Annotated in this window: 49 protein-coding genes, 2 tRNA genes and 1 pseudogene; 16 read left to right on the forward strand and 36 right to left on the reverse strand. The window is 64.8% G+C overall.

The features are described from left to right. Positions 1–51: 51 nt before the first annotated feature. From WS46_RS22465 to typA, 6 genes are all read right to left on the reverse strand, one after another. Positions 52–462, reverse strand: a complete 411-nt coding sequence (locus tag WS46_RS22465; protein WP_059691808.1) for a transposase — start codon at positions 460–462, stop codon at positions 52–54. Positions 463–606: 144 nt separating this feature from the next. Beyond that, complete coding sequence (gene zapE / locus WS46_RS22470) at positions 607–1,704, reverse strand: cell division protein ZapE (protein WP_059533030.1); 1,098 nt, start codon at positions 1,702–1,704, stop codon at positions 607–609. 98 nt (positions 1,705–1,802) lie between these two features. After that, positions 1,803–3,233: a dihydrolipoyl dehydrogenase gene (gene lpdA, locus WS46_RS22475; protein WP_057924323.1), complete on the reverse strand. Its 1,431-nt coding sequence runs from the start codon at positions 3,231–3,233 to the stop codon at positions 1,803–1,805. Between the two features lie 81 nt (positions 3,234–3,314). Further along, positions 3,315–4,592, reverse strand: a complete 1,278-nt coding sequence (gene odhB, locus WS46_RS22480) for a 2-oxoglutarate dehydrogenase complex dihydrolipoyllysine-residue succinyltransferase (protein WP_059691809.1) — start codon at positions 4,590–4,592, stop codon at positions 3,315–3,317. Between the two features lie 136 nt (positions 4,593–4,728). Continuing rightward, positions 4,729–7,593: a 2-oxoglutarate dehydrogenase E1 component gene (locus WS46_RS22485; protein WP_059533036.1), complete on the reverse strand. Its 2,865-nt coding sequence runs from the start codon at positions 7,591–7,593 to the stop codon at positions 4,729–4,731. A 317-nt stretch (positions 7,594–7,910) separates the two neighbouring features. Next, positions 7,911–9,737, reverse strand: a complete 1,827-nt coding sequence (typA, locus tag WS46_RS22490) for a translational GTPase TypA (RefSeq protein ID WP_059533039.1) — start codon at positions 9,735–9,737, stop codon at positions 7,911–7,913. Positions 9,738–10,083: 346 nt separating this feature from the next. On the opposite strand from typA, the gene WS46_RS22495 reads away from it, so the two are divergent. The 4 genes from WS46_RS22495 (at position 10,084) to WS46_RS22510 (ending at position 15,016) form a co-directional block, all read left to right on the forward strand. After that, positions 10,084–10,575, forward strand: coding sequence for a MarR family winged helix-turn-helix transcriptional regulator (locus WS46_RS22495; RefSeq protein WP_059691810.1), 492 nt, complete (start codon positions 10,084–10,086; stop codon positions 10,573–10,575). 87 nt (positions 10,576–10,662) lie between these two features. Further along, positions 10,663–12,159 (forward strand): efflux transporter outer membrane subunit, encoded by a 1,497-nt coding sequence (locus tag WS46_RS22500; RefSeq protein WP_059691811.1) that lies wholly within the window; start codon positions 10,663–10,665, stop codon positions 12,157–12,159. Between the two features lie 52 nt (positions 12,160–12,211). Continuing rightward, entirely contained in the window at positions 12,212–13,429 is a 1,218-nt protein-coding gene (locus tag WS46_RS22505) for an efflux RND transporter periplasmic adaptor subunit (RefSeq protein ID WP_059691812.1), read from the forward strand. A gap of 27 nt (positions 13,430–13,456) precedes the next feature. After that, positions 13,457–15,016 carry a DHA2 family efflux MFS transporter permease subunit gene (locus WS46_RS22510; protein ID WP_057924316.1) on the forward strand — a complete coding sequence of 520 codons (1,560 nt, stop codon included), beginning with the start codon at positions 13,457–13,459 and terminating at the stop codon, positions 15,014–15,016. A gap of 90 nt (positions 15,017–15,106) precedes the next feature. Here WS46_RS22510 and truB read toward each other — a convergent pair whose 3' ends face one another. The 9 genes from truB to WS46_RS22555 all read right to left on the reverse strand — a co-directional run bounded on the left by truB (position 15,107) and on the right by WS46_RS22555 (position 27,157). After that, positions 15,107–16,039: a tRNA pseudouridine(55) synthase TruB gene (gene truB, locus WS46_RS22515; protein ID WP_059691813.1), complete on the reverse strand. Its 933-nt coding sequence runs from the start codon at positions 16,037–16,039 to the stop codon at positions 15,107–15,109. Positions 16,040–16,052: 13 nt separating this feature from the next. Continuing rightward, positions 16,053–16,373 (reverse strand): 30S ribosome-binding factor RbfA, encoded by a 321-nt coding sequence (rbfA, locus tag WS46_RS22520; protein ID WP_373557200.1) that lies wholly within the window; start codon positions 16,371–16,373, stop codon positions 16,053–16,055. Between the two features lie 190 nt (positions 16,374–16,563). After that, positions 16,564–19,485, reverse strand: a complete 2,922-nt coding sequence (infB, locus tag WS46_RS22525) for a translation initiation factor IF-2 (protein WP_059533057.1) — start codon at positions 19,483–19,485, stop codon at positions 16,564–16,566. Between the two features lie 91 nt (positions 19,486–19,576). Then, complete coding sequence (gene nusA, locus WS46_RS22530) at positions 19,577–21,052, reverse strand: transcription termination factor NusA (RefSeq protein ID WP_059533060.1); 1,476 nt, start codon at positions 21,050–21,052, stop codon at positions 19,577–19,579. Beyond that, positions 21,052–21,510, reverse strand: a complete 459-nt coding sequence (rimP, locus tag WS46_RS22535) for a ribosome maturation factor RimP (protein WP_014897219.1) — start codon at positions 21,508–21,510, stop codon at positions 21,052–21,054. Before rimP ends, nusA begins: the two co-directional genes overlap by 1 nt. Positions 21,511–21,928: 418 nt before the next feature. Further along, complete coding sequence (gene rluB, locus WS46_RS22540) at positions 21,929–23,632, reverse strand: 23S rRNA pseudouridine(2605) synthase RluB (RefSeq protein ID WP_059691814.1); 1,704 nt, start codon at positions 23,630–23,632, stop codon at positions 21,929–21,931. A 60-nt stretch (positions 23,633–23,692) separates the two neighbouring features. Next, complete coding sequence (gene scpB, locus WS46_RS22545) at positions 23,693–24,715, reverse strand: SMC-Scp complex subunit ScpB (RefSeq protein ID WP_059691815.1); 1,023 nt, start codon at positions 24,713–24,715, stop codon at positions 23,693–23,695. Between the two features lie 272 nt (positions 24,716–24,987). Further along, positions 24,988–26,190: a pyridoxal phosphate-dependent aminotransferase gene (locus WS46_RS22550; RefSeq protein ID WP_059691816.1), complete on the reverse strand. Its 1,203-nt coding sequence runs from the start codon at positions 26,188–26,190 to the stop codon at positions 24,988–24,990. Between the two features lie 64 nt (positions 26,191–26,254). Next, positions 26,255–27,157: a LysR family transcriptional regulator gene (locus WS46_RS22555; protein ID WP_059691817.1), complete on the reverse strand. Its 903-nt coding sequence runs from the start codon at positions 27,155–27,157 to the stop codon at positions 26,255–26,257. Positions 27,158–27,587: 430 nt separating this feature from the next. On the opposite strand from WS46_RS22555, the pseudogene WS46_RS22560 reads away from it, so the two are divergent. Both WS46_RS22560 and WS46_RS36555 read left to right on the forward strand, forming a co-directional pair. Continuing rightward, a pseudogene (locus tag WS46_RS22560) lies at positions 27,588–27,983 on the forward strand (transposase); the annotation flags it as partial. 201 nt (positions 27,984–28,184) lie between these two features. Further along, positions 28,185–28,436 (forward strand): hypothetical protein, encoded by a 252-nt coding sequence (locus tag WS46_RS36555; protein WP_059533075.1) that lies wholly within the window; start codon positions 28,185–28,187, stop codon positions 28,434–28,436. Between the two features lie 180 nt (positions 28,437–28,616). On the opposite strand, the gene WS46_RS22570 is transcribed toward WS46_RS36555, so the two are convergent. Beyond that, a complete protein-coding gene (locus WS46_RS22570; RefSeq protein ID WP_059510817.1) occupies positions 28,617–28,934 on the reverse strand; it encodes a hypothetical protein in 318 nt (105 codons plus the stop codon). A gap of 157 nt (positions 28,935–29,091) precedes the next feature. Between WS46_RS22570 and WS46_RS22575 the strand changes: the two genes are divergently transcribed. The 3 genes from WS46_RS22575 to WS46_RS22585 all read left to right on the forward strand — a co-directional run bounded on the left by WS46_RS22575 (position 29,092) and on the right by WS46_RS22585 (position 30,703). Continuing rightward, positions 29,092–29,808, forward strand: coding sequence for a YdcF family protein (locus tag WS46_RS22575; protein ID WP_059691818.1), 717 nt, complete (start codon positions 29,092–29,094; stop codon positions 29,806–29,808). Positions 29,809–30,030: 222 nt separating this feature from the next. Next, positions 30,031–30,309 (forward strand): hypothetical protein, encoded by a 279-nt coding sequence (locus WS46_RS22580; protein ID WP_059533079.1) that lies wholly within the window; start codon positions 30,031–30,033, stop codon positions 30,307–30,309. A 136-nt stretch (positions 30,310–30,445) separates the two neighbouring features. Beyond that, positions 30,446–30,703 carry a hypothetical protein gene (locus tag WS46_RS22585; protein ID WP_059533081.1) on the forward strand — a complete coding sequence of 86 codons (258 nt, stop codon included), beginning with the start codon at positions 30,446–30,448 and terminating at the stop codon, positions 30,701–30,703. 682 nt (positions 30,704–31,385) lie between these two features. On the opposite strand, the gene bamC is transcribed toward WS46_RS22585, so the two are convergent. The 3 genes from bamC to WS46_RS22600 form a co-directional block, all read right to left on the reverse strand. Beyond that, complete coding sequence (gene bamC / locus WS46_RS22590) at positions 31,386–32,594, reverse strand: outer membrane protein assembly factor BamC (RefSeq protein ID WP_059691819.1); 1,209 nt, start codon at positions 32,592–32,594, stop codon at positions 31,386–31,388. Positions 32,595–32,735: 141 nt separating this feature from the next. Beyond that, positions 32,736–32,812: transfer RNA gene (locus WS46_RS22595), tRNA-Pro, on the reverse strand. A gap of 172 nt (positions 32,813–32,984) precedes the next feature. Next, on the reverse strand, positions 32,985–33,698 hold the full coding sequence (locus tag WS46_RS22600) for a methyltransferase domain-containing protein (RefSeq protein ID WP_059533085.1): 714 nt from the start codon (positions 33,696–33,698) through the stop codon (positions 32,985–32,987). Between the two features lie 398 nt (positions 33,699–34,096). On the opposite strand from WS46_RS22600, the gene WS46_RS22605 reads away from it, so the two are divergent. Next, complete coding sequence (locus WS46_RS22605; protein ID WP_257130039.1) at positions 34,097–34,909, forward strand: tyrosine-protein phosphatase; 813 nt, start codon at positions 34,097–34,099, stop codon at positions 34,907–34,909. 365 nt (positions 34,910–35,274) lie between these two features. Further along, positions 35,275–37,485 (forward strand): hypothetical protein, encoded by a 2,211-nt coding sequence (locus WS46_RS22610; protein WP_059691840.1) that lies wholly within the window; start codon positions 35,275–35,277, stop codon positions 37,483–37,485. Positions 37,486–37,563: 78 nt separating this feature from the next. Here WS46_RS22610 and WS46_RS22615 read toward each other — a convergent pair whose 3' ends face one another. The 13 genes from WS46_RS22615 to WS46_RS22675 form a co-directional block, all read right to left on the reverse strand. Beyond that, positions 37,564–37,977, reverse strand: coding sequence for a MerR family transcriptional regulator (locus tag WS46_RS22615; protein WP_059533091.1), 414 nt, complete (start codon positions 37,975–37,977; stop codon positions 37,564–37,566). Positions 37,978–38,038: 61 nt separating this feature from the next. After that, a complete protein-coding gene (locus WS46_RS22620; protein ID WP_006486093.1) occupies positions 38,039–38,425 on the reverse strand; it encodes an integration host factor subunit alpha in 387 nt (128 codons plus the stop codon). A gap of 72 nt (positions 38,426–38,497) precedes the next feature. Beyond that, positions 38,498–40,927 (reverse strand): phenylalanine--tRNA ligase subunit beta, encoded by a 2,430-nt coding sequence (pheT, locus tag WS46_RS22625; RefSeq protein ID WP_059691821.1) that lies wholly within the window; start codon positions 40,925–40,927, stop codon positions 38,498–38,500. 94 nt (positions 40,928–41,021) lie between these two features. Further along, positions 41,022–42,035, reverse strand: a complete 1,014-nt coding sequence (gene pheS / locus WS46_RS22630) for a phenylalanine--tRNA ligase subunit alpha (RefSeq protein ID WP_014897235.1) — start codon at positions 42,033–42,035, stop codon at positions 41,022–41,024. 148 nt (positions 42,036–42,183) lie between these two features. Beyond that, positions 42,184–42,543 carry a 50S ribosomal protein L20 gene (rplT, locus tag WS46_RS22635; RefSeq protein WP_004192938.1) on the reverse strand — a complete coding sequence of 120 codons (360 nt, stop codon included), beginning with the start codon at positions 42,541–42,543 and terminating at the stop codon, positions 42,184–42,186. 30 nt (positions 42,544–42,573) lie between these two features. Beyond that, positions 42,574–42,771, reverse strand: coding sequence for a 50S ribosomal protein L35 (rpmI, locus tag WS46_RS22640; protein ID WP_004191477.1), 198 nt, complete (start codon positions 42,769–42,771; stop codon positions 42,574–42,576). A gap of 190 nt (positions 42,772–42,961) precedes the next feature. Then, a complete protein-coding gene (gene infC, locus WS46_RS22645) occupies positions 42,962–43,486 on the reverse strand; it encodes a translation initiation factor IF-3 (protein ID WP_071734130.1) in 525 nt (174 codons plus the stop codon). A gap of 49 nt (positions 43,487–43,535) precedes the next feature. Then, entirely contained in the window at positions 43,536–45,443 is a 1,908-nt protein-coding gene (gene thrS, locus WS46_RS22650; RefSeq protein WP_059691822.1) for a threonine--tRNA ligase, read from the reverse strand. Between the two features lie 271 nt (positions 45,444–45,714). Next, positions 45,715–45,791: transfer RNA gene (locus WS46_RS22655), tRNA-Val, on the reverse strand. Positions 45,792–45,887: 96 nt separating this feature from the next. Continuing rightward, on the reverse strand, positions 45,888–48,122 hold the full coding sequence (locus WS46_RS22660; RefSeq protein ID WP_059691823.1) for a bifunctional (p)ppGpp synthetase/guanosine-3',5'-bis(diphosphate) 3'-pyrophosphohydrolase: 2,235 nt from the start codon (positions 48,120–48,122) through the stop codon (positions 45,888–45,890). A 39-nt stretch (positions 48,123–48,161) separates the two neighbouring features. Then, positions 48,162–48,515 carry a RidA family protein gene (locus WS46_RS22665; protein ID WP_014897238.1) on the reverse strand — a complete coding sequence of 118 codons (354 nt, stop codon included), beginning with the start codon at positions 48,513–48,515 and terminating at the stop codon, positions 48,162–48,164. A gap of 80 nt (positions 48,516–48,595) precedes the next feature. Then, positions 48,596–49,492, reverse strand: coding sequence for an alpha/beta fold hydrolase (locus WS46_RS22670; RefSeq protein ID WP_059691824.1), 897 nt, complete (start codon positions 49,490–49,492; stop codon positions 48,596–48,598). 132 nt (positions 49,493–49,624) lie between these two features. Continuing rightward, positions 49,625–50,530, reverse strand: coding sequence for a LysR family transcriptional regulator (locus WS46_RS22675; RefSeq protein WP_059691825.1), 906 nt, complete (start codon positions 50,528–50,530; stop codon positions 49,625–49,627). A gap of 138 nt (positions 50,531–50,668) precedes the next feature. Here WS46_RS22675 and WS46_RS22680 point away from each other — a divergent pair, with 138 nt between their 5' ends. Genes WS46_RS22680 through WS46_RS22690 form a run of 3 tightly spaced genes read left to right on the forward strand, consistent with a single transcriptional unit; the run spans position 50,669 to position 53,000 of the window. After that, a complete protein-coding gene (locus WS46_RS22680) occupies positions 50,669–51,226 on the forward strand; it encodes an ester cyclase (RefSeq protein ID WP_059691826.1) in 558 nt (185 codons plus the stop codon). An 11-nt stretch (positions 51,227–51,237) separates the two neighbouring features. Next, positions 51,238–52,248 (forward strand): polysaccharide deacetylase family protein, encoded by a 1,011-nt coding sequence (locus WS46_RS22685; RefSeq protein ID WP_059691827.1) that lies wholly within the window; start codon positions 51,238–51,240, stop codon positions 52,246–52,248. Between the two features lie 38 nt (positions 52,249–52,286). After that, positions 52,287–53,000 (forward strand): SDR family oxidoreductase, encoded by a 714-nt coding sequence (locus WS46_RS22690; protein ID WP_059691828.1) that lies wholly within the window; start codon positions 52,287–52,289, stop codon positions 52,998–53,000. A 78-nt stretch (positions 53,001–53,078) separates the two neighbouring features. Here the strand turns inward: WS46_RS22690 and WS46_RS22695 are convergent, their stop codons facing one another. Together WS46_RS22695 and WS46_RS22700 are read right to left on the reverse strand one after the other, a co-directional pair. After that, positions 53,079–53,720: a CoA transferase subunit B gene (locus WS46_RS22695; protein ID WP_059533109.1), complete on the reverse strand. Its 642-nt coding sequence runs from the start codon at positions 53,718–53,720 to the stop codon at positions 53,079–53,081. A 1-nt stretch (position 53,721) separates the two neighbouring features. Beyond that, the gene (locus WS46_RS22700; protein ID WP_059533110.1) at positions 53,722–54,426 is read right to left on the reverse strand and encodes a CoA transferase subunit A; all 705 of its coding nucleotides are present in this window, start codon (positions 54,424–54,426) and stop codon (positions 53,722–53,724) included. A gap of 223 nt (positions 54,427–54,649) precedes the next feature. Between WS46_RS22700 and WS46_RS22705 the strand changes: the two genes are divergently transcribed. After that, entirely contained in the window at positions 54,650–55,195 is a 546-nt protein-coding gene (locus WS46_RS22705; RefSeq protein WP_059691829.1) for a LuxR C-terminal-related transcriptional regulator, read from the forward strand. Between the two features lie 105 nt (positions 55,196–55,300). Here the strand turns inward: WS46_RS22705 and WS46_RS22710 are convergent, their stop codons facing one another. Together WS46_RS22710 and WS46_RS22715 are read right to left on the reverse strand one after the other, a co-directional pair. After that, positions 55,301–55,732: a thioesterase family protein gene (locus WS46_RS22710; RefSeq protein ID WP_059533112.1), complete on the reverse strand. Its 432-nt coding sequence runs from the start codon at positions 55,730–55,732 to the stop codon at positions 55,301–55,303. A gap of 32 nt (positions 55,733–55,764) precedes the next feature. Beyond that, on the reverse strand, positions 55,765–56,541 hold the full coding sequence (locus tag WS46_RS22715; protein WP_059533114.1) for an SDR family oxidoreductase: 777 nt from the start codon (positions 56,539–56,541) through the stop codon (positions 55,765–55,767). Positions 56,542–56,719: 178 nt separating this feature from the next. On the opposite strand from WS46_RS22715, the gene WS46_RS22720 reads away from it, so the two are divergent. Further along, the coding region (locus WS46_RS22720) for an NAD(P)/FAD-dependent oxidoreductase (protein WP_156443171.1) at positions 56,720–57,408 on the forward strand (689 nt) is incomplete at its 3' end.

A 57,408-nucleotide genomic window follows, 5' to 3' on the forward strand; every position in this document is an offset into this window, starting at 1 on the left:
GTCGTCAGGCCGATTTTGTTTTGATGCGGGCGCGAATGAATTCGGCCGGCATCATGCCGCACGCTTCAGCGCATCCGCCGCATAGCCGCCCGGTGCACGATACGCCGGCGCCGCAGCACTGCGCACCTCCGCCGCCTTCGACTGCGCGTGCTTGCGCATCCGCGTGGCCAGCTCCTTGCACAGATTCACGCCGGCGTCGCCATACAGCTCGCGCATGACCTGCATCAACGTGCCGGTCTCGTGCCACACCTTGAAGCGGCGATGGCACGTCTGGTACGACGGGTAGCGACGCGGCATCGCGGACCAGGTCGCGCCGCTGTAAATCACCCAGAGTACGCCGTTCAGGACGGCGCGCGTGTTGGCCAACGGACGGCCGCGCAACTCGGTGCGCGGCTGCATTTCGGGCAGAAGCGGCACGACGCAGCGCCACTCATGGTCGGTCAGATCGCGATACGGTGTCATGGACATCTCCAGCCTTAGGAACCATGACTCAACGATATCGACAGCCCTCAACCATGAACATAAGACAAATCCGAAATTACCCCGAGATCGCGATAATTTAACCGGAATTGACGTTTGAAGTCCGTCATTTGCGGAAAACCGCGATCAGGTCAGCGAAGTATCGACGATGCGGCGCGGCGTCTCGAGGTATTCCTTCGACTGCATCTCGACGATCCGCGAAACCGTGCGCGCGAATTCGTTCGCCATCGGCCCTTCGACGTACAACTGCTCCGCCGGCACCGCCGCGGACATCAGCAGCTTGACCTTGTGGTCGTACAGCACGTCGATGAGCCAGGTGAAGCGCCGCGCCTCGGACGCCATCCGCGGCGACATCTGCGGGACTTCCGACAGCACGATCGCATGGAAGCGGCTGGCAAGCTCGAGATAATCGTTCTGCGAACGCGGGCCGCCGCACAGCGTCGCGAAATCGAACCAGACGACCCCGTCGGCCTTGCGCAGCGCCTTCAGCTCGCGCTTCTCGATATGCAGGATCGGGCTTTCGTCGGGCACCGCGGCGAGCTTCGCGAATGCATGACGCAGTTCGCGATCGGCGTCCGCGCCGAGCGGCGTGTGGTACATCTGCACCTGCGCGAGCGTGCGCTGGCGATAGTCGACGCCCGCGTCGACGTTCAGCACGTCGAGCTTCTGCTTGATCAGCGCGATCGCCGGCAGCATGCGGTCGCGATGCAGGCCGTCGGGATACAGATCGTCGGGATCGTAGTTGGACGTCATCACGAACTGCACGCCGTTGTTGAACAGGCGATCGAGCAGCCGGTACAGGATCATCGCGTCCGCGATGTCCGACACGTGGAATTCGTCGAAGCAGATCAGCCGGTAGCGCTTCGCGATGCGTCGCGCGAGCTCGTCGAGCGGATCGGCCTGCCCCTTCAGCTCCTCGAGTTCGCGGTGTACCTCACGCATGAATTCGTGGAAATGCAGGCGCGTCTTGCGCTGCACGGGCACCACCGCGTAGAAGCTGTCCATCAGGAAGCTCTTGCCGCGGCCGACGCCGCCCCACATGTAGACGCCGCGCGGGAGGTCCGGATGATTGATGAGCTTCTTGAACGCGTTCGAGCGACGCGCCTTGTATTCGACCCACTCGTCGAAACAGCACTGCAGGCGATCGACGGCCGCGCGCTGGGCGGGATCGGACTGATAGCCGCGCGTGGTCAGTTCGCGCGTGTAGTATTCGGTGACGTTCATCGGGCAAACCGGAAAAAACGAAGGCGAGCGGGAAACCCCGCCCGCCTTCGTCATGAGACGGCTGCGCCGGCCGATGGCCGGCAGGCGCTACACCATGCTCAGCTGTTCAGCGAGCGCTTGTCGACGGCGAGCGCCGCTTCGCGCATCACTTCCGACATCGACGGGTGCGGATGGCAGATGCGGGCGATGTCTTCCGACGCCGCCTTGAACTCCATCGCCACCACGGCTTCCGCAATCAGGTCCGACGCGTTCGCGGCGATCACGTGCACGCCGAGCAGTTCGTCGGTCTTCGCGTCCGCGATCATCTTCACGAAACCGTCCGGCGCGTTCATGCCGAGCGCGCGGCCGTTGATCGAGAACGGGAACTTGCCCGACTTGATCTCGCGGCCTTCGGCCTTCAGCTGCTGTTCCGTCTTGCCGACCCATGCGATTTCCGGGTACGTGTAGATCACCCACGGAATGCAGTTGTAGTCGATGTGCGGCTTCTGACCGTCGATCACTTCCGCGACCAGCACGCCTTCGTCTTCCGCCTTGTGCGCGAGCATCGGGCCACGCACCACGTCGCCGATCGCATAGACGTTCGGCACCGCGGTACGGCAGTGGTCGTCCACGTCGATGAAGCCGCGCTCGTTCGCCTTCAGGCCGATCGCCTCGAGGCCGAGGTTGTCGGTGTTCGGCACGCGGCCGACCGACACGATCAGGCGGTCGGCGTCGAGCGTCTGCGCGTTGCCGTCCTTGTCGGTGTAGGCGATCGACACGCCGTTCGCCGTCGTCTTCACGTCACCGATCTTCACGCCGAGATGGATGTCGAGGCCTTGCTTCTTGAACAGCTTGGCCGCTTCCTTCGCGAGCGCTTCGTCGGCTGCGCCGAGGAACGCCGGCAGCGCTTCGAGCACCGTCACTTCGGCGCCCAGGCGACGCCACACCGAGCCGAGTTCGAGGCCGATCACGCCTGCGCCGATCACGGCGAGCTTCTTCGGCACCGAGTCGAACGTCAGCGCGCCTTCGTTGTCCGACACGATCTTGTTGTCGACCGGGATGTTCGGCAGGTGACGCGCCTTCGAACCCGTCGCGATGATCACGTTCTTCGCGGTGACGACTTCGGCCTCGCCCTCGCCGCTCACTTCGATCTGCACGCCGGCGTCGGTCTTGCCGGTGAACTTGCCATGGCCCTTCAGCCAGGTGATCTTGTTCTTCTTGAACAGGAACTCGATCCCGCTCGTCATCTTCTCGACGATCGCATCCTTGCGGCCGAGCATCTTCGCGACGTCGATCTTCACGCCGTCGACCGTGATGCCGTGGTCGGCCAGATGATGCGACGTGTTCTCGAACTCTTCCGACGAGGCGAGCAGCGCCTTCGACGGGATGCAGCCGACGTTCAGGCAGGTACCGCCGAGCTTCAGCGCGCCGGCCGGGTTCTTCCACTTCTCGATACAGGCAACGGTCTTGCCGAGCTGCGCGGCGCGAATCGCGGCGATGTAGCCGCCGGGGCCGGCGCCGATCACGACGACGTCAAATTCCTTGGACATGACAATCCTTTCTACTTGTACGCCCGCACGGTCGCGCGTGTACGCGAGCGCGCGGAGCGGGTCAATGCAGTGAGACTCGGCTTACAGGTCGAGCAGCAGGCGTGCCGGATCTTCCAGCGCGTCCTTCATCGCGACGAGCGACAGGACGGCTTCGCGGCCGTCGATGATCCGGTGGTCGTACGACAGTGCCAGATAGTTGATCGGACGGATCACGATCTGGCCGTTTTCAACGACCGGGCGCTCCTTCGTCGCGTGCACGCCGAGGATGGCCGACTGCGGCGGGTTGATGATCGGCGTCGACAGCATCGAGCCGAACACGCCGCCGTTCGAGATCGAGAACGTACCGCCCGTCATTTCCTCGATCGACAGCTTGCCGTCCTTCGCCTTCTGGCCGAATTCGGCGATCTTCTTCTCGATGTCCGCGAGGCTCAGTTGATCGGCATTGCGCAGGATCGGCACCACGAGGCCGCGCGGCGAGCCGACGGCGATACCGATGTCGAAGTAGCCGTGATAGACGATGTCGTTACCGTCGATCGACGCGTTCACGAGCGGGAACTTCTTCAGCGCATGCACGGCCGCCTTCACGAAGAACGACATGAAGCCGAGCTTCACGCCATGTTCCTTCTCGAACTTGTCCTTGTACTTGTTGCGCAGCTCCATGACCGGAGCCATGTTGACTTCGTTGAACGTCGTCAGGATCGCGTTGGTCTGCTGCGACTCGAGCAGACGCTCGGCGATACGCGCACGCAGACGCGACATCGGCACGCGCTGTTCCGGACGATCGTTGAGCCACGTCGTGGCCGACGCCGGCACCTTCACTTCCGGCAGCGACGGCTTTGCAGCGGCGGTCTTCGCCGGTGCGGCGGCCGGAGCAGCCTTCGGTGCGCTGCCAGCGGCCAGCGCGTCGCCCTTCGTGACGCGGCCGTCGCGGCCCGAACCTGCGACGTCGCCTGCCGACAGGCCCTTCTCGGCCAGCAGCTTCGCTGCGGCCGGCGATGCGGCTGCCGAGCTCGATGCAACCGCGGCAGCCGGCTGTGCTGCCGGTGCGGCTGCAGCGGGTGCTGCGGCCGGCTTCACTTCGGCGGCGCCTGCCGCTGCTTCGGCAGCACCTGCCTTCGCTTCGGTGTCGATCGTCGCGATGATCTGGTCGGCGACGACCGTGTCACCGTCGTTCTGCAGCACTTGCGCGAGCACGCCCGCGGCCGGTGCCGGCACTTCGAGCACGACCTTGTCGGTCTCGAGTTCGATCAGGATTTCGTCCTGCGCGACTGCTTCGCCCGGCTTCTTCTTCCACTGCAGCATGGTGGCTTCCGAAACCGACTCCGAAAGCTGGGGGACTTTGACTTCTACGATAGCCATGTGATTTTCCTGGATGCTTAATCTGGGTAATGACGAGGTTCGTGCGATTCCTTCGGCCGATGCGGCGCGCGACGCGCCCGGCGGGCCAAAAGACACGGGAAAGCGCAGCGCGCCTTCCCGTTTCGCTTGACGTCGATTATTTCGCGATCGATGCGCTCTTCAGGCGGCCGAACGCACCTTCGATGAGGGCCTTCTGCTGCTCGTAGTGCTTCGCGTAGTAGCCAACCGCCGGCGAGGCCGAAGCCGGACGGCCGCTGTATGCCAGCTTCTGCCCTTCCTTCATGCCTTCCTTCAGGTGGTGCTCGACGTAGAACCAGGGGCCCTGGTTCTGCGGCTCGTCCTGCACCCAGACCACTTCAGTCGCGTTCTCGTACTTCTTCATTTCGGCTTCGAACTGCTTGTGCGCGAACGGATACAGCTGCTCGATACGGATGATCGCGACGTCGTTCGCCTTCGCTTCGCGGCGATGCGCGACGAGGTCGTAGTACACGCGGCCCGAGCACACCAGCACGCGCTTGACCTTCTTCGCGTCGATGCCGCCGTCGGTTTCGCCCAGCACCGGCTGGAACGAACCCTTCGCGAGTTCCGACAGGTCCGACACCGCTTCCTTGTGGCGCAGCAGCGACTTCGGCGTTGCGACGATCAGCGGCTTGCGGAACAGACGGATCATCTGGCGACGCAGCAGGTGGAAAATCTGTGCCGGCGTCGTCGGTTGAACGACCTGCATGTTGTGATCGGCACACAGCTGCAGGAAACGCTCGATACGCGTCGACGAGTGTTCCGGACCCTGGCCTTCGTAGCCGTGCGGCAGCAGCATCGTGAGACCCGACACGCGGCCCCACTTCACTTCGCCCGACGAGATGAACTGGTCGATCACGACCTGCGCGCCGTTGACGAAGTCGCCGAACTGGGCTTCCCACAGCACGAGCGTGTTCGGCTCGGCGGTCGAGTAACCGTATTCGAAGCCCAGCACCGCTTCTTCCGACAGCACCGAGTCGATCACCGTGAACTTCGCCTGACCGTCGGCGATGTTCTGCAGCGGCACGTACGTGCCGTCGTTCCAGCGTTCGCGGTTCTGGTCGTGCAGCACCGCGTGACGGTGCGTGAACGTGCCGCGGCCCGAGTCCTGGCCCGTCAGGCGCACCGAGTAGCCCGATGCGACGAGCGACGCGAACGCGAGGTGTTCGCCCATGCCCCAGTCGAGCGGCTGGTCGCCGCGCGCCATGTTGCGGCGGTCGTTGATCACGCGCTCGACGAGCGGGTGGACCTTGAAGTTTTCCGGGACCGTCGTGATGCGTTCGCCGAGGCGCTTCAGTTCGGCGAGCGGCACGGCCGTATCGGCTGCATCCGTCCATTTGCGGTTCAGGAACGGAACCCAGTCGACCGCGTACTTGCTCTTGTAGTTCGACAGGACCGGATCGACGGTGTGGTGGCCGTCGTCCATCGCCTTGCGGTACGCCTTCACGTAGTTGTCGGCGTCTTCGGCGGTGATCACGCCCTGTTGCACGAGCTTCTCGGCGTACAGCGCACGGGTGCCCGGGTGCTGCGCGATCTTCTTGTACATCAGCGGCTGCGTGACCGCCGGCGTGTCCTGCTCGTTGTGACCCAGCTTGCGGAAGCAGACGATGTCGATCACGACATCCTTGTGGAACTGCATCCGGTAGTCGATCGCGATCTGGATCGCGAGCACGACGGCTTCCGGATCGTCGCCGTTCACGTGCAGCACCGGCGCTTCGATCATCTTGACCACGTCGGTACAGTACAGCGTCGAGCGCGCGTCGCGCGGGTCGGACGTCGTGAAGCCGATCTGGTTGTTGATGACGATGTGCAGCGTGCCGTGCGTGCCGTAACCGCGCGTCTGCGCGAGGTTCAGCGTTTCCATCACGACGCCCTGGCCAGCGAAGGCCGCGTCACCGTGGATCTGCACCGGCAGCACCTGCAGGCCGTCTTCGTCGCCGCGACGGTCCATCCGTGCCTTCGCCGAACCTTCGACCACCGGGTTCACGATTTCGAGGTGCGACGGGTTGAACGCGAGCGACAGGTGGACCGGGCCGCCTTCGGTCGACACGTCCGACGAGAAGCCCTTGTGGTACTTCACGTCACCTGCCGGCAGGTCGTCGACGTGCTTGCCTTCGAATTCGGCGAACAGGTCGGCCGGCATCTTGCCCAGCGTGTTGACCAGCACGTTCAGACGGCCGCGGTGCGCCATGCCGATGATGATTTCCTGCACACCGGTCTTGCCTGCGTGCTGGACGACTTCGTCCATCGCCGCGATGAAGCTTTCGCCGCCTTCGAGCGAGAAGCGCTTCTGGCCGACGTACTTGGTGTGCAGATAGCGCTCGAGGCCTTCCGCTGCCGTCAGGCGATTCAGGATGTGCTTCTTCTTGTCGATCGAGAAGGACGGCGTCGCGCGGGTCGATTCCAGGCGCTCCTGCCACCAGCGCTTCTGCTCCGGATCGCTGATGTACATGTATTCGGCGCCGATCGTGCCGCAGTACGTGTCACGCAGGCCCTTGACGATGTCGCGCAGCGAAGCCTGGTCGAAACCGAAATACAGGTTGCTTGCGCTGTACGTCTGGTCGAGGTCGCCTTCGGAGAAGTCGTAGAACGCGGGTTCGAGTTCGGGGATGGCGGGACGTTCGCGACGCTTCAGCGGATCCAGATTGGCCCATTGCGAGCCGAGGAAGCGATATGCGCTGATGAGGGACTGGACGTGGACCTGCTTGCGCGCGGTCGCCAGATTGCTCGTGCTTTCGCGCGGGATGAAGGCATTGGCCTTCGCACGCTCGGCAAACGATTCGACGATCGGGAAATGAGCAACGTCATTGGCGTTCGAGCCGTCGGTTGCAGGCACGTTCTGCAGCGCGTCGAAATACTCTCGCCAGTTCTCCGGCACCGATGCCGGATTGTTGAGGTATGCATCGTACAGTTCTTCAACGTACGAAGCATTGCCGCCGAACAGATAGGAGTTCAGCTGAAACTGCTTCATTACATCTGACATTTTACGCTCACCTTTCTTCGAGCTTCTCGAGAAATAGCGGGTTACTCAACCTTCCGCGACACGGCCTGACCGTTTAGCGGATTGCGAATCAAGTCTTGCTTGGAAGGACCTAAAACTTGCGTGCGCGCAGCATATCACAGAACCGATACCGAAGTTCACGGCGAAATGCGGCTGAAAGCACCGCGTGACGGGGTTTCGCCGGATTGCCGCGACTCGCGGGAACAGTGTTTTGCAACCCGCCCGATTGCACACTGCGCAGATGCAAAAAAGGCCGCCCGGAGGCAGCCTTTTTCGTCATGCACGGGAACGGCCGATGCTTAGTCGACCGCGCCTTCGCGGCTCGCGCGGCGACGCTCGTGCTCCTTCAGGAAGCGCTTGCGCAGACGGATCGACTGCGGCGTCACTTCCACGAGTTCGTCGTCGTCGATGAATTCGACCGCGTATTCGAGCGACATCTGGACCGGCGGTACGAGACGCACGGCTTCGTCGGTGCCCGACGCACGCACGTTGGTCAGCTGCTTGCCCTTGATCGGGTTCACGACGAGGTCGTTGTCGCGGCTGTGGATACCGATGATCATGCCCTCATACAGCGCGTCGCCCGGCTTCACGAACATGCGGCCGCGATCCTGCAGCTTCCACAGTGCGTACGCCACGGCGGCGCCGTCGTCCTGCGAGATCAGCACGCCGTTGCGGCGCTCGAAGACCGAGCCGTCCTTGACCGGTGCGTACGAGTCGAAGATATGGCTCATCAGGCCCGTGCCGCGCGTCAGCGTCAGGAATTCACTCTGGAAGCCGATCAGGCCGCGCGCCGAGATCTTGTATTCCAGACGCGTGCGACCGCGGCCGTCCGACGCCATGTCGAGCATTTCGCCCTTGCGGCGACCGAGCTCTTCCATCACGCCGCCCTGATGCTCGTCCTCGACGTCGACGGTCAGCAGCTCGTACGGCTCGTGCCGCACGCCGTCGATTTCCTGCATCACGACGCGCGGACGCGACACGGCCAGTTCGTAGCCTTCACGGCGCATGTTCTCGACGAGAATCGTCAGGTGCAGTTCGCCGCGGCCCGACACTTCGAACACCGTTTCGTCGCCGGTATCCTTCACGCGCAGCGCGACGTTGTGATTCAGTTCCTTCATCAGGCGGTCGCGGATCTGGCGGCTCGTCACGAACTTGCCTTCGCGGCCGGCCAGCGGCGACGAGTTGACGAGGAAGTTCATCGTCAGCGTCGGCTCGTCGACGGTGATCATCGGCAGCGCTTCCGGCGTATCGACCGCGCAGATCGTCGCGCCGATGCCGACGTCTTCGATACCGTTGATCAGCACGATGTCGCCGGCTTCCGCCGACTCGACCTGCACGCGCTCGAGGCCCTTGAACGACAGCACCTGGTTGATCTTGCGGTTCAGCACGTCGCCTTCCGGACCGAAGCGCATCACGACCGGTTGACCCGGCTTGATGCGGCCGCGCGTGATGCGGCCGACGCCGATCCGGCCGACGTACGTCGAAAAGTCGAGCGACGTGATCTGGAGCTGCAGCGGCGCTTCCGGATCGGCCGGGCGAACCGGCACGTGCGCGAGGATCGCCTCGAACAGCGGACGCATGTCGCCTTCGCGGGTCGCCGGATCGAGCGACGCGTAGCCGTTCAGGCCCGATGCGTAGACGATCGGGAAGTCGAGCTGCTCTTCGGTCGCGCCAAGCTTGTCGAACAGGTCGAAGGTCTGGTTGATGACCCAGTCGATCCGCGCGCCCGGACGGTCGATCTTGTTGATGACGACGATCGGCTTCAGACCGAGCGCGAGCGCCTTCTTCGTGACGAAGCGCGTTTGCGGCATCGGACCCTCGACGGCGTCGACCAGCAGCAGCACCGAGTCGACCATCGACAGCACGCGCTCCACCTCGCCACCGAAGTCCGCGTGCCCCGGCGTGTCGACGATGTTGATGTGCGTGCCTTCGTATTCGACCGCGCAGTTCTTCGCGAGAATCGTGATCCCGCGCTCTTTTTCGATGTCGTTCGAGTCCATCACCCGCTCGGCAATCTGCTGGTTCTCGCGGAAGGTGCCGGACTGGCGGAGCAGTTGGTCGACGAGCGTGGTCTTGCCGTGGTCGACGTGAGCGATGATGGCGATGTTGCGAAGGGCGCGGGTCATAGAAACCTGGAAATCGTTGAACGCGCAAACGCGCACGCTCGTCAGTCACCGGGACACGTGCGCGCGCGTTGCAGCTTGGAAACCGCAAATTATAGCACGTGAGGATGTCGAAAGCCGGACTGCCTTTGCAACGCAGCAAACGACGCCTCCCTGCCCTCGTCGCAGACCGGTAAATCGAGCCGGCAGATCGACCGGCCGACACCGCCGACGGCAAGCCGAAAACCCTGACGCCGACACGGGAATTTCAGGACGCGGAGCGCGCCCTCGCCCGTTCGATTAACATTTGCCGCGGCAAGCAATTGTGCCTATACTGCTGCCTAGTCAACTATTGCAGCTTCAGGGTTTTATGTCGGATTCTCCTTCCCAATCGCCTGTTTCGCCGTTGTCCTCGTACCAGATGAACGACAGCGTCGGTTATCTGATGTCGCGCGTGAAATCGGTGATGACCAACCTCGTCACGCAGCGCACGCAGGAAGAGCTCGGCATCACGGGCACGCAGGCGAGCATGCTGTTCATGATCGCGGTCGGCAAATGCTCGACGGCCGCGGAGCTCGCCCGGGAATACGGGATCGACGCGAGCGCGGTCACGCGCCTGCTCGATCGCGTCGAGAAGCGTGGCCTGCTGTCCCGTGTGCGCAGCATCGAGGATCGGCGGGTCGTGCGTCTCGAGCTGACCGACGAAGGCCGCGCGCTGGCGGAACGGTTGCCGCCGGTGTTCCGCAGCGTGCTGGACCAATTGCTGGACGGTTTTACGCCTGAAGAAGTCGGATTCCTGAAGAGCATGCTGCGCCGCATTCTCAGCAACTATTGCGAGACCGCCGGCGGTAGCGTCACGTAATAGTTGCCATAACAATTACTTTCGACAGATTAATGTAAGGAAATCCTTGCAGTGTCCATCATTCATTCCGAGTCAGGGAACAGCGCGATGAAATCCTCCCCGTTGTCCGTGCGCGCCGGGTCGTGCCGCGCCGCCGTTGCCGCCGCGGTCGCCGCGCTGGCACTGGCGGGCTGCGCAAACTACATCGGCATCAAGAGCGACAAGCAGATCGCTCCCGCGTCGCAATTCGAAACCGCCCAGAGCCTGCCCGCCCAGGGCGGCCAGTGGCCGGCACTCGACTGGGCGAACCAGTTCGGCGATCCGCAGCTGCCGAAGCTGATCGACGAGGCGCTCCAGGGCAGCCCGTCGATCGCGCAGGCACAGGCGCGCATCGCGAAGGCGTCGTCGTACATCGAATCGTCGCGCTCGAACCTGATGCCGAAGGCCGAAGCCAGCTATTCGTGGACGCGCGAGCTGTATTCGTCGAACGCGCTGTTCCCGCCTCCGTACGGCGGCCAGTGGTATAGCGAGAACAACGCGCTCGCGAGCGCGTCGTGGGATCTCGACCTGTGGGGCAAGAACCGCGAGCGCCTGCATACGGCCGTGTCGCAGGAAAAAGCCGCCGAAGCCGACATGCAGCAGGCGCGCATCACGCTCGCGTCGTCGGTCGCCCGCACCTACAACTCGCTTGCGCAACTGTATGCGCTGCGCGACATCGCGCAACGCGAGATCACCAACCGTCAGACGGTCGGCAAGATCACCGACGGCCGCGTATCGGCCGGCCTCGACACCAACGTGGAGCGCCAGACCGCACGGGGCAACATCGCGACGACCCAGGCGTCGCTGTCCGACCTCGACGGCCAGATCACGACCGTGCGCTACCAACTCGCCGCGTTGCTCGGCAAGGGGCCGGACCGTGGGCTGCAGATCGCCGCGCCCGTGATGAACCCGACCGGCGAAGTCGCGCTGCCCGGCAACCTGCCGGCCGACCTCGTGTCGCGCCGTCCCGACATCGTCGCCGCGCGCTGGCAGGTCGAGGCCGCGATGCACGACGTGAAGGAAGCGAAGGCGGAATTCTTCCCCGACGTCAACCTCGCTGCCGGCTTCGGCTTCGATGCGTTCGGCTGGGGCAAATTCCTGAATTTCGCGAGCCGCCAGGCGCAGTTCGGCCCCGCCATCCACCTGCCGATCTTCGATGCCGGTGCGTTGCGCGCGCAGCTCAAGGGCCGCTATGCAGACTTCGACCTGTCGGTCGCGAACTACAACCAGACGCTCATCAGCGCGCTGAACGACGTCGCGACGCAGGTCGCGTCGATCCGCGCGGTCGATCGCCAGATGGACGACGCGCAGCGTGCGCTCGACGCGTCGACGCGTGCATACGACCTTGCCGTGATCCGCTACAAGGCCGGCCTGTCGCCACAGCTCCAGGTGCTGACCGCCGACAGCAACCGCCTCGCGTCCGAACAGACGGTGACGAACCTGAAGATGCGCCGGCGCGACATGCAGCTCGCGCTGATCAAGGCGCTCGGCGGTGGGTTCGACGCGACCGGCACGCGGCTCGCCGCGCCCGACGCCGACAAGCAGACAAAACAGGCCGCCAACTGATCCGGCGCCACAACTACGCAGACATTCGAAATAACGGACGGAGAAAATCGCCATGAGCGACCCTCAACAAAACGCCGCCAGCGCACAGGCGCAAAACAACGGGAAGCGCAAACGGATGATGACGCTGCTGATCGCGGTCATCGTGATCGCGGCCATCGCGTACGGTCTGTACTACTTCCTGGTCGCGCGCTTCCATGAAGAGACCGACGACGCGTACGTGAACGGCAACGTCGTGCAGATCACGCCGCAGGTCACGGGTACCGTGATCGCCGTGAAGGCCGACGACACGCAGACGGTCAAGGCCGGCGATCCGCTGGTCGTGCTCGACCCGGCCGACTCGCAGGTCGCGCTGCAGCAGGCCGAGGCCAACCTCGCGCAGACGGTACGCCAGGTGCGCGGCCTGTTCGTCAACGACGACCAGTACCGCGCGCAGGTCGCGCTGCGTCAGTCCGACCTGTCGAAGGCGCAGGACGACCTGCGCCGCCGGATGGCCGTCGCGCAAACGGGCGCCGTATCGCAGGAGGAAATCTCCCACGCACGCGACGCGGTGCGCGCCGCGCAGGCGTCGGTCGACGCGGCGCAGCAGCAGCTCGCCTCGAACCGCGCACTGACCGCGAACACGACGATCGCGTCGCACCCGAACGTGATGGCCGCGGCAGCGAAAGTTCGCGACGCGTATCTCGCGAACGCGCGCAACGTGCTGCCCGCGCCGGTCACCGGGTATGTCGCGAAGCGCTCGGTGCAGGTCGGCCAGCGCGTGTCGCCGGGCAACCCGCTGATGTCGGTCGTGCCGCTGAACGCTGTGTGGGTCGACGCCAACTTCAAGGAAGTTCAGCTCAAGCACATGCGCATCGGCCAGCCGGTCGAATTGACCGCCGACATCTACGGCTCGTCGGCCGTCTACCACGGCAAGGTCGTCGGCTTCTCGGCCGGCACGGGTTCGGCGTTCTCGCTGCTGCCGGCGCAGAATGCGACGGGCAACTGGATCAAGGTCGTGCAGCGCCTGCCGGTGCGTATCGAGATCGATCCGAAGGACCTGGAGAAGCACCCGCTGCGCATCGGCCTGTCGATGCAGGTCGACGTCGATATCAAGGACGAGCGCGGCGACCAGCTGGTCAACGCAAAGAACACCGTCTACGAGACCAGCGTGTTCGCGAAGTACGGCGACGAAGCCGACGCCGAGATCGCGCGCATCATCGCCGAGAATGCCGGCGGCAACGCGCCGGCACCGGCCGCGGCGAAGTCGACCGGCACCGCAAAGATGATGTAACGGCTCCGCTTCCGGAAAACTACCGACATGGCACAGGCTCCTGTCTCCCACCCGCCCCTGCAGGGCGGGCAACTCGTGCTCGGAACGATCGCGGTGTCGCTCGCGGTGTTCATGAACGTGCTCGACACGTCCATCGCGAACGTCGCGATCCCGACCATCTCGGGCGACCTCGGCGTATCGTCCGACCAGGGTACGTGGGTCATCACGTCGTTCGCCGTCGCGAACGCGATCTCCGTGCCGCTGACCGGCTGGCTGACCGATCGCTTCGGGCAGGTTCGTCTGTTCCTCGCGTCGATCATCCTGTTCGTCATCTCGTCGTGGATGTGCGGGCTGGCGCCGAGCCTGCCGTTCCTGCTCGCATCGCGCGTGCTCCAGGGCGCGGTCGCCGGGCCGATGATTCCGCTGTCGCAATCGCTGCTGCTGTCGAGCTATCCTCGCGCGAAAGCGCCGATGGCGCTCGCGCTGTGGTCGATGACGACGCTGATCGCACCGGTCGCGGGCCCGATCCTCGGCGGCTGGATTTCGGATAACTATTCGTGGCCGTGGATCTTCTACGTGAACATCCCGGTCGGCATCGCCGCCGCGCTGGCCACCTGGTCGATCTATCGCACGCGCGAATCCACGGTGCGTCGCGCGCCGATCGACGGCGTCGGCCTCGCGCTGCTCGTCTTGTGGGTCGGCTCGCTGCAGATCATGCTCGACAAGGGCAAGGATCTCGACTGGTTCGCGTCGACGACGATCATCGCGCTCGCGCTGATCGCGGTCATTTCGTTCGCGTTCTTCGTGATCTGGGAGCTGACCGCCGAACATCCGGTCGTCGACTTGTCGCTGTTCCGGATGCGCAACTTCACGGGCGGCACGATCGCCCTCGCGGTCGGCTACGGGCTCTACTTCGGCAACCTCGTGCTGCTGCCGCTGTGGCTGCAGACGCAGATCGGCTACACGGCAACCGATGCAGGTCTCGTGATGGCGCCCGTCGGGCTGTTCGCGATCCTGCTGTCGCCGCTGACCGGCAAGTTCCTGCCGCGCACGGACCCACGCTACATCGCGACCGCCGCATTCCTGACGTTCGCGCTGTGCTTCTGGATGCGCTCGCGCTACACGACCGGCGTCGACGAGTGGTCGCTGACGCTGCCGACGCTCGTGCAAGGCATCGCGATGGCCGGCTTCTTCATCCCGCTCGTGTCGATCACGCTGTCCGGCCTGCCCGGCCACCGCATCCCCGCGGCATCGGGCCTGTCGAACTTCGTGCGGATCATGTGCGGCGGCATCGGCACGTCGATCTTCCAGACCGCGTGGGACCACCGGAACAATTTCCACCACGCGCAACTGGTCGAGCAGACCAACCCGTACAATCCGACGTTCAACCAGGCCGTCACGCAGATGGGCAACCTCGGGCTGACGCAGGACCAGGCGCACGGTCTCATCAACAACATGGCCACGCAGCAGGCCGCGCAACTCGGCGTGAACGACCTGTTCTACATCTCCGCGGCGATCTTCGTGCTGCTGATCGGACTGATCTGGATCACGAAGCCCGAACGCGCGGGCGGTGGCGATGCGGGTGCGGCGGCGTCGGCTGCACACTGAGCACCGCGCTCGAACGCACACGCCAAACAAAAAGCCCGGTCGATTTCGACCGGGCTTTCTTTCATGCCGACGGCGCTTGCGCGCCGTGCATCACGCTGCCGTCACGACGAGGCGTTCAGGTGCCAGCACGCCGTTGGCCTTGCGAGCCACGCCGAGCAGCCGTGCCGCGTCGTACACGCGCACACGCTCGCCCTCCGCCGCGTCGATCGAATCGAGCGCCGACAGCGGCAGACGCTGGCCGTGCAGGAACCGCTTCGCGCAGGCTTCGTCGAGACGCACCAGCGGAAACGTCGACAGCAGCGCGTCGACCGGCTGAAGCCACGCATCGCGCGCCGCTTCGGCGGCGTCGGACAGCGCGTCGAGCGTCACCGCATGTTCGAGCGTCAGCGCGCCGACGCCCGTGCGACGCAGCATCGTCAGATGCGCGCCGCAACCGAGCGCTTCGCCGATATCCTCCGCCAGCGTGCGCACATACGTCCCCTTGCTGCAAGTCACGCGAAACGTCACGTCCGGCAGGTCGCAGGCCAGCAGATCGAGCGCATGGATCGTCACGTTGCGGCCTTCCCGTTCGACGGTCTGGCCCGCGCGCGCATATTCATACAGCGGCTTGCCGTCGCGCTTGAGCGCCGAATACATCGGCGGCACCTGCACGATCTCGCCGGTAAAGCGCGCGAGCGCTGCCTCCACTGCCGTCCGGTCGCATTCGACGACGCGCGTGTCGAGCACGTCGCCTTCGGCATCGCCGGTGGTCGTGCGCACGCCGAGACGCATCGTCGCTTCGTAGGTCTTGTCCGCTTCCAGCAAGTCCTGCGAGAACTTCGTCGCCTCGCCGAAGCACAGCGGCAACAGCCCCGAGGCCAGCGGATCGAGCGTGCCGGTATGGCCGGCTTTCTTCGCGAGAAGCAGGCGCTTCGCGCGAATCAGGGCGTCGTTACTCGACAGGCCGACCGGCTTGTCCAGCAGGAGGACGCCGTCCAGCGCGCGCCGCGGCACGCGTGGACGCTGAGGAGCTGCAGTCGTCATGGTGCGCGCGCGCTCACTCGTCCTTCGCGGGCGCGTCGGCTTCGTCGTCGTCCTTCGCGCGCGTCGAGTTGGCTTCCTTGATCAGACGCGACATTTCCACCGCCTTTTCGATCGTCTGGTCGTAATGGAAATGCAGCGTCGGCACCGTATGAATGTGCAGGCGCTTGAACAGCAGGTTGTGCAGGTGACCCGATGCGTGATTCAACGCTTCCTGCGTCTTGTCCGGATCGCCGGTGAGCGCCGTGAAATAGACCTTCGCGTGCGCATAATCCGGCGTGAGCTCCACGCTCTGGATGGTCACGATGCCGATGCGCGGGTCCTTGACCTCGCGCATGATGAGTTCGGACAGATCGCGTTGAATCTGGTCTGCAATCTGAACGTTGCGATTGGGGGAAGTACGTTTCCTGGACATGATCGATCCGTGATCCGTTTATCAGGATAAAGCGGCGCGCCGCTGGCACGCCACCATGAAAATGGGCGGGACAGGCCCAAGCCTGCCCCGCCCACGAGCCGATACGCGACGATTACAGCGTACGTGCGACTTCGGTCACTTCGAAGACTTCGAACTGGTCGCCTTCGATGATGTCGTTGAAGTTCTTCACCGACATACCGCACTCGAAGCCTTGCTTGACTTCCTTCACGTCGTCCTTGAAGCGCTTCAGCGATTCGAGTTCGCCCGTGAAGATCACGACGTTGTTGCGCAGCACGCGAACCGACGACGAGCGCTTGACGATACCGTCGGTGACCATACAGCCGGCAACCGTACCGACCTTCGGCACCTTGAACACCTGGCGCACCTCGACCATGCCCGTCACGACTTCGCGCTTCTCCGGCGCCAGCATGCCCGACATCGCGGCCTTCACCTCATCCACTGCGTCGTAGATGATGTTGTAGTAGCGAATGTCGATACCGTTCGCTTCGGCCAGCTTGCGCGCCTGTGCATCCGCACGCGTGTTGAAGCCGATGATGACCGCCTTCGATGCCGTCGCGAGGTTGACGTCGTTTTCGCTGATGCCGCCCACCGCGCTGTGCACGATCTGCACGCGCACTTCGTCGGTCGACAGCTTGAGCAGCGACTGCACGAGTGCTTCCTGCGACCCCTGCACGTCCGCCTTGATGATGAGCGGCAGGTTCTGCACTTCGCCTTCGCCCATCTGCTCGAGCATGCTTTCCAGCTTCGCGGCCTGCTGCTTCGCCAGCTTGACGTCGCGGAACTTGCCCTGACGGAACAGCGCGATTTCGCGTGCCTTGCGCTCGTCCGGCAGCACGATCACTTCCTCGCCCGCACCCGGCACTTCCGACAGACCCTGGATTTCGACCGGGATCGACGGGCCGGCTTCCTTCGTCGGCTTGCCGTTCTCGTCGAGCATCGCACGCACGCGGCCATAAGCCGTGCCTGCCAGCACGATGTCGCCGCGGTTCAGCGTACCGGACTGCACCAGGATCGTCGCGACCGGGCCCTTGCCCTTGTCCAGCTTCGCTTCGATCACGATGCCCTTGGCCGGCGCCTCGACCGGTGCCTTCAGTTCCAGCACTTCGGCCTGAAGCAGCACGTTCTCGAGCAGGTCGTCGATACCGGCACCCGTCTTCGCCGACACCGGCACGAACGGCGAATCGCCACCGTATTCTTCCGGCACGACGCCTTCCGCGACCAGTTCCTGCTTGACGCGGTCAGGGTTCGCTTCCGGCTTGTCGATCTTGTTGATCGCCACGACGATCGGCACGCCACCCGCCTTCGCGTGAGCGATGGCTTCCTTCGTCTGCGGCATCACGCCGTCGTCCGCAGCCACCACCAGCACGACGATATCGGTCGCCTTCGCGCCGCGTGCACGCATTGCCGTGAACGCCTCGTGACCCGGCGTATCGAGGAACGTGATGACACCGCGCGGCGTTTCGACGTGGTATGCGCCGATGTGCTGCGTAATGCCGCCCGCTTCGCCCGCTGCAACCTTCGCGCGGCGGATGTGGTCGAGCAGCGAGGTCTTGCCGTGGTCGACGTGACCCATCACGGTGACGACCGGCGGACGCGGCAGTTGCTCCGCATCGGTACCGGTCTCGCCTTCGACCAGCAGTGCTTCCGGATCGTCCAGCTTCGCGGCGACCGCACGGTGGCCCAGTTCCTCGACGACGATCATCGCCGTTTCCTGGTCCAGCACCTGGTTGATCGTGACCATCTGGCCCATCTTCATCATCACCTTGATGACTTCGGAGGCCTTGATCGACATCTTGTGCGCGAGATCGGCAACCGAGATGGTTTCCGGCACGTGCACTTCACGCACGATCGGCTCGGTCGGCGCCTGGAACGTCGATGCGCTGTCCTGGTGACGGCCGCGCCCCTTCGGGCCGCCGCGCCAACCGCGGTCGACGCCGCCGCTCGAATCGCCGCGCGTCTTGATGCCGCGGCGCTTGGCCGCGTCGTCCTGCCAGCCGCCCTTGCCGCCACCCGGCTTCTTGTTGCGGTCGCCCGCGCCTGCCGGTGCCTGCGTCGTCGCCGGCGCTGCGCCGGCCGGCTTCTTCACGGCCGGGCGTGCCTGCGCGCCTGCGCCTGCCGGCTTGGCCGGCTTGTGCAGCGTGCCCTTCGCTTCGGCCGGCTTCGGCGGTTCCACCGGCTTCGGCGGCTCGACTGCCTTGACCACGGCCTTGCGCGGCGTGTTCATCATTTCGCGGATCGCGCGTGCCTCGGCTTCTGCCGCCGCACGACGCTTGCTGATCTCTTCCTGCTCGGCCCGCGCCTTGTCGGCCGCCTCGCGGGCAGCGTCCTCGGCCTTCTTCGCCGCTTCACGCTGGGCCGCACGTTCGGCGGCCGCGCGCGCTTCGTCCTGCGCGGACTGCGCACCGGCTGCTTCCTGCTGGGCTTCGGCGGCCTGCTGGGCAGCAGCCTGCTGTGCCGCTGCGGCTTCGGCCGCGGCGCGCTTCGTCGCTGCTTCTTCCTCGGCACGACGGCGCTCGGCTTCGGCCGCTTCCTCGCGGGCACGGCGCTCGGCTTCCTCGCGCTCGAGGCGTTCCTGGCGCTCGCGCAGTTCCTGCGCCTGCTTTTCGAGCAGCTCCGCCTCGCGGCGCGCTTCTTCCTCGCGACGCTTCAGATCCGCATCGTCATCCGCTTCGGCAACCTGCGCCTGACCCTGTTCCGCACCCTCGGCCACGTCGTCGCGCTTGACGAACGTACGCTTCTTGCGGACCTCGACCTGAATGGTGCGAGCCTTGCCCGTCGCGTCAGACTGCTTGATCTCCGACGTATGCTTGCGGGTCAGCGTGATCTTGCGCTTGTCGCCGTCGGTTGCGCCGTGCGACTTGCGCAAATGATCGAGCAGACGCGCCTTGTCCGCCTCGGACAGCGCATCGTCTTCACTCGCTTTCTGGACGCCCGCTGCCTGCAGCTGTTCGAGCAGCACACCAGCAGGCATTTTCAGTTCCGCGGCAAATTGGGCTACGTTGTTACTCGCCATTCATTCCTCTTAGTGCAAGGACCGATTCCTTGCGGTTAGCATCGGGTCAGGCCATACGGCCGCCATCAAATCAGTGCGCCATGGTCATTTCTCACTGGAACCAGTGTTCACGTGCTTTCATGATCAACGCCTTAGCGGCATCCTCTTCCATCCCGGTCATGTCGACCAGTTCATCCACAGCCAGCTCGGCGAGATCGTCGCGCGTCTGCATGCCGTGTTCGGCCAGCTTCGCGAGCAACTCCGGCGTGACGCCGTCGAGGCCCTTCAAATCCAGCGCTGCGTTTTCGACCTTTTCTTCGTTCGCGATCGCCATCGTCAACAGTGCGTCGCGTGCGCGGTTGCGCAGCTCGTGCACGGTGTCCTCGTCGAATGCCTCGATTTCGAGCATTTCGTTGAGCGGCACGTAAGCGATCTCTTCGAGGCTCGTGAAGCCTTCGTCGATCAGGATGTCGGCAACTTCTTCGTCGACGTCGAGACGCGCCATGAACAGCGAACGCAGTCGATCGCGCTCTTCACCCTGCTTCAGGGCGGACTCGTCCGGCGTCATGATGTTGATCTGCCAGCCGGTCAGCTCGCCGGCAAGGCGAACGTTCTGACCGCTGCGGCCGATCGCGACAGCCAGCTCGTTTTCGTCGACGACGACGTCCATCGAGTGCTTTTCTTCATCGACGACGATCGACTGGACGGCTGCCGGCGCGAGCGCGCCGATCACGAACTGGGCGGGATCCTCGGACCATAGCACGATGTCGATGTTTTCGCCACCGAGCTCGTTGCGCACGGCCTGCACGCGCGAACCGCGGATGCCGACGCAGGTGCCGATCGGATCGATCCGCTTGTCGTAGGCGATCACGCCGATCTTCGCGCGCACGCCCGGATCGCGAGCGGCTGCCTTGATCTCGAGCAGGCCCTGCTCGATTTCCGGCACTTCCATCTCGAACAACTTCATCAGGAACTCGGGCGCCGTGCGCGAGAGTTCGATCTGCGGGCCGCGCGCGGTGCGGTCGACCTTCGCGATGTATGCACGCACGCGGTCACCCACGCGCAGGTTTTCCTTCGGGATCAGCTGGTCGCGACGCAGCAGCGCTTCGACACGACCCGATTCGACGATGAAGTTGCCCTTGTCGAGGCGCTTCACCGTGCCCGTCATGATCTTTTCGCCGCGCTCGAGATAATCGTTCAGGATCTGCTCGCGCTCGGCATCGCGCACCTTCTGCAGAATCACCTGCTTGGCGGCTTGCGCGCCGATACGGCCGAACTCGATCGACGGCACCGGCTCCTCGATGAATTCGCCGACTTCGACGTCGGGGTTCTGCTCACGCGCTTCGAACAGCAGGATCTCGCGATCCGGCTCCTGCAAGCCTGCCTCGTCGGGCACGACGAGCCAGCGACGGAAGGTTTCGTGCTCGCCGCTTTCGCGATCGATATGGACGCGGATTTCGGCGCCTTCGTCGAACAGCTTCTTGGAAGCGGACGCGAGCGCAGCCTCGAGGGCGCCCAGCACCACATCCTTGTCGACGTTTTTCTCGCGCGCCAGCGCATCCACCAGCATCAACACTTCGCGACTCATTATTTGCGGCTCCTAAAGTCAACTTGCGGAATCAGGCGGGCTTTGTCGATATCGGCCAGCGTGAAATCCAGCATGGCTGCCTCGCCCTTCTTCCTCTCAAATTCCAAACCGATCGTTTCGCCATTCGGCGCGTGCAGAATGCCCCGGTACGTCTTGCGCCCGTCCAGCGGCTTTTTCAAGGTCACGGAAACTTCGCTACCGGCGAAGCGCTCGAAGTCGGCCAGCTTCTTCAACGGGCGGTCGAGCCCCGGTGACGAGACTTCGAGCCGTTCGTAATCGATGTTTTCGACCGTCAAGACGTGCTGGAGCTGACGCGTGACCTTTTCGCAATCTTCGAGCGAGATGCCGGCAGGCTGATCGATATAGATGCAAAGCATGCCGCGCCCGGTGCGCTCGAGATCCACCAGCTCGTAGCCGAGCCCGGTGACCGTGGTTTCTATCAGTTCCGTCAGTTGCACAGTGTCCTCTCAGGTGTTCGCGCCCGCCGCTCGCGATTCACCCGCGGGCGCGCGCCTTAGCCGGCGCAGGAAGCGCTACCCGAGATGCCTAACCGTTTCAGCAAAAAAAAATGGGCGGAACGCCCATCTTCTTACTGGTGGTCGCACCTGAGCCGCACATTGAATCCGTACGCCCAGCGACTCCGCGATTATAGCGATTTTTGGCGCAAACGCCAAGCCAGGCGGTAAAAGCAGCGTCCAGCCCGCCTTTACCGACCAAAAATGCGAAACCGGACTGTCCGACCAGGCGGCACAATCCGCGCAGCGCGTATATATACAGTCAAAAGCAAACCGCGCAACGCGAGATGCCGATGCAACCCGACTCGCGCCAGTATTGCGGGCACACCGGCGGCTTCACGCCGCCGACCGCCGGAAACGCTCAGCGACCGCGCGAGCGATTACGCTGCGGACGCTGGCCGCCGCGCGCACCACCGCCACCGTTGCCGGCGCCTTCGGCGCGATTGCCGTTCGGATTGCGGTTGCCGCCCTTGCCGCCGCCGCGCTTGCCGCCCGCGCCTTCACGCTTGGGGCCGGCGCCATACGACGCACGATTGCCATCGACATCGCGACCGCCGCCCGAGCGGTTGCCGTAGCCCGACGGCGAAACCGGCAGGCTGCCGTAGCCGCTCAGGCCAGGCAAGCCCGGGGCGCCACGTCGACCGCCACCGCGACGCGGCTGATCGAGCTGACCATGCGTCGTCAGCACCGGCTCGCGGCCAATGAAGCCCATCGACGTCTGCATCGGATCCGGCTGGCGGCGCTCGGCCTGCCCGCCACCACCACGCTTGCCCTTTTCCTCGGACGGCGCCTTCAGGCCGACGGTCGCCATCAGCTTGCGCACCTGCGCTTCGTCGAGCTCCTCCCAACGACCGCGCTTCAGGCCGCGCGGCAGCGGAATCGGACCGTGACGCGTACGGATCAGGCGACTCACCATCAGGCCGGCCGCCTCGAACATCCGGCGCACTTCGCGGTTGCGGCCTTCGGCCAGCGCGACGTGATACCAATGGTTCGTGCCCTCGCCGCCGCCGTCGCGGATGCGCAGGAAGTTCGCCGGGCCGTCATCGAGTTCGACGCCGTGCAGCAGCTTCTGCCGCATCCCTTCGGACAGTTCGCCGACGACGCGCACCGCATACTCGCGCTCGACGCTGTAGCGCGGATGCATGAAACGGTTTGCGAGATCGCCCGACGTCGTGAGCATCAGCAGGCCTTCGGTGTTGAAGTCGAGACGACCCACCGCGAGCCATTTCGCCGTCTTCATCGGCGGCAGGCGATCGAACACCGACGGACGACCCTCCGGGTCGGCGTGGCTGACGATCTCGCCCGTCGGCTTGTGGTACAGCAGCACGCGCGGCGGCTTGTTCGGCAGCTTGCGCTTGACCGGCTTGCCGTTGATGCGGACCTGGTCGGTCGGCATGATGCGCTGGCCGATGTGCGCGGGCTCACCGTTCACCGACACGCGGCCGGCGACGATCAGCTCTTCCATTTCACGGCGCGAGCCCATGCCGGCTTCCGCGAGCACCTTGTGGAGCTTCGGCGCGTCGTCGTCCGGCGACAGCACGCGCTTGTTCGTCGGCTGGTTGCGGCCGCGACGCAGCATCGGCGCACGTACGCCGCTGCCGCCGGCCGAATTGTCCGCATCGAACGCCGGCGACGTCACATAGGCGAACAGGTCGTCCTGCGACGCCGCGTCGCCGTCGGCCTTCGCTGCGCCGCCCTCGGCCTTCGCCGACCCGCCGCGCCGCGCCTGGCCGCCTTGCCCGCCCTGGGCACCCTTGGCCGCACCTTCGCGCTTGCCGGCCGGCTTGCGGCCGCCCTTGGCCGCGCCTTCCTTGCGCGGCGCGCGTGCGGGCTGAGCTTCCGCGGCCGGCTGCGCATCCGCGCCTTCGCCGCCCTGCGACTCGCCTTCGCCCTTCGACTTGGCCGCCGCACGGCGGCGCGCGATCAGGCTGCGCGGGCCGCGCCGCAGGCCGCGGCGGGGACGCTCGTCACCACCCGCGGCCTGAGCATCCTGCTCCGGCGCATCGTCGGCACGCGCGGCCTGCACGGCAGGCGCGGACGATTCAATATCGTGGATATCAGTCAAAACAACCTCAAAATGTCAGGTCTCGCGCCCGGCTCGGGCGCGGCAAGAAGTCGGCCGCGATCAGGCGCGGCGCTGTTCGGGTTCTGCTTCGTCGTCCGGCAGTGCGTCGGCGCCGATGGGCGCGCTGGCACTGCGTACGGCATCGGCGAGGCTGTCGGACGTATCGTCCAGCAGTTCGCCGTCCGCGGGACGGGAGCGTGAGGCGTCAGCGTGGCCAGGCTCGCCCGGCATGTCGCCGGCCGCTTCCGCTCCGTCTCCGGCAACCGCGTCGGCGGCCGGTTTGCGATCTTCCTCGTTCCCTTCCGCGCGCAGCGACTCGGGCTGCTCGCCGGCCGGCGCTACTTCGGCGCCGCCCTGTTCCATCTGAACGCGATCAGCTTCCAGCGTATCGCGGTTCGGCATTTCCTGCGTCGCCGCACCTTCCGCTGCGGCGTCGCCCGGCAATTCATCCGGCTGCATGTGCGACACGTCGGCCGCCGCTTCGCCGGCTTCCGGCACCGCGTCCGCTACCGGCGCGTCGCCATCGAAGTCCATCGCCTGCTGCGCGAGCAGCGCGGCCTCGATGTTCGCGGCCGGCTCCTCGAGCGCCGGCAGGTCGTCGAGCGCCTTCAGGCCGAGATCGTCGAGGAACTGCTTGGTCGTCGCGTACAGCGCCGGACGTCCCGGCACGTCGCGATGCCCGATCACCTCGATCCAGCCGCGATCCTCGAGCTGCTTGACCACCTGCGTATTGACCGTGACGCCGCGAATCTCTTCGATGTCGCCGCGCGTGACGGGTTGCCGATACGCGATGATCGCGAGCGTTTCGAGCACCGCGCGCGAATATTTCGGCGGTTTCTCGGGATGCAGCCGGTCCAGATAATGGCGCATCGCCGGCTTGCTCTGAAAGCGCCATCCGGTTGCCAGCGCCACCAGTTCGACACCGCGACCGGACCAATCCTGTTTCAGATCTTCGAGCAACGTGCGGACCGTGTCAGCCGACACGCCGTCGGCAAAGAGCTTGCGCAAATCGCCGAGTTTCAGCGGTTCTTGCGCGCAGATCAAGGCAGTCTCGAGGACGATCTTCGCCTCTTGGGTATTCATGCAGCTAGGCCAGACCCTGTGGTCAAACGAACCGGATCAACAAACAGACGAAAGGAACGGAAGACGCGCTCGCCCGATTCTGATCGGTCATATTGATGGGAGCACGAACCGGGGGCGGCGAACCAACTTCAAGCCAGGCCCAAACCGGACGGAACAGCACGGCTCAACGACGGAACCGCGTGACTGAGCGCCATCTTACGCAAAATTGCCCGGTGCGTAAAGATGAGCCGAACGGCCCGTCGCCCGCACGCCGCAGCAGCTCCGCCCCCGCTTCAACGCAGGCCCGCGCCGCGCGCGAGGAACGCCCGCAAGCGCTCGACGCCCGCGTCGAGCCGCACCGGATCGCACGCGTAGCACCAGCGCACGAACCCTTCCCCTTCCGGGCCGAACGCGCGCCCCGGCGCCAGCCCAAGCCCGGCCTCGCGCACCAGCGACTTGCAGAACGCGAGACTGTCGTCCGCGCCCGGCAGGCGCAGGAACAGGTACATCGCGCCCGGCGGAGGCGGCACATCGACGCCCGGCAACGTGCGCAGCGCGGCGACCAGGTGGTCGCGCGCGCCACGCAGCGCCGCAACGAACGACTGCACGAACGATTCGCCGTCGCGCAGCGCGACTTCCCCCGCGGCCTGGATGAAACCCGGCGCACACGACGTGTTGTATTCGACCAGCTTCGACAAATCGCCCATGATCGACGCCGGCGCGACCAGCCATCCGAGCCGCCAGCCCGTCATCGCCCAGGCCTTCGAGAACGAATTCACGACGATGACCCGCTCGTCGCGCGACGCGATGTCGAGAAACGACGGCGCGCCGTCCGCGCCGAACGCGAGCCGTTCGTACACCTCGTCGGAAACCACCCAGATGCCGTGACGCCGGCAATGCGCGAGGACGGCCCGCTGGTCGTCGCGGGACATCGTCCAGCCGGTCGGATTGTTCGGCGAGTTCACGAACAGCATTCGCGTGCCGGGCGTCAGCGCCGCGAGTAGCCGGTCGATGTCGAGCCCCCAGCCCTCATCGCCATGGCGGAGCGGCATGCACTCGACCTGTGCACCGAGAATCTTCGGGATTTCAACGAGGTTCGGCCAGAGCGGCGTGACCGCGACGACACGATCGCCCGGACTGACCAGCAGCTGCGCGGCCAGCATCAGCGCGCTCACACCCGAACTCGTCACGGCGATCGCGTCGGCCGCGGTCGCGCCGTGACGCGCGCTCACATAGGCCGCAATCGCGTTGCGCAACGATACCGTGCCGAGGTTGTGCGTGTAGAAGGTTGCTCCGTCCCGGAGCGCCGCGGCAGCCGCGTCCCGAATGAATGCCGGCGTCACGCGATCGGATTCGCCGAACCAGAATGGCAGCACGTCGGGCACGCCGAAGCCGGCGTTCGCGACTTCCCTGATCAGCGAAGGACGCAGCGCGCGGACCGCGCTGCGTGCCGTCGGCTCGCCCGTCGCCGGGCCGACATCTGCGGAATACGTCATCGAGAACCGCCACCGAGGAACACGATCCGCGTAGTGTACCGGCGTGCGCGCCGGATCAGCACCCTCAATCGAGGTCTTCCGCCCGCGCCGGCATCTGGCGCACGAGTTCCCAGATCGCCTGCGCGGCCGGCGACAGCGACCGGTCGCGGCGGCGCACCAGCTCGACGGTGCGCTCGGTACGCGGCGTCAGCGGCCGCGCGACCAGCGACGATCCCGCCGGCAGCGGCAGCGACAGCCACGGCTGCACGCTCACGCCGACACCGGCCTCGACGAGCCCGAATACCGTCGCCGAATGCCCGAGCTCCTGCATGACCGTCGCGTTCACCCGATGGGCTGCCAGCGCGGCGTCGATCAATGGCCGGCTTCCGGACGCGTGATCGAGCAGGACGAGGCGCTCGCCGTCGAGCGCCGTCCAGGGCACCTCGGCCCGCGCCGCGAGCGGATGATCGGCGCGCGCGACCAGGCAGAACGAGTCGGTCATCAACGGTTCGCACACGAGATCGGCAACGGTGAGCGGCCCGATGACGACGCCGAAATCGACCTCGCTCGACTTCACCTTTCGCAGCACGTCGCTCTGCACGTCGTCGCGCAGGCCGAGCGTGACGAACGGAAACTGGCGCTCGCAGGCCGCGACGACGCGCGGCATCAGCCGGCACGCAATCGTCGGGCTCGCGGCGACGATCACGCGCCCCCGCCGCTGCTCGCCGATCTCGCGAATCTCGCGCAGCGTGTCGTCGAGATCGTCGATCAGGCGGGACACACTCGCGATCAGGTTCCCCCCGACGTCGGTCAACTGCACGTCGCGGGTCGTCCGGTCGATCAGCTTCAGCCCGAGCTCGGCCTCGAGTTCGCGCACGCAACGGCTGACCGCGGACTGCGTGAGTCCGATCTCGTCACCCGCGCGACTGAAGCTCCGGAGCCGCGCAACCTCGATGAATACGCGAAGCTGGCGCAGCGTAACGTTCATCCCCTCACCTCATCAATCGTCGATATCGATGCACGATTTTAATGCACGAAATCAGCGTCGATTGGCGAATGCCGCACCGGCCGCACATGTTTCGCTGCGGTGCAATATCCACGGAAACGCACGTGGCGCGGGCGAATTGCACAAGATTGGTGATTGTCCTGATTTGCTGACGGGTTATTTTGGCGTCTTATACGCCCCTAGCTGACTTAGCCGTTAGCCCGCTGCCAAGCGGCTCTCGAGGGAATCGCCTCCGACATGGCACGCATCGTGCTTTACCTGACGCACAGGGCGCAGGTCGAGTCGGACGGAAGGCAGAAACGCCGCTGCCGGTCAACCGGACGCCCCCACCCGGCACTCGACACTCGAGTGCTTGAAGAGTGCGCGGCGCAGGGCAGCGCACCGGAGTTAGCTTCGCTGAGGTGAGGACATGATGCTGTTCGACGATTTGAGAGATAACGAGTGGGCGCTGGTCGAAGGTCTGTTTTGCTCGGAACCCGCACGCAGTGAACGGCGCGGCCGCCCCCGCGTGGAGGCCCGCTCGGTGGTAAACGCCGTGCTGTGGGTACTGTCGACCGGTGAAGGCTGGTCGAAGCTGCCGGGTCGCTATCCGTCGCCGCCGACCTGCCGCCGTCGCTTCGACGAATGGCAGGCGGACGGGACGCTCGCCGAAATCGTCAAGCGCCTCGGCACGAGCGGCCGCCAGATCTCGCTGCGCGGGCGCATCGGGGCAAGCGCGGCGAAGCCGCCTGCACCGCCGAGCCGCGACCGGTTGCGCGGCGCCTTCTGGACCAATCCGGAATCCTGGCGCGCCCCCGTGAAGATGGCGTAACGCATGCTCGATCGGGCGGCTTCGGCCGCCCGGTTTCTTTCGGCGCCACGCGCTTTGCGCGGCGCCCACGTCGTCGTCGATTACCGCTGTCGTGCCGCGATACATCTATTTACTATTATTTACAGCAAGCCTGCACTCCCGCGCTTACCTTAGCGTCATATCAACAAGCCGCGCCGATGGCTTGAAGGGAGCCCCGCCATGAAAACAATGTCACTGCTCGTCGCATGCGGCATTGTCATTTCGCTGGCGCTGACCGCCCCCGCTCACGCCGACGATCGCGCGAAGCCGCCTCACCGCCAGCAGGATCACCGAAACACCCTTCGCCAGCAACCGCCCGCCACGTCGCTCAATCGACAGACCGTGCCGCGCGGCGATTTGCGCGGCGACATCGCCAGCAACGCACGCGCGCGCATCGGCTCGCAGCCGACAGATCTGCCGCGTCATCCGTAGTCCACAGGATTTCGTCAAAGAAAATTCCCGAATCCGGGAACTGCTCGACATACGACGAGTCACATCCGTTGCCATGAGCACAGCGTGGCAACAGCAAAAGTATCCGGTACGCCCGTATCCTCGCGATACGGGCTTTTTTTTGAATGCCGCCGGCGACGGCGCGAGGTCAGGAGTGCGCCGCTACAGGCGGCTTTCGAGAATCGCCACGGCGCTCGCTTCGCTTAACGCGTAGTCGTCCATACGGCGATCGGTCCAGGAAAGTAATTTCTCGTCGCGCTCGAGGCGCGCGCATTCGGCCCGACCACTATCGGTCAGCACCGCGATGTCGACCGGCGCATGGAAACCGGGCGCGGGGGCAACCGTCTTCTGCCTGACCGTGTCCATCAGCCCCAGCGACCGAAGATACTCGAACACGCCCGGGCGGCGCGCCCACGGTACCTGGCGGTACTGCACTCGTCTCAATGCGTCGAGCACCGCTTCGTTGGAATACGTGGCCATCTCGATTCTTTCTTAAAGTGCAGCGACAATGCGAAGCGGCGCGCCGGGCGGGAGCTCCACCCGCCGATACCGCCACCGATTCTGGGGGCCGACGTTCGGCATCGCGTCAGGGCCGGATCGTCAGCCGTCCATAAAAAGACACCATACCCCAATCAAATTGATTCTGTTCGATTCATTTGTACTTCTCTTCATCGGTTTCATGCTCTTCCGCAAGCGGCGGAGACTCATCGCGATCGCCAGCGTCGCGCTGCTCTGGCTGCTCGCGACAGGCTGGCTCACCGCGCCACTCATCGCATGGACCGAGGCGGGCGTGACGCCGGTCGAGCGCCCCGACATGCACGGCCGCACCACACTGATCATCATCGGCATTGGCACACGGCGCAGCGACACCGGCCTGCGGCCGCCGCCCGACGGCGAAGCACGCATCCGCACGACCGCGGCGCTCTATCGCACGTGCCGCGAGCAGGCCACCCGCTGCACCGTGGTGATGTCGGGCGGCGACCCTCAACATCACGGCGAAACCGAGGCGGCGGTCTACGGGCGCCGCCTGATCGCGGAAGGCGTCGCTCCCGGCGACCTCGTTCTGGAGCCGGACAGCCGTACCACCTACGAAAATGCGAAATTCACCGCTTCTATACTACGCTCACAACATGACGACTCGCGCATTCTCGTTGCATCGTCCTACCAGATGCGTCGCGCATTGCTCGATTTCCGCCACTTCGGCATCGATCCGCAGCCCGTTTATTCCAATCGCCGGCGCGCGCAAACGGGCTGGCTGCCCCGCTGGCACAACCTGGAAGATGCGAATCAGGCATTGCACGAGCTGATCGGTATCGCGCAGTTCCACGTCTACCGATGGCTCGGCTGGTTTTGACGGCGACGCGTGCAGCGAACGCGCAAACGACTGCGCCGCTCGGGATGGCATGCGCATGACGGAATGCACGAAGTGTTGCGCGACTTCAACGGGGCCTTGCGCTGCACGCCGATCCGGTGCACATTGATCCGTCACTTTTGTTACACTCGACACGCACTCGATTGCAGTCGCCAGACAAAACGGCAACATTCGGGTTCATCACCACTTAGCGGAGGTAAAGCAATGAAGAAGACGTCCCTGGCTATTCTGGTCGCGATGTCGGCGCTGACTGGCGCAGCGTATGCGCAAGAGAGCACGCAAATCCAGACCATCACCGACCCGGCCAAGATCGCCGAGATCGAGCAGCGCGCACAGGCACTGCAACAGCAGCAAGCAGCCGAGGCTGCACAGCCGGCGGTGCAGGAAGAGCACCACGGCAAGAAGGCTGCTCACCACAAGGCAGCGAAGAAGGCTGGCAAGAAGGCCGCCAAGGCCGCTCCGGCAGACGCTGCCAGCCAGTAAGTTCGGCGGCACCGCACAAGCGAAAAGCCGAATCCGGGCAACCGGGTTCGGCTTTTTTGGTTGCGGCGCCTGCGCGCTGTGCTAAAGTCGCGCACCGAAATTTTCCACCCGTGCGCACCCCGGTGCGGAGGACAGCATGAGCAACATTCAACTCGACATCGAGTGGACCGACGCAGCCACTCGCAAGATCAAGCAACTGATGCCGCGCGGCTCGGACGACGCCTTCCTCGCGCTGCCGCCGATCGAGTGCCTGCCGATGGAGGGCGACGTAATTTTCCTCGGTCCGCAAGGCAAGCAGCAACCGTTTATCGTCGCCGAACGTCAGTATCACCACGACGGCGACGCCGACTGGACGATCATCCTGATTCTCGACGTACCCAGCGCGTCGCACTGACGCGCCGCGGCGGCCGGCAATGTGTCCGGCCGCACCAGCCTGCTCATGCGGGCTTCGACAGCACGCGGATTCCGGACCGATCAACTCAGTGCGCGGCATGCGCATGCACAGCCAAAGCCACCCGGCCGTCCCGGCGCTCGGCGAATCGCGCCAGCCCCAATTCAGAAAAGATTGCGAATCAGCGAATCCAGCACGCGCCGGATCGCCACGTGTCGCATTGCGGCTCCACCAAAAAAATTGCCCGCGCTTCAGAAGAAGCGCGGGCGAAACCGTCGCCCTACGAGGATAGGCGACGGGGCCATCGAGATCCGCGCGAGGCGCGGATCGTCATCGGTTACGCCAACACTCGCAGCGCCGGCATCTGAGACGTCGAAACCGTTGATCGGGCGCTCGCGACGCCTGCCCGGTCTCTGACGCCATCCTCCCTGTCCTAACGATTCGCACTTATAAAGCAGTTTGCGTGCCAGGCGCACTTTCGAAAGCATGCCATTGATCCATAAGGATATTTTCCGAGGTCACGGTGATGTAACACCCGTTCCTTCGCCGTAACGCGCGAATGTTACGTAACGTCACGACGGAGGGGCGCGAACGTCCCGCACACGCCAGAATTGGCAGTCGCGCGCGACCATGAAAAAAGCCCGCCGGAAGGCGGGCTTTTTCGAAGAGCGGGAGCGTACCGCGATCAGCGCAGCTGATTCACGAGCAGCCCCATGATCTGCCGGGCCGGCCCCGACGTATCGATCGCACCCGAGTCGTCGACGATTGCCACACGCGTCTGGTCGGGCGTCAGCGCCTTCACGTTGACGCGATACTGCTTCGCTTGTTTTTCCTTCTTGCCGTGGAACAGCTGGCTCCAGAAGCCCTGCTCGGCCGAGCTCAGATCCTTCGGATCGACATAACGCACGAAATACAGCCCCTTCGTGCGATCGCGATCGTCGACCGTGAAGTTCGCGCGATCGAGTGCGAGGCCGACATGCAGCCACGACCGGTCGTACGGTTCGCCGAGCGTGACTTCGGACGGCACCGCGGCCGAATCGACGTCGTTCGCTTGCGACGACGTACGCGCGACGTTCTGCGCAGCGATCGCCGCGGCGGCGGCCTTCGATGCGTCGGTATCTGCCTTCTTGTCCTTCGGCACCGTGTTGTCGTTGATGTTCGCGATCGGCGGCTCACCGTTCTTCGCGCGCTGCTCGTTCTGTGCGAGCACCGCCATCAGCCGCTTCAGGTATTCGGTCTCGAGCGCCGGATCGTTGGGTTTCGCTTCCCACTTGCTCGAATCGTTGTTCGCGCCGGTGATCGCCTCGCGCATGCCCTTCTGGCTAATGAACACGTAGGTGCCGCCGTTCGGCGCCGAATCGAGGCGGGTGCGGTACTTGTTGCGCTCGGCCGTCACGTACGAATTGCCCATCGCCTTGGAGATCACGCTGCGGATCAGGCCGTCGTTGATCTGCGGATGGGTTTCGTTCCAGTCGGTTTCCATCACGCCTTTATCGCGCTGGTCGACGACGAGCAGGAAGCCCTGCTCCTGCCAGAAACGGCGAACTTGCGGCCAGATGTCGGCGGGCTTCTTGCCGTCGATCACGAGCCAGCTCTCGGTGCCGTCGCGCTGAATATGCATGCCGGCCACGGCGGGCGCGACGGTGTCCGTCGTGGGCGCCGCGTGCTGGACCTGCTGAAGTGCAGACAGGGAAGTCGCACCGCCCTGTGGCGGCAGCGAACGCTGATCGGCCGTCTCGTCGAGCATGTTGGGCGGCACTGCGAGCGACGCTTCCTTCGATTTGGAATCGCTCTTGTAGTCCACTTTCGTGGGCGACGACGTACCGCAACCGGCAACGAGCGCGCCGGTGGCGAGCACTGCAGCGAACCGCATGGTAAGACGAAGATCAGTCATGTTCGGGGAATCCTCTTCCGCTAAATCACGGCGCTTTCCGTGGATCAACCTTGCATTTTACCGGGGCCGCGCCGGGATGTGCAAAAAAGCGACCGGCAAGAAAAAACCCGCGTCAGCCTGAACTGACGCGGGTTCTTTGTCTGGTCGGGGCGAGAGGATTTGAACCTCCGACCACCTGCACCCCATGCAGGTACGCTACCAGGCTGCGCTACGCCCCGAAAGAAAAAAATTATAACAGACAGTTGGCCGCTTTAGAACGGGTCGCATGCATTTTGTGCATGTTCCTGCGAAATTTTTTGCGACATGACCCAACGGGGCAAGCCGGCTTCGACACGGGTGGCAACGCGCATCCCGCTATGCCACGGTCCGGCCATGCGATCCGCCCCATGCTCACGGCCGGTGCGCGACACAGATGACCGTGAGGCCCGCCATCCGGTTGAATCGGAACATCGGCAACTCGGCCCGGCAGATCAGCTTGAGCAAACCGTTGACGACCGGATGGTGCCGGCGCAACTGCGACGCCGGTTCGCGCGGTTGCCGCCGCACCCGCTCGCTCAGTCGCAATGCCGCCGCGAGCGGGAACGTGAGGCCGAAGTAGTAGGCGCCGCGCTCGACCTCCAGCCCCGCACGACGCGCGACATCCTCGAGACCGTCGAGCGTATACCTGCGCTTGTGCTCGAGAAAATCGTCATGCGCGCTCCAGAGGAACTGAAACGCGGGAACCGTGATCAGGAACCGGCTGCCCTTCGGCGCACCCGCCACGTAGCGGGCAAGCAACCCGACATCGTCGTCGACGTGCTCGAGGACATCCATCAGCAACACGAGATCGGCATCGAACCGATCAACGGCCCGGCGAAAATGGACGGGCTTGCCGGCCGCCTCCCCGTCGGTGTCGTCGGTGTAGCTCGTATCGACACACCATGCTTCCGTCGCCTGCGTGCGCTCGAGCAAATGCTTCGAAAAGAAACCCGAGCCGGCACCGACGTCGAGTATGCGGTTCGCGTCCGACGTGCCCAGAAACCGACGGATCGCGCTCGCCTTCGACGCGTAGTACCAGTGATCGCCTACATCCGCTCCCAATACGTCGAGCTCCTTCAGATCCATGACGCCTCCCCCGTGTCGGCCACCATGCTTTGATCCATCCAGCCACTGACGCCGATCTTACCGCGCCGCCGCCGTCGCACGTACGGCAAGTTGCGCGATTCGCACGGGCAACCTGTGTCGCGCCTTAATCGAAAAGGACGATGGCCGATTCGTCGCGGATCGCTACCGTGCGCTTGGCCGGTGCGAGATCAACGCGCACGGCACATCGTCCGACTGCACGCCGATCGATATGGCACGTCTCCGCTTCGCCGCGCTGCGCGGCACGCCGGCGGCGGTTTCGATCGCAACGGCGGTCGCGACGTCCCGTCACCGTCTCAGACAAAGGCCAGTGAATGACTCAGAAAAGCGACATTTCCCGTCGACACTTTCTCCAGCTGGGTGCCGGCACGATTGGCATCATGCTGGGAGGCACGCCTCTTCTGTCCGCGTGCGGCGGCGATTCGATCGCGGTCGCCCCCGTCACGACGCCCAGGCTCGGTTCGGCAGCGAACTTTCGTGACACCGGAGGACCGGACGGAGCGGGCTATGCCACCGCGAGTGGTGCAGCGATGAAGAAAGGCGCGATCTACCGGTCGTCCGCGCTCGCGCTGTCGGCGGCCGACCTCGCAACGGTCGATACGCTCGGCATCACGCACGTATGCGACCTGCGCACGACCGCGGAGATCCACGCGCAGCCGGATGCGCCATTGGCCGGCGCCACCTGGCAGAACCTCAACGTGCTCGGCGTCGCCAGTATCGGTGCTCTCCCGACCGACGGTGCGACTGCCGCGGCCTTCATGCAAAGCATGTATCGGGCGTTCGTGACGTCGGAAACGGCACGGACGAGTTACCACACGCTATTCGCCGGCTTTGCCGCGTCCGGTGGCAACCTGGTCTTCCACTGCACGGCCGGCAAGGATCGCACCGGCTGGGCGACGGCCATTCTGCACACGATCCTCGGTGTCCCACGGCAGACGATCCTCGCCGACTATCTGCTGACCAACGTCTACAGCGCGTCGGAGATCGCCGCTTATGTCGCACAGGCGCGCAAAAGCGGCGGACAGGATGCGGCCGACATGATGGCCGCGTTGCAGAGCGCGCAAGCGATCTATCTGCAGGCGGCATTCGACCAGGTTGTCGAATCGTACGGCTCGATGACGTCGTACATCGAAAACGGCCTGCAGCTGGACCAGACGACGCAGAATGCAATCCGGCGGAGCATGCTGGTCTGATCGGTCGTGCAGGCAGCGAAAGCGCTGGCGCGTCAGCCACTCCCGCCCGCCGCCTGCCCCCCCCCCGGGATCGGACATCGCCTTCATCCGGCATGTCACTCCGCGTCAGCCAACGCCGACGCCGGGTTTGCCGATCCGGCGCAACGCGCGCGCCCACCTCGACCGCAAAACCAAACGACCGTTTGATCTTTCTGCTCCGCCGCCGCGAATCCATTGTCCCGTCGCGCGCCGGCCGGTCCTGCCCGGACGCCCGCTGTTTGGTTACGCCGCTCTAGCGCGCTATGCCACACTGCACGGCATCGACGTCCGCGCCGCGCATCGCGCCGTGCGCCCTCGCCGATCACGACAAGACATGGAGACAGACGATGCGGAATGCGGTCCGGCGCGGCCATCGCACGCCTTTGGCATTTCTCGACTGGATGGCCAGCCCGCGACGCGCGGCCGCGTCGGTTTCACCGGGCGCCTCTCGTGCGCTCGGCTGCGGCGCGCTTGCGCTCGCGCTGCTCTGCGCCGGCTGTGCGGAACCGGCCGCGCAGCGCGACGGCAACACGTCCGTCGCATCGACGAAGATCGAGCGCACCAAGGCCGAACGCCTCGCCCGCGAACAGCAGATCGCGCGCACGGTGCCGTCGCTCGCGTCGCTCAGCCTCACTCAGCGGCGCCCGTTCACGCTGCGCGACTCGGGCCAGAACGGTGCGATGACGTTCCTGCGCGACGTCGATTTCCGCATCGTCAACAACCTCGGCTTCTTCATCCACCAACTGTCCGCGACACTCGTGCCGACGCAGGCCGGCGCACCGATCGTGTTCGACGATCCGACGAGTTTCGAGATCGACGTGCACGAAGGCACGGTCACGCTCGACGACGCGAAGCTGACCGCCCTCTTCAACACTTACATCTTCGGTTACCGCAACGCGCCGCTGCGCAGGCTCGCGGTGTCGGCAGGCGACGGCGTGATCCATCTGCAGGGCGAGATGCAGCGCGACGGCTGGGTGCCGTTCTCGCTGACCGGCACGCTCACGATCCGCGACGGCAGCCAGCTCGTATTCCACCCGACCGGCGTGCGCGTATCGGGCATCAACGCGCAGCCGGTGATGCGCGCGGCCAACGTGAAGATGGCCGATCTGCTGAAGGTCGAAACGCCGATCGCGCGGCTCGCCGGCGACGACCTCGTGATGTCGGTCGACAAGCTGATGCCGCCGCCGCGGCTGAAGATCAGGATCACCGCGCTGCGCGTGACGCCGGCCGGCCTCGACCTGACGCTCGACGACGGCTCGCACGCCGGCTTCGCGCTGCCCGCGAACGCGCCGCAACAGGCGATGTACATCCGCGGTGGCGACGTGAAGTTCATGCGCTCGATGCCGATGAACGCGGACATCTTGATCGGCCCCGTCGATCCGACCAAGCGTGACCAGCATTTCGTGTTCGACCTGTATCACTATCGCGACCAGGTATCGGCCGGCTATTTCAATTTCGACGAAAGCGGCGCGATGGCGATCCGGATGCCGTCGTACGCGGGCCCCGCGAGCGGCGCCGCGCTCGGCAACGCGGCCGCTCGCCTGAACGACAGCTTCCTCGCCGCGCAGCAGACCGCGTTGCACGACTCGCGCCAGCATTGGGAAGCGTTTGCACTCGCGGCCGGCACGGCGCAGCCCGGCATGCAGAAAGTTGCGATGCGGCGCTCGTCGGCCATCCCGTTCAACGAACGGCACGTGTCGAACCGCAACCCGACGATCCATCTGCACAATGTCGATTTCAACCTGTCCGGCGACATCGGCTTCCACGTCGAGGATCTCGACGTCCAGCTCGTCGCGAAACGGCCGGGCGAACCGGTCGACCTCGACGATCCGAACCAGTACGACATCCGCATCCTCGGCGGGACGGTCGTCGAATCGTGGAAGGCGATGTCGGCGCTCTTCAACAACTACCTGCTCGACTACTCGCCGCGCTCGCTGAACGACCTGCAGTTGAGCGCGGACGGTCAGGACCTACGCGTCCAGGGCGGCATCAAGCTCTGGAATCACGTGCCCGGCGTGTGGCTGCCGACCGACATGAAGGGCTCGCTTTCGGTGCTCGACGACCGGCACCTCGCGTTCCGGCCGTCGCAGGTATCGGTGCTCGGCATCCCGCAGGCGAAGTTGCTTCGCTCGCTCGGCATCGAGCTCGCGTCGTTGACGCCGCTGCAGCGGCGCGGCGCGGAACTGCGCGGCGACACGCTCGTGCTCGACCAGTACACCGTCTTTCCGCCGCCGGTGCTGAACGGCAAGCTCGGCCAGGCCACGGTCGAACGCGACGGACTGCGCCTCACGTTCCGGCGCGTTGCCGACGCACCCACGCCAAAGCGGCCGCAGATCGACGCGCCGAGCTACATGTGGATGGAAGGCGGCGACATGAAGATGTTCAACGTGTTGGAACTGAACGTGCGCGCTCTGATCCGGAACTCGGCCGAGGCAGGCCCGATGCGCTTCGACCTGTACAGCTACCGCAGCCAGGTCGCGCAAGGCTCGGTGCGGATGCTGCCGGACGGCACGCTGGTCGTCGACATGGGCAAGCCGAATCCGCTCGCATCGCGCTGATCCGGGCGGGCACGCGCGCATGAAAAAAGCCCGGTGGCGCTTCGCCAACCGGGCTTCGTGTCGATCCGAGCGTCGCGCTCAGTCGTGCTTCAGTCCGTCGATCACGTCGAGGAGCGCCTGCCGCAGCGCGATCACGTCGACCGTTGCCCCCGGCTTGCCCGATGCACGCGCATCGGCGGCCTGCACGTCGGGCTCGACCGGCGCGCCTGCAGCACGCTCGCCGGCCGGCGAATCGAGCCGGTTGCGCGCCCCGTTGATCGTGAACCCCTGTTCGTACAGTAACTCGCGAATCCGCCGGATCAGCAGCACTTCGTGGTGCTGGTAGTACCGGCGATTGCCACGTCGCTTCACCGGTCGCAACTGCGTGAATTCCTGCTCCCAGTAACGCAGAACGTGCGGCTTGACCCCGCACAGCTCACTGACTTCACCGATCGTGAAGTAGCGCTTCGCGGGAATCGGAGGCAAGACGACTTTCTCAACCGTAGTGGTCATCGTCGGTTAACCGTCGGTAAAGGGTGCGCGGCGGCCGCGCGGAGACGTCGGCGCGCGGGCGTTACTCCGCGCCGTTTTCGACCAGCGCCTTCAGCTTCTGGCTCGCGTGGAAGGTTACCACCCGGCGAGCCGCGATCGGAATCGCCTCGCCCGTCTTCGGATTGCGGCCCGGACGCTGCGGCTTGTCGCGCAACTGGAAGTTGCCGAACCCCGACAGCTTGACGCTTTCACCGTTTTCGAGCGCGTCGCGGATCACTTCGAAAAACGCCTCGACCATGTCCTTCGCTTCACGCTTGTTCAGCCCGACGCTGTCGAACAGCAGCTCCGCCAGTTCCGCTTTCGTCAGCGTCGGCGTCTCGGTGGACGCCGGCGCCGAAGCGTCGCGGTTCATGGCACTGCGTTGCGCCGTCAGGAGGGCTTCGAATTCACTCGAGGTCATGTCGTTCATATCTGCCATACAGCGCGTTAAACCAAAACTCACGATGGGGAAGCGCCGCCCTCGAACGGACGGCCCCTCTCCTTAGCCGCGCAGGCGGGCACCAGCACGAGCCATCCGCTCGACCAGCGTCTGGATCGCCTGATCGACGACCTCGTCCTGCAGCGTGCCGGCCGCGTCCTGCAGCGTCACGCGGAAGGCAAGGCTCTTCTCGTGCGCGGCGAGACCACCGGAAGTATTTGATTTTGCACGAAATTCGTCGAAGAGTACAACCTTCTGAACGAATCGGCAGGCGTCTTCGGCCAGCGCCTTCTTCATTTCGTCGAAAAGCGCCTGAACCTCGACCGCCTGATCGACCACGACGGCGATATCGCGCCGCACCGGCGGGAATTTCGACACGTCGGTCGGCGCCGGCAGCGCACGTGCGATCAGCGCATCCGCGTCGATTTCGAACATCACCGGCGCGTGCGGCAGCTCGTACTTCTGCATCAGACGCGGATGGAGTTCGCCGATCCAGCCGACCGCGCGGCCATCGACCTCGATGCGCGCGCTGCGGCCCGGATGGAGGGCCGGATGCTCGGCCTTCACGAAGCGCGCGGCGGCCGGCGCGAGCAGCGCCTCGAGATCGCCCTTCACGTCGAAGAAATCGACTGCGCGGGTCGCGACGCCCCACTGCTCGTCGACCGCCGGGCCGTACGCGAGCGCGCCGACACGCTTCGGCTGCGTGTAGCCTTCGACGGTCAGTTCGCCGACCTTCACCGACGGATCGGCGAGGAACACGCGGCCCGTCTCGAACACGCGAACGCGATCCGCGCGGCGGTTCAGGTTGTGGCGCAGTACCGAGATCAGGCTGCCGAACAGCGTCGTACGCATCACCGACAGCTGGCTCGCGATCGGGTTCAGCAGGCGGATCGGGTTGTCGTTGCCGGCGAAGTCGTGCTCCCACTCCGCATCGACGAAGCTGAAGTTGACCGTTTCGGCGTAGTCGCGCGCCGCAAGCGCGTGACGGATGTCATGGATCGAACGCCGCGTCTCGTTGGTCGCGCGCATCTCGCTCGTCGCGACCGGCGGACGTGCCGGGATTTTCTCGAAGCCGTAGATGCGCGCCACTTCCTCGATCAGGTCTTCCTCGATCTCGATGTCGAAGCGGTGCGACGGCGGCGTGACCAGGAATGCGTCGTCGTCACGCTCGAACGGCAGGCGCAGGCGCGTGAAGATGTTGGCGATCTCGTCGGCGTCGATCTTCACGCCGATGATGCGGTTCGCGCGCGACACGCGCATCTTCACCGGCGCGCGCTGCGGCAGGTTCACTGCCTGGTCGTCGACCGGGCCGGCCTTGCCGCCGCAGATCTCGAGAATCAGCTGCGTGATGCGCTCGACGTGTTCGACGGTCGTCGCGTAGTCGACGCCGCGCTCGAAGCGATGGGCCGCATCGGTCGAGAAGTTGTACTTGCGCGCGCGGCCACGGATGCTGTCCGGCCACCAGAACGCGGCCTCCAGGTAAATGTTGGTCGTGTCGAGCGTGACGGCCGTGCTGTCGCCGCCCATGATGCCCGCGAGGCTTTCGACCTGACGGTCGTCCGCAATCACGCCGACCGTTTCGTCGAGCTCGACCGTATTGCCGTTCAGCAGCTTCAGCGACTCGCCGCGCTTGCCCCAGCGCACCTCGATACCGCCGTGGATCTTGTCCAGATCGAATACGTGCGACGGGCGGCCGAGTTCGAACATCACGTAGTTCGAGATGTCGACGAGCGCCGACACGCTGCGCTGGCCCGAACGCTCGAGGCGCTCGACCATCCATTGCGGGGTCTTCGCATGTGCGTTCACGCCGCGGATCACGCGACCCGAGAAGCGGCCGCACAGATCGGGGGCGGCGATGCGCACGGGCAGCGTTTCGTCGAGCTCGACGCGCACCGGACGGATGTCGACCGGCGTCAGCGGCGCGCCGGTGATCGCGGCCGTCTCGCGCGCGATGCCGAACACCGACAGGCAGTCGGCCTTGTTCGGCGTCAGCTTGATTTCGAAGATCGTGTCGTCGAGATTGAGCGTATCGCGGATGTCCTGGCCGACCGGCGTGTCTTCCGGCAGGATCAGCAGGCCGCTGTGGTCCTCGGACAGCTTCAGCTCACGCGCCGAGCACAGCATCCCCTGGCTCTCCACGCCGCGCAGCTTCGACAGCTTGATCGCGAACGGCTTGCCGCCCTCTTCCGCCGGCGGCAATTCCGCGCCGACCAGCGCGACCGGCACCTTGATGCCGGGCGCCACGTTCGGTGCGCCGCACACGATATTCAGCGTCGCGCCGGTGCCGGCGTCGACCTGGCAGACATTGAGCTTGTCCGCATCCGGATGCTTGACGACTTCGAGCACGCGGCCGACGACGATCTTCGACGTCGGCGGCGCAGCCTTGCTCAGCGATTCGACTTCGAGCCCCGCCATCGTCAGCGCGTGCGACAGTTCGTCGGTCGTCAGCTGCGGGTCGACAAAGGTTCTCAACCAGGATTCAGGGAATTGCATGGATGTCTACGTTCGAAACAGGTTAGATCGGCGCCCGGCCCCGTCGGAAACGTCCGGCGGGCATGCGCGGGCACATGGCGGCGCGGCGCGTGCGTTATGCGAACTGGCGCAGGAAACGCAGGTCGTTCTCGAAGAACAGCCGGAGATCCTGCACGCCGTAGCGCAGCATCGTCAGGCGCTCGAGGCCGCTGCCGAACGCAAAGCCGATGTAGCGCTCGGGATCGAGGCCCATGTTGCGGATCACGGTCGGATGCACCTGCCCCGAGCCCGAGATCTCGAGCCATTTGCCGGCGTTCTTGCCGTGCTCGAACATCATGTCGATCTCGGCCGACGGTTCCGTGAACGGGAAATACGACGGACGGAAGCGCACGAGGATGTCGTCGCGCTCGAAGAATTTCTTCAGGAAGTCGGTATAGACGCCCTTGAGGTCGGCGAAGCTGATGTTTTCGTCGATCCACAGCCCCTCGACCTGATTGAACATCGGCGAGTGGGTCGCATCGCTGTCGACGCGATACGTGCGGCCCGGTGCGATCACCTTGATCGGCGGGCGGTTCATGCGCGCGTAACGCACCTGCATCGGGCTCGTGTGCGTGCGCAGCAGCAGCTGGCGGCCGTCGGCGTCCTTGCCTTCGACGTAGAAGGTGTCCTGCATCGAACGCGCCGGATGGTTCTCCGGGCTGTTCAACGACGTGAAGTTGTACCAGTCGGTCTCGATTTCGGGACCGTCGGCCACGTCGAAGCCGATCGAGCGGAAAATCTGTTCGACGCGCTCCCACGTGCGCATCACGGGGTGCAGGCTGCCTGCACCAGCGCCGCGACCCGGCAGCGTGACGTCGATCGCCTCGGCGGCAAGGCGCTGGTTCAGCAGCGCATCGGCAAGCGCCTGGCGGCGTGCGGTCAGCGCGGCTTCCACCTGCTGCTTCACGACGTTGATGCGTGCGCCTTCGGTCTTGCGTGCTTCGGGATCGAGCTTGCCGAGGCCCTTGAGCAACTCGGTCAGCGCACCCGACTTGCCGAGAAATCGTGCTTTCTCGTTTTCGAGCGTGGTGATGTCGGCAGCCTGTTCAAAGGACTGCTGCGCGTCGGCGACAATCTGGTCCAGATCCATAGATCCCATCATTTCCAACGTCATTCGGTCTTGGCGAGCGAAACTGCCCGCCAAACAAAAAAGGGGCTCGGAAGAGCCCCGTTTTCGCTGCAGCGGCCGAAACTACCGGAACATCGCTGCAACTAACCACGCAGTGCTAATTTCGCAATTAGGCTGCAACGGCGGCTTTCACCTGCTTGACGATCGCAGCAAAAGCAGCCTTGTCGAACACCGCCATGTCGGCCAGGACCTTACGGTCGAGTTCGATCGACGCCTTCTTCAGGCCGTTGATGAACACGCTGTAGGTCATGTCGTGCTGGCGAACTGCCGCGTTGATACGCGTGATCCACAGTGCGCGGAACACACGCTTCTTGTTGCGGCGATCGCGGTACGCGTACTGACCAGCGCGCATCACCGCCTGCTTGGCGATGCGGTAGACGTTATTGCGACGGCCGCGATAACCCTTGGCCAGGTTGATGATCTTCTTGTGGCGGGCCCGTGCGGTTACCCCACGTTTGACTCGAGGCATGTTTCTCTCCTTGGAGTATCAGTTGAGGGGTTACGCGAACGGCAGCATTGCGCGGACGGAGTTCAGATCGGAATCATGAACTGCCGTTGCGCCGCGCAGGTGACGCTTGTTCTTCGTGGTTTTCTTGGTCAGGATGTGACGCTTGAAGGCTTGACCGCGCTTGACGGTACCGCCCGGACGCACCACGAAGCGCTTTGCAGCACTCTTCTTGGTCTTCATCTTAGGCATGACGAACAACTCCAGTTTATTTGATGGCGATGGGTGTGCGGTTGGCTTGCGCCCTTGACCCGCCCTTCGAAACCCAGTCCACTTGTGTACGGCGAACCGCTTGCGCAGCCGCCGTCATTGTTGGCGCGCCGCCCTGACCGGGCAACGCACCGAACCACTTTCGAACCTGCGCGCCATGCGCGCGGGCCCGTTACTTCTTTTTCTTCGGCGAGAGCACCATGATCATCTGGCGCCCTTCCATCTTCGGCATCTGCTCGACCTGGCCGACTTCCTCGAGATCCGTGCGCAGACGCTCAAGCATCCGCATGCCGATCTCCTGGTGAGCCATTTCACGGCCGCGGAAACGCAACGTGATCTTCGTCTTGTCGCCCTCTTCGAGGAAGCGCACGAGATTGCGAAGCTTGACGTTGTAGTCACCGTCATCGGTACCCGGGCGGAATTTGACTTCCTTCACCTGGATGACCTTCTGCTTCAGCTTGGCTTCGTGCTGCTTCTTGGACTCCTGATACTTGAACTTGCCGTAGTCCATCAGACGGCAGACCGGCGGAACCGCTTGCGGCGCGATTTCCACCAGGTCAACATCCAGCTCTTCCGATTTACGGAAAGCATCAGCGAGTTTTACGATACCGAGCGGTTCGTTCTCGATCCCGACCAGACGCACTTCCGGCGCAGTGATTTCACCGTTGATGCGATGCGACGACTTATCAGTAGCGATGTTACGTTTCCTCTAAAAATTAAAAAAACGAGCCGCGCTGCCAGGGCGGTTACTTGAACGAGCGCAGGTCTTCCTGCAGACGCTCAACGAAGGCTTCGATCGGCATAACGCCAAGATCGACGCCGCCACGGGCACGCACGGCTACCGTTTGCGCATCACGCTCCTTATCGCCCACGACGAGGAGATAAGGCACCTTTTCCAGCGTGTGCTCGCGTATTTTATAGCTAATCTTCTCGTTGCGCAAATCGGCCGCCACTCTAACCCCTTGTTTTTGCAACGTTTGGGCCAGAGATTGTGCGTATTCCGCCTGACTTTCGGCGATATTGAGCACAATTGCCTGGAACGGCGCGAGCCAGACCGGCATTGCACCAGCGTGGTGCTCGATCAGAATGCCGAGGAATCGCTCCATCGAACCGACGATCGCACGGTGCAGCATCACGGGCCGGCGGCGGCTGTTGTCTTCCGCGACGTACTCGGCACCGAGGCGTTCCGGCAGCATCATGTCGAGCTGCAGCGTGCCGCATTGCCACGAACGGCCGAGCGCGTCCTTGATGTGGTACTCGATCTTCGGTCCATAGAACGCACCTTCGCCCGGCAGTTCTTCCCACGACAGGCCGCAGGCCGTCAGCGCTTCGCGCAGCCCCTGCTCGGCGCGGTCCCACGTTTCGTCGGAGCCCATGCGCTGCTCGGGACGCAGCGACAGCTTGATGTCGATGTGCTCGAAGCCGAAATCGCCGTACACGCTCATCGCGAGCTTGTTGAACGCGATCGACTCGGCAATGATCTGGTCTTCCGTACAGAAGATGTGCGCATCGTCCTGCACGAAGCCGCGCACGCGCATCAGGCCGTGCAGCGCGCCCGATGCCTCGTTGCGATGGCACGAACCGAATTCCGCGTAGCGCAGCGGCAGGTCGCGGTACGAGCGCAGGCCGTGCTTGAACACCTGAACGTGACCCGGACAGTTCATCGGCTTGATCGCGTAGTCGCGCTTCTCCGACTCCGTCGTGAACATGTTCTCGCGGTAGTTCTGCCAGTGGCCCGACGCTTCCCACAGCGAGCGGTCCATGATCATCGGAGTCTTGATCTCCTGGTAGCCGGCCTCATTCACGCGGCGGCGCATGTACTGCTCGACCTGCTGCCACAGCGCCCAGCCCTTCGGATGCCAGAACACCATGCCCGGCGACTCTTCCTGCATGTGAAACAGGTCGAGTTGCTTGCCGAGCTTGCGGTGGTCGCGCTTTTCCGCTTCCTCGAGCATGTGCAGGTATTGATCCTGATCTTCCTTCTTCGTCCAGGCCGTACCGTAGATGCGCTGCAACTGTTCGTTCTTCGAGTCGCCGCGCCAGTACGCGCCCGCGACCTTCATCAGCTTGAAGACCTTCAGCTTGCCGGTCGACGGCACGTGCGGGCCGCGACAGAGGTCCGTGAAGCCGCCGTGCGAGTACAGCTTGATTTCGTCGCTTTGCGGAATCGATTCGATGATTTCGGCCTTGTACTTCTCGCCGAGGCTGCGGAAATAGCCGGCCGCCTCGTCGCGCGACACGACGCGGCGCGTCACCGGCTCGTCCTTCTTCGCGAGTTCCTGCATGCGCTTTTCGATCTTTTCCAGATCTTCGGGCGTAAACGGGCGGTTATACGAGAAGTCGTAGTAGAAGCCGTTGTCGATCACCGGACCGATCGTCACCTGCGCATCCGGATACAGGTCCTTCACCGCGTAGGCAAGCAAGTGCGCGGTCGAGTGACGGATGATGTCGAGACCGTCGGCATCCTTGTCCGTGACGATTGCGAGCGACGCATCGCGATCGATGACCGTGGACGTATCGACCAGCTCGCCGTCGAGCTTGCCACCAAGCGCAGCCTTCGCAAGGCCGGGACCGATCGAGGCCGCAACCTCGGCAACTGTCACCGGATGCTCGTATTGTCGAACTGAGCCGTCAGGCAAGCGTATCGAAACCATAGCAATCTCCATGATGCCGACAGTGGGCGGCAGACCAAGCACGCGATATCAAAGTCACGCGCGAAAATTTCGCGACAAAAAAAATGCGGCCCCGCTTTCGAGGGGCCGCATTCGATACTTCACTCAAACTGAAAGGGCGAAAGGGTTCCTCGACTAGCGTCGCTCCGAAAAGGTTTCGGTCAACGTTCGCGGTGTCATAACCGTATTCGCCTTGTTCGCGTTGAGTTATTTACTGCATCGAACACCCGGAAACCGGGCATTCTCAATTCGTTGGTAGGCTCGATTGGACTCGAACCAACGACCCCCACCATGTCAAGGTGGTGCTCTAACCAGCTGAGCTACGAGCCTAGAGAAGCTGAAATTATATGGAGCTATCGTTCACTTGGCAAGCGTTTTATGCGGTCGCAGCAAAATGATCGCGCTCCAACCCCATTTACAGGGACGTCACGTCTTGCGCCCCGCCCGCACGACACCCGGCACTTCGCCGAGCAGCGTGCACGCGCGCTGGACCTGCGCGGAATTCGACACCTCGACCGTGAACTGCATGAATGCCGCATTCCGGCGGCTCTGCGTCTTCACGCCCACCACGTTCATCTTCTCGCGTGCGAACACTTCGGAGATGTCGCGCAGCAAGCCCTGTCGGTCGCTCGCCTCGATCATCAGATCGACCGGATAGACGGACGCGCCACGGCCGCCCAGCACGTCGGCCGACCAGGTCGTCTGCAACACGCGCTCCGGCGCCCGTTCGGCCATGCGCCGGAACGTCGGGCAGTCGCTGCGGTGAATCGACATCCCCTTGCCCCGCGTCACGAAGCCGCTGATCGGGTCCGGCGGCGCCGGACGGCAGCAGCGCGCAAGCTGGGTCAGCAACGCATCGACGCCGACCACCAACACGCCGGTCGACGCGCCGTGCGCGACACTCGCCCCGCTGCTGCGTTTCTCGAAATCGGCGGGCGCCTCGGGCGCATGCTCGGGCGGCGGCGCATCGGACAGCGCATGCTCGACGTTGCGCAGGCTGAATTCTTCCTTGCCGACGACCGAGAACAGTTCCTCGGGCGACTTGAAGCCGAGCTTCGCGGCGAGGTTGTCGAGATTGACCGAGGTCTTGCCCTCGCGCTGCAGCGTCTTTTCGACGAGCGCGCGACCATGCGCGATGTTCTCTTCCTGCTCGATCGAGTTGAACCACGCACGCACCTTCTGCCGCGCACGCGGACTCTTCAGGTAGCCGAGCTGCAGGTTCAGCCAGTCGCGCGACGGCCCGCCCTCCTTCACCGCGACGATCTCGACCGTCTGGCCGTTCGCGAGCGCCGTGTTCAGCGGCACCATCACGCCGTCGACGCGCGCGCCGCGGCAGCGATGGCCGAGCTCGCTGTGCAGGTGGTACGCGAAATCGACCGGCGTCGCGCCCTGCGGCAACGCAATCACCCGCGCCTGCGGCGTCAGCACGTAAATGTGGTCGTCGTCGAGCGACGTCTCGCGCAGTTGAGCCCACGCCTGGTCGCCGGATACTTCCGTGCCGTCCTCGACGTCGTCCTTCCATGCGAGCAGCTGGCGCAGCCACGCGATCTTCTCGTCGTACTTGTCGCTCGCCGAGAACTGGCCGCCATAGCCGCGCGCGCCGGCCTCCTTGTAGCGCCAGTGCGCGGCGACACCGTACTCCGCGAAACGGTGCATTTCCTGCGTGCGGATCTGCACTTCGAACGCGCGGCCGTCGTCGCCGATCACGACCGTATGCAGCGACTTGTAGCCGTTCGGCTTCGGACGCGAGATGTAATCGTCGAATTCCTTCGGCACCGGCTGCCACAGGTGATGCACGATGCCGAGCACCGCGTAGCAATCCTTGATGTCCGGCACGATCACACGAAACGCGCGCACGTCGTACAGCTCGGAGAAATCGAGCTCCTTGCCGCGCATCTTGCGCCAGATGCTGTAGATGTGCTTCGGCCGCCCGCTCACGTCGGCCGGGATGTGCGCTTCCGCCAGCTCGTGCTGCAGCCGCTCGATCGCCTGCGCGACGTACGCCTCGCGTTCGATGCGCTTTTCGTCGAGCAGCTTGGCGATGCGCTTGTAGGTGACCGGATCCTCGAAGCGGAACGCGAGGTCCTCGAGCTCCCACTTCAGTTGCCAGATACCGAGACGGTTCGCGAGCGGCGCATAGATCTCGAGCGTCTCGCGCGCGACGTCGGGTGGCGGATCGATCTTCGCCGCCGCGTAGTAGCGCAGCGATTGCAACCGCGACGCAAGCCGGATCAGCACCACGCGGATGTCCTGCGCGAACGCGAGCAGCATCTTGCGCAACGCCTCGATCTGCGTGCGCCGCTCTTGGGCGGCGTCGCGCCCGGCGTCCGGCATTGCGTTCTGCGCGGCGCGCAGGCTGACGGTGCCGAGCCGCAGCAGCTTGCGCACGTCGGATACGAGCCGCGCGACCTCTTCGCCGAATCGTTCGGTCAGCTCCCGCTCGGGATCGCTCAGGTGCGGCGTCAGCACGAACAGCGCGGCCGCCTGCATCGCGTGCGGATCGACGTTCAGCGTGCGCATGATCGACGCCGTGCCCGCCGAGTGATCGGCCAGCAACTCGCCCGACGACAGGCGCGCGTCACCGGCACGCTCGCGCACGAACGCGAGCACGTCGTCGAACGACGGTGCCGCGACGGAAGAAGCGGAAACGGACTCGGTCATCGCACGGCCTGGCGCATTGCTGTCATCGGAATGCTTCGCTCAGCTCCGTTGCGCGGCGACGACGACGATCTCGACGAGCAGCGCCGGATCCGCGAGCTTCGCCTCGACGGTCGCGCGCGGCGGCGTATTGCCCTGCGCGACCCACGCGTCCCACTCCGCGTTCATGCCCTCGAAGTTCGCGAGATCCGAAATGTAGATCTGCACCGACAGCAGATGTGCCTTGTCGCTGTTCGCTTCGGCGAGCAGGCGGTCGATGTGGCCGAGCACTTCGCGCGTCTGGCCCTTGATGTCCTGGGTGGTGTCTTCGGCGATCTGGCCGGCCAGATACACGGTACCGTTGTGGATCGCGGTTTCGGAGAGGCGCGCTCCGACGTGGTGACGAATGACTGCCATGGAATGTTCCGGTCGTATGAGTGGGTGAGAATCGGCGACGACGCGGCCCGCGTGCCGCCGAACCGCATATTATGACGCGTTTATGCGCCGCCTTCGACGAAAAACCGGCGGGCAAGCGCAATCTGGTCATCGCCGATGAACGCCGGCGCATGGCCCACGCCCTGGATCTCGGCCTGCGTCACGTGCCGGCCGCGACGCACCATCTCCGACACCGTGTCGCGCGACAGCAGGTCGGAACGCTCGCCGCGCACGACGAGCAGCGACGCGTCGGTGGTCTCGATCGCGCGCCACAGCGCGGCCTCGCCGAGCGCGGCCAGCTCGGGCGTCGTCGCCTTGAACGGCTCGGCGATGCGCGGATCGTAGCGCATCGTCCACCCCCCGTCGGGCAGCTCGCGCAGCAACGGCCCGTTGATCTCGCGCCATTCGTCGTCGGTCAACGCGCCAAACGGCAGCGACAGCGACGTCAGATAGTCGATGCCCTCCTGTTCGGTCGCGAAACGCGGCTGCACGCCGAGGTATTCGCCGATGCGCGTCAGCGAATCGGGCTCGATGCGCGGGCCGACGTCGTTGACGATCATCCGGCGCAGCGGCGAACCGGGAAGCCCCGCGAGCGCCATGCCGATCAGGCCGCCCATCGACGTGCCGAACCAGTCGACCGACTCGACGTCGAGCCGCGCGATCAGCGTGACCATGTCGGCCACATATTGTGGAATCGCATAAAGCCGCGGATCGGCGAGCCAGTCGGAGCGTCCGCGCCCGACGACGTCGGGGCAGACGACGCGATACGTATCGGACAACGCGGCGGCAAGCCGGTCGAAGTCGCGCCCCGAACGGGTCAGGCCGTGCACGCAGACCAGCACGCGAGGATTGGCGGAGTCGCCCCATTCGGTATAGGCGACATGGTGAAGGCCGGCGGCGCTCGCACACTGCACGCGTCGCTGACGGGGAACCGGAGGATTCGCTGAGGTTGTTGGCATCGTTGGCATCCTGTCGAACGGAGGCGGTGCGGCGGGCAACACTCGCGCCGCCCGATGCGAACGATTGTAAACCGCTTCGCAACGACGGGCCGTGACGCGGCCGCGGTCATCCGACGCATCGTTCGCGACCGCTCACGCACTGCGGCGCCACGCCTCACGCAACTGGTCGCGCAGGAAATCGACGAACGCCCGCACGCGCAGCGGCACGTGACGGCCACCGGGATAGACGGCATGGAGCGGTGCCGCAGGCGCCGCGAATGTCGGCAACACACGCACGAGCCGGCCGGCCTCGAGATCGGCACCGACGTCCCAGATCGACTTCAGCGCAATGCCCGCGCCCTCCAATGCCAACGTACGAGCCGCACCGCCGTCGTTCGTCAGCAGCGCGGCCGTCACTTCGACCGCCACTGCGCCCTGTGCACCGTCGAACCGCCACTCCGTACGAGGCTGGTCGCCCATCACGATGCATCGATGTGCACGAAGTTCGGCCGGATGAGCCGGCAGCCCGTGCACGGCGAGATAGCTCGACGACGCGCAAAGCACGCGATGATTCGGCGCCAGTTCGCGCGCGATCATCGTCGAATCGGCAAGGCTGCCGATCCGCACGGCAACGTCGATGTCCTGCGCGAGCAGATCGACGATCGTGTCGGTCAGCATCAGTTGCACGATCAACTCCGGATGTTGCCGCTGAAACGCCGCGACGAGCGGCGCGATCCGCAGCCGGCCGAGCTCGCCGGGCGCCGTCAGGCGCAGCACGCCGCTGACCGTGCCGCGACGCTCGCTCATCAGCGTTTCGGCGCGATCGACCTCGGCCAGGATGCGCAGCACCTGCGCATGGAACTGCGCCCCGTCGTCGGTCAGCGTCTGCTGCCGCGTCGTCCGGTGCAGCAGACGCACGCCCAGTTGCGACTCGAGATGCGCGAGCCGCTTGCTGACGACGGACAGCGACAAGTCAAGCTCGCGCGCCGCCGCGGACAGGCTTCCGGCCGACACGATTCTCGCGAACGTATCGAGCGCCGGGAGATCGTCGATCAGCATCGCGGCACCTGCCCTGCGTCGCCCTTTCCTTTTTTCGAATAATCCATTCGCTTTTTCCCCGTATTTCAGCTCGAAACGGAAACCTACCATACCTGTACCGCGTCGCCCCACGACGCCATCCAGAGGACACCCGAAACCATGTCGATCCACTCTCGTTCGATCGCACGCCCGATCAGCCGCGTCATCGCTGCAGCGGCCTGCGTCGTTGCGCTGTCGCCTGCCGCGTCCCGCGCCGCCGACCTTCTCGATGCGCACAGCCTGACGGTCGCGGCCGACGTGCCGGCTACGCAGGCACGTGCGCAAATCCTCGCCGCGCGTCGCTACGGCACCTTCTGGAATACCGGTGATGCCGCCCTCGCCCGCGCCGCACTCGCGGCCGATTTCGTCGACCGAACGTTGCCGGCCGGTCGTGAGCAAGGTGTAGCGGGACCGCTCGCGGCGTCCGGCACGATGCGTACGGCCATCCCGGACCTGCGCTGCGACATCGAACAGATGATCGTGGCGGGCGACCGTGTCGTCGTGCACCTGCACTTTCGCGGACATTTCACCGGCACGTTCAATGGAACGACCGGAAACGGACAGGCGATCGACTTCATCGCGACCGACATCTACCGGATCGACCACGGCCGGATAGCGGAAAACTGGCACATCGAGGACAACCTGACGCTGATGCGTCAGCTCGGGCTCGTCGGCTGACGGAGGAAACGATGACTCACCGCAATCACGGTTCGACAACGCATCCGGCTCGCCGCACGTTTCTTGCACAAGCGGGCGCCGGGCTGGCAGCCGGCATCGCGATGGCCGCGGGCGCCTCCGGGTCGGCGACGGCCGCCCCGACACCGGGCCCCGCATCGGCAGTAACCGGCGGGTTCTGGCAGGACGACACGCGCCTCGTCATCTCGATCTCGATGCAGTTCGAGGCCGGCGGACAACCACCCAAGGGCGCGGACAGTCCGTTCCCGTCCGTCGAATTCCCGTCGTCGGTGCCGGTCGATCTGGCCTCGGCCACGTGGTTCGCATATGGCTACCGCGAAGGCATTCCGCGCCTTCTCGACCTGTGGGACCGGCATGGCGTGAAAGTCACGTCGCACATGATCGGAGAGGCCGCGCGCCGGCATCCCGAACTGGCACGCGAGATCGTGTCGCGCGGCCACGAAGCGGCCGCGCACGGCCCGACCTGGCGATCGCAGTTCGCGATGAATCGCGACGACGAGCGCCGCTTCCTCACCGAAGCCCGCGACATGGTCGAAGCAGTGACGGGACGGCGCCCGATCGGCTACAACTGCAACTGGCTGCGGCGCGGACCGAACACGCTGCCGCTGCTGCAGGAGCTCGGCTACGTGTATCACATCGACGACGTCAGCCGCGACGAGCCCTTCATCGAAACCGTCGACGGCCGCGATTTCGCGGTCGTTCCTTACACGTTGCGCAACAACGACATCCTGCTGATCGAAGGCCGCAACTATTCGCCGACGATGTTCCTCGAGCAGATCAAGCTCGATTTCGACCAGTTGTACGCGGAAGCCGGACAGCGGCGGCGATTGATGTCGATCAGCGCGCACGACCGGATCAGCGGCACGCCGCAGATGGTCCGTGCGTGGGACGCATTCCTGCACTACGCTCGATCGCATCCGGGCGTTGCTTTCATGCGCAAGGACAACATTGCCCGCTTTGCCCTGCACAGCCCGTCGACGTTGCGCGAAGCCGAAACGATCTGACCGGATTGCGCTCACCTCATCACTTCGGAAGGACCACCATGAACGATTCACTCCCTGGAAAGAAGGTACTCGTCGTCGGCGGCAGTTCCGGCATCGGCGCCGCCGCCGCGGAAGCATTCGCACAACGTGGCGCTGTCGTGACGATTGCATCGCGCGACCCGGCCCGGTTCAATGCAGATGTCGCGCCGGGCGCGCAAGTCCGCGCCGAAGCGCTCGACATCACCGATACGACGGCCGTCGATGCGTTCTGCGCGCGCATCGGCCAGTTCGACCACGTCGTGATTTCGGCCGCGAAGACGGCGACGGGCCCGGTCCGCGCGCTGCCACTTGCCGACGCGCAAGCCGCGATGGACAGCAAATTCTGGGGCGCATACCGCGTCGCACGCTCGATCGATATCGCGCCCGGCGGCTCGCTGACGTTCGTGTCGGGCTACCTCAGCGTACGGCCGAACGCATCGTCGGTCCTGCAGGGCGCGATCAACGCGGCGCTCGAGGCGCTCGCCCGCGGCCTTGCACTCGAGCTGGCTCCCGTGCGTGTGAATGCCGTGTCGCCCGGCCTGATCGCGACGCCATTGTGGGACAAGCTCGCGCCCGATGCGCGCGACGCGATGTACGCGGGCGCCGCGCAGCGCCTTCCGGCACGCCGCGTGGGCCAGCCGGAGGACGTCGCGAATGCGATCGTGTATCTGGCGACAACGCCTTATGCGACCGGCTCGACGGTGCTGATCGACGGCGGCGGTGCAATCGCGTAGCGTATGCGTCCATGACAAAACGCCCCGCGTTCCATCGCGGAACGCGGGGCGTCGAGAGTCGTGCCGAAAAGCGGTTGCTTACGCGACCGCGCTCACATCGAGCGGTGCGCCCGTCTTCGTCTGGATCTCTTCCACGCTTACGCCGTCGGCGAGCTCGAGTACCTTCAGGCCATTCGGCGTCACTTCGATCACACCGAGATCGGTAATGATCAGGTCGACCACGCCGACGCCCGTCAGCGGCAGATTGCATTCGTCGAGGATCTTGTGCTGGTCGCCCTTCGCGACGTGCTCCATCAGCACGACGACGCGCTTCACGCCCGCGACGAGGTCCATCGCGCCGCCCATCCCCTTGATCATCTTGCCCGGGATCATCCAGTTCGCGAGGTCGCCCGTCTTGCTGACCTGCATCGCGCCGAGGATCGCGAGGTTGATGTGGCCGCCGCGGATCATCGCGAACGAATCGGCCGACGAGAAGATCGACGAACCCGGCAGCGTCGTGACGGTCTGCTTTCCGGCGTTGATCAGGTCGGCGTCGACTTCGTCCTCGGTCGGCGACGGGCCGATGCCGAGCAGACCGTTTTCCGACTGCAGCCACACCTCGACGCCCGCCGGCACGTGGTTTGCGACGAGCGTCGGCAGCCCGATGCCCAGGTTCACATAGAAGCCGTCCTGCAGTTCCTTCGCCGCGCGCGCGGCCATCTGGTCACGATTCCAGGCCATGTCAGTCTCCTTTCGCGCGTACGACGCGTTGTTCGATGCGTTTTTCGGGCGTCGCGTTCAACACGATGCGCTGCACGAAGATCCCCGGCGTATGGATCTGATCCGGATCGAGCGTGCCGTTCTCGACGATCTCCTCGACTTCCGCCACGGTGATCTTGCCCGCCATCGCGCACATCGGGTTGAAGTTGCGCGCGGTGCGGCGATAGATCAGGTTGCCGGATTTGTCGGCCTTCCACGCCTTCACAAGCGCGACGTCGGCCGTCAGCGACGGCTCGAGCACGTAGTGGCGATCACCGAACTGGCGCGTTTCCTTGCCTTCCGCGATCACGGTGCCGTAGCCGGTGTTCGTGAAAAACGCGGGGATGCCGGCGCCGCCCGCGCGCAGCTTCTCGGCGAGCGTGCCCTGCGGCGTGAATTCGAGCTCGAGTTCGCCGGCCAGGTACTGGCGCTCGAACTCCTTGTTCTCGCCGACGTACGACGAGATCATCTTCTTGATCTGGCGCGTTTCCAGCAGCAGGCCGAGACCGAAGCCGTCGACACCCGCGTTGTTGCTGATGCAGGTGATGCCCTTGACGGCGGAATCGCGCAGCGCCGCGATCAGCGCCTCGGGAATCCCGCACAGGCCGAAGCCGCCCACCGCGAAGGTCTGTCCGTCGCGGACGATCCCTTCCAGCGCGGCAGCCGCGCTTGGATAGACTTTGTTCATCTGTATGTCCCTTCCTCTATGGAAACCAGCAAAACCGGTTCACGCGCCCACTGGGCCGCAAGCCCGCCGCATCATTCTATGCATGCACGGCGATACCTGCGTCGAAGCGCGCTGTTTTTATATCGCGACAAGGCGCCGCGAGATGCCTGAAAGGGTACGATGCGGCGCGGATGCGGCACAATACGCAAAAATACATAAGCGTTTGCCTCCGCTTGCCTGCGCCATGCCCGCTCTCGATTACCAGACTGCCTTTCACCTCGCGCCGCTCGGCCTCGTGATGTCGCGCGACCGCGTGATCGAGGACTGCAACGACGCGCTCGCGTCGATCTTCCACTGTACGCGGGCCGATCTGATCGGAAAGTCGTACGAAGTGCTCTATCCGTCGCCGGACGAATTCCAGCGCATCGGCGAGCGCATTTCGCGCGTGATGATCGCGAACGGCACCTACGCCGATGACAGAATCATGAAACGAGCCGACGGCGAGCTGTTCTGGTGCCACGTGACGGGCCGCGCGCTCGACCGCACCGCACCGCTCGCGGCCGGCGTCTGGACGTTCGAGGACCTGAGCGCGACGCGCCGCGTCGCCGTCGAGCTGACGCCGCGCGAGCGCGAGATCGCCGCGCAGCTCGCGACCGGCAAGACCAGCAAGCAGATCGGGCGCGTGCTCGACATCAGTTCGCGCACGGTCGACATCTATCGGGCGCGGCTGATGCGCAAGTACGGCACGAACAATACGCCGGAACTGCTGCAGCGCCTGCTCGGCCAGTAAAAGCACCCCGGAATGGCAATCGGCCGCGTGAAGCGGCCGATTCGGGAGATCAATGGAAAATGGCGACACACCGGCGCCCGGGCGCCGGCTTCGGTGCCGCCGCGCTCAGCCGACCTTCGCCGCGAGCGCTCGCTCGATGGTGTCGCGCAGCAGTTGCGGCAGCGGCACCGACTTGCCGAGCGCGTAGTCGACCCATACGCAGCGCGCGTTGCCGCGCGCATAGACGTGCTCCGGATCGTCCGCGCGCGTCAGCTCGAAACCGGTGTCGAAGCTGCTGCGGCCGGGCTTCGCGGCCGACATCCTCGCGATCACGTCGCCCGGATAGTGCAGTTGCTTCAGGAACTCCATCGACGCCGTGACGATCACGGGCCCCTGCCCCTCACCGTTGCCGCCCGCGATGCCGAGTTGCTCGAACCACGAGATCCGGGCCTGTTCCATGTAGCGGAAATAGACCGTGTTGTTCACGTGGCCGAACGCATCCATGTCGCCCCAGCGGATCGGCATCGACATTTCAAATACGGGGGAATATTCGCTCATTGCAATCTTCTTTGTTGCTGAATGTCATCCACTCAGGCGAGGCCGAAGCCGTCGTCGGCGGAGATAATCGAGCCGTTGATGAACTGCGACTCGTCGGCCGCGAGCAGCAACAACAGCCCGTCGAGATCCTGCGGCTTGCCGACGCGCCGGCGCGGCAGCATCGACTGCAGCTTCTGGCCCTGCTCGGTTTCCCACAGGTAATGATTGATTTCGGTATCGATATAGCCCGGGCAGATCGCGTTGACGTTGATTCCGTGGCGGCCCCATTCGAGCGCCATCGCACGCGTCATCTGCACGACCGCCGACTTGCTCATCGCATACAGCCCGATCTGCGGAAACACGCGCAGCCCGGCCACCGAAGCGATGTTGATGATCCGGTAAGGCGGCTTGCCGTTGCCGTTCCCGCGCATGATCATCCGCTTCGCGACTTCCTGCGCGACGAAAAACGCGCCGCGCGTGTTGGTGTCGAACACGAACTCGAAATCGGCCGGCGTCACGTCGACGAGCTTCTGCATCGTCGAGACGCCCGAATTGTTCACGAGGATGTCGATCGTGCCGGCTTCCGTTTCCGCGTGCGCGATGGCCGCCTTGATGCTCTGCACGTCGGTGACGTCGAGCGACACGACGTGCGCGGCACCGCCCGCCGCCTCGATTTCCGCGCGCAATTCCTTCAGGCGCTCGACGCGGCGGCTCGCGAGCACGACCTTCGCGCCGGCCTGCGACAGCACCTGTGCGAAGCGTTGCCCGAGGCCGCTCGATGCGCCCGTGACCAGCGCGACCTTGCCTTCCAGATTGATCGATCGACCCATTGCACATCCCCTTTCGATGTCGTTTCGCCGCCGCGGGCGCCCTGTCCCACGCAGCATAACCCTAGCACAAAAAATAGAACGATCGTGCTAATCTACGCGCATGCTGTTGCGGCAAGCGTTTCGTTTCGCAGACAATACGCTCCCGAATAAAAGCATTCTAACGGTTAGAGGAACGCCAATGACCCCCGCAAGCCTCATCGAGCAATACGGCCCGCGCGAATCGATGGAATACGACGTCGTGATCGTCGGCGGCGGCCCGGCCGGGCTGTCGGCCGCGATCCGGCTCAAGCAGCTGGCCGCCGAGAAAGGCACCGAGATCGGCGTGTGCGTGCTCGAGAAGGGTTCCGAGATCGGCGCGCACATCCTGTCGGGCGCGGTGATGGATCCGCGCGCGATCACCGAACTGTTCCCCGACTGGAAGGAACAGGGCGCGCCCTTGAACGTCGAGGTGACGGAAGACCGCTTCCTGTTCCTGTCCGAGAACAGCGCGGTCACGACGCCCAACTGGGCGCTGCCCGACAACTTCAAGAATCACGGCAACTACGTGATTTCGCTGGGCAACGTCGCGCGTTGGCTCGGTCAGCAGGCGGAAGCCTTGGGCGTCGAGATCTTCCCGGGCTTCCCCGCAGCCGAGATTCTCTACAACGACGACGGCTCGGTGAAGGGCGTCGCCACCGGCAACATGGGCGTGGGCAAGGACGGCGAGCCGACCGAGAACTTCCAGCTCGGCATGGAGCTGCACGCGAAGTACACGCTGTTCGCCGAAGGCTGCCGCGGCCACCTCGGCCGTCAGCTGATCTCGAAGTTCAAGCTCGACGCGAACGCCGATCCGCAGGCGTACGGGATCGGCATCAAGGAATTGTGGGA

The sequence above is a fragment of the Burkholderia sp. RF4-BP95 genome (assembly GCF_001521985.1).
In the GTDB taxonomy this organism is placed as follows: domain Bacteria; phylum Pseudomonadota; class Gammaproteobacteria; order Burkholderiales; family Burkholderiaceae; genus Burkholderia; species Burkholderia diffusa.

Bases quoted from the DNA above. Each gene is read 5' to 3' on its own strand.
- WS46_RS22465 (WP_059691808.1), bottom strand. From the start codon at position 462: ATGACACCGTATCGCGATCTGACCGACCATGAGTGGCGCTGCGTCGTG.
- zapE (WP_059533030.1), bottom strand. From the start codon at position 1,704: ATGAACGTCACCGAATACTACACGCGCGAACTGACCACGCGCGGCTAT.
- lpdA (WP_057924323.1), bottom strand. From the start codon at position 3,233: ATGTCCAAGGAATTTGACGTCGTCGTGATCGGCGCCGGCCCCGGCGGC.
- odhB (WP_059691809.1), bottom strand. From the start codon at position 4,592: ATGGCTATCGTAGAAGTCAAAGTCCCCCAGCTTTCGGAGTCGGTTTCG.
- WS46_RS22485 (WP_059533036.1), bottom strand. From the start codon at position 7,593: ATGTCAGATGTAATGAAGCAGTTTCAGCTGAACTCCTATCTGTTCGGC.
- typA (WP_059533039.1), bottom strand. From the start codon at position 9,737: ATGACCCGCGCCCTTCGCAACATCGCCATCATCGCTCACGTCGACCAC.
- WS46_RS22495 (WP_059691810.1), top strand. From the start codon at position 10,084: ATGTCGGATTCTCCTTCCCAATCGCCTGTTTCGCCGTTGTCCTCGTAC.
- WS46_RS22500 (WP_059691811.1), top strand. From the start codon at position 10,663: ATGAAATCCTCCCCGTTGTCCGTGCGCGCCGGGTCGTGCCGCGCCGCC.
- WS46_RS22505 (WP_059691812.1), top strand. From the start codon at position 12,212: ATGAGCGACCCTCAACAAAACGCCGCCAGCGCACAGGCGCAAAACAAC.
- WS46_RS22510 (WP_057924316.1), top strand. From the start codon at position 13,457: ATGGCACAGGCTCCTGTCTCCCACCCGCCCCTGCAGGGCGGGCAACTC.
- truB (WP_059691813.1), bottom strand. From the start codon at position 16,039: ATGACGACTGCAGCTCCTCAGCGTCCACGCGTGCCGCGGCGCGCGCTG.
- rbfA (WP_373557200.1), bottom strand. From the start codon at position 16,373: ATGCGCGAGGTCAAGGACCCGCGCATCGGCATCGTGACCATCCAGAGC.
- infB (WP_059533057.1), bottom strand. From the start codon at position 19,485: ATGGCGAGTAACAACGTAGCCCAATTTGCCGCGGAACTGAAAATGCCT.
- nusA (WP_059533060.1), bottom strand. From the start codon at position 21,052: ATGAGTCGCGAAGTGTTGATGCTGGTGGATGCGCTGGCGCGCGAGAAA.
- scpB (WP_059691815.1), bottom strand. From the start codon at position 24,715: ATGAATACCCAAGAGGCGAAGATCGTCCTCGAGACTGCCTTGATCTGC.
- WS46_RS22550 (WP_059691816.1), bottom strand. From the start codon at position 26,190: ATGACGTATTCCGCAGATGTCGGCCCGGCGACGGGCGAGCCGACGGCA.
- WS46_RS22555 (WP_059691817.1), bottom strand. From the start codon at position 27,157: ATGAACGTTACGCTGCGCCAGCTTCGCGTATTCATCGAGGTTGCGCGG.
- WS46_RS36555 (WP_059533075.1), top strand. From the start codon at position 28,185: ATGAAAACAATGTCACTGCTCGTCGCATGCGGCATTGTCATTTCGCTG.
- WS46_RS22570 (WP_059510817.1), bottom strand. From the start codon at position 28,934: ATGGCCACGTATTCCAACGAAGCGGTGCTCGACGCATTGAGACGAGTG.
- WS46_RS22580 (WP_059533079.1), top strand. From the start codon at position 30,031: ATGAAGAAGACGTCCCTGGCTATTCTGGTCGCGATGTCGGCGCTGACT.
- WS46_RS22585 (WP_059533081.1), top strand. From the start codon at position 30,446: ATGAGCAACATTCAACTCGACATCGAGTGGACCGACGCAGCCACTCGC.
- bamC (WP_059691819.1), bottom strand. From the start codon at position 32,594: ATGACTGATCTTCGTCTTACCATGCGGTTCGCTGCAGTGCTCGCCACC.
- WS46_RS22600 (WP_059533085.1), bottom strand. From the start codon at position 33,698: ATGGATCTGAAGGAGCTCGACGTATTGGGAGCGGATGTAGGCGATCAC.
- WS46_RS22605 (WP_257130039.1), top strand. From the start codon at position 34,097: ATGCTGGGAGGCACGCCTCTTCTGTCCGCGTGCGGCGGCGATTCGATC.
- WS46_RS22610 (WP_059691840.1), top strand. From the start codon at position 35,275: ATGCGGAATGCGGTCCGGCGCGGCCATCGCACGCCTTTGGCATTTCTC.
- WS46_RS22615 (WP_059533091.1), bottom strand. From the start codon at position 37,977: ATGACCACTACGGTTGAGAAAGTCGTCTTGCCTCCGATTCCCGCGAAG.
- WS46_RS22620 (WP_006486093.1), bottom strand. From the start codon at position 38,425: ATGAACGACATGACCTCGAGTGAATTCGAAGCCCTCCTGACGGCGCAA.
- pheT (WP_059691821.1), bottom strand. From the start codon at position 40,927: ATGCAATTCCCTGAATCCTGGTTGAGAACCTTTGTCGACCCGCAGCTG.
- pheS (WP_014897235.1), bottom strand. From the start codon at position 42,035: ATGGATCTGGACCAGATTGTCGCCGACGCGCAGCAGTCCTTTGAACAG.
- rplT (WP_004192938.1), bottom strand. From the start codon at position 42,543: ATGCCTCGAGTCAAACGTGGGGTAACCGCACGGGCCCGCCACAAGAAG.
- rpmI (WP_004191477.1), bottom strand. From the start codon at position 42,771: ATGCCTAAGATGAAGACCAAGAAGAGTGCTGCAAAGCGCTTCGTGGTG.
- thrS (WP_059691822.1), bottom strand. From the start codon at position 45,443: ATGGTTTCGATACGCTTGCCTGACGGCTCAGTTCGACAATACGAGCAT.
- WS46_RS22660 (WP_059691823.1), bottom strand. From the start codon at position 48,122: ATGACCGAGTCCGTTTCCGCTTCTTCCGTCGCGGCACCGTCGTTCGAC.
- WS46_RS22665 (WP_014897238.1), bottom strand. From the start codon at position 48,515: ATGGCAGTCATTCGTCACCACGTCGGAGCGCGCCTCTCCGAAACCGCG.
- WS46_RS22670 (WP_059691824.1), bottom strand. From the start codon at position 49,492: ATGCCAACAACCTCAGCGAATCCTCCGGTTCCCCGTCAGCGACGCGTG.
- WS46_RS22675 (WP_059691825.1), bottom strand. From the start codon at position 50,530: ATGCTGATCGACGATCTCCCGGCGCTCGATACGTTCGCGAGAATCGTG.
- WS46_RS22680 (WP_059691826.1), top strand. From the start codon at position 50,669: ATGTCGATCCACTCTCGTTCGATCGCACGCCCGATCAGCCGCGTCATC.
- WS46_RS22685 (WP_059691827.1), top strand. From the start codon at position 51,238: ATGACTCACCGCAATCACGGTTCGACAACGCATCCGGCTCGCCGCACG.
- WS46_RS22690 (WP_059691828.1), top strand. From the start codon at position 52,287: ATGAACGATTCACTCCCTGGAAAGAAGGTACTCGTCGTCGGCGGCAGT.
- WS46_RS22695 (WP_059533109.1), bottom strand. From the start codon at position 53,720: ATGGCCTGGAATCGTGACCAGATGGCCGCGCGCGCGGCGAAGGAACTG.
- WS46_RS22700 (WP_059533110.1), bottom strand. From the start codon at position 54,426: ATGAACAAAGTCTATCCAAGCGCGGCTGCCGCGCTGGAAGGGATCGTC.
- WS46_RS22705 (WP_059691829.1), top strand. From the start codon at position 54,650: ATGCCCGCTCTCGATTACCAGACTGCCTTTCACCTCGCGCCGCTCGGC.
- WS46_RS22710 (WP_059533112.1), bottom strand. From the start codon at position 55,732: ATGAGCGAATATTCCCCCGTATTTGAAATGTCGATGCCGATCCGCTGG.
- WS46_RS22715 (WP_059533114.1), bottom strand. From the start codon at position 56,541: ATGGGTCGATCGATCAATCTGGAAGGCAAGGTCGCGCTGGTCACGGGC.